Raw genomic sequence first — 53,661 nt, 5'->3', positions numbered from 1 at the left:
TGGTCGATCACATCTATTTCGCCCAGGTCACGCCACATGCGAAAAACCAGGCGGAAAAGGATTTTCTCGCCGAATGCCTGCAGAACGCCAACTGGCTCACGCGCAGCCTCGACCAGCGGGCGAAGACCATTCTCAAGGTGGCCTCCGAGATCGTGCGCCAGCAGGACGCTTTTCTCGTCCACGGCGTGCGGCACCTGAAGCCGCTCAACCTGCGCACGGTGGCGGACGCCATCGGCATGCACGAATCAACGGTCAGCCGGGTCACGGCAAACAAATACATGCTGACGCCGCGCGGTGTGTTCGAACTGCGCTATTTCTTCACCGCCTCGATCGCTTCGTCAGGTGGCGGCGATGCGCATTCGTCGGAAGCGGTGCGCGACCGCATAAAGCAGCTGATCGACGAGGAGAAAGCCGTCGATGTGCTTTCCGACGATGCTATCGTGGACATGCTGCGGGAAAGCGGCGTCGACATCGCCAGGCGCACGGTGGCCAAGTACCGGGAAGGCATGAACATACCCTCGTCGGTGCAGCGGCGGCGCGAAAAGCGCGCTTTGGCCAGCGCCGGCCGTTGATCTCCGGCGGAATTTCCACAGCTTTCGCCCTTCATTGACAAGCGGCAACGAAGTGGCTAGAAGCCCGCCCGCATGAGACGGGCTGGCGACTGGATTTGAGTTCGCTGATGCCCGCACGAGAGATGGTCCGTCACGACGTAGGCCACGGGACGGCCAAGAAGGCGGCTTGTGATCAACCGGAAAGTTCGGATCTAAAATCGGCGCAAGTGACGCCGCAAAAGCTTGTGCGCGCGGACCACGAGTATAAACTCGGGACAGTTTGAAGCCTGAGCAAGGAAGGTCAGTTTTCAGATGACACTGCGCATATCGGGAAAACACATGGATATCGGCGATGCGTTCCGTACGCGCATCAACGACCGTGTCGGGGAAGTGATCGGGAAATATTTCGATCGGGGCTTTTCAGGGCAAATCGTAGTCGTCAAATCGGGGTCGCGCTACACGGCCGATTGCATGATCCGGCTGGACTCCGGCGCTTCGCTGCAGGCGACCGGCGATGCCCAGGATCCAACGCTTGCCTTCGATACCGCGGCTGACCGTCTGGAAACCCGCCTCAGGCGCTACAAGCGCCGGCTGAAGTCGCACAATTCAGGCAACAGCAACGGCGAGCTCACCGACGTCGCCTATACGGTGATGGCGCCGCTTGCCGACGACGAGGAGGACATACCGGAGAATTTCGCACCGGCCATCGTCGCCGAATCGACCATGACGCTGCGGACCATGTCGGTGGCGTCAGCGGTGATCGAACTCGACACCAAGGACAGCCCGGTTCTGGTCTTCCGCAATGCCGGAAACGACCATCTCAACATCGTCTATCGCCGGCCGGACGGGAATATCGGCTGGATCGACCCGTCCACGGCCAAGGTCGCGCAGGGGTAAAGACCAGCCGCACGCGAGCGTGGGGACTGGCGACGGCAGGCGAACAAGGGATTTCAAGCATGGATCTGAGCGATCTCGTCAGCGTTCCGGCAATCATGCCGGCGTTGAAGGCGAACTCCAAAAAGCAGCTGCTGCAACTGCTGTCCGAAAGGGCGGCGGCGATTTCCGGCATTCCGGAGCGAGAGGTGTTCGATACCATCCTGCAACGCGAGCGCCTCGGCTCGACCGGCGTCGGCAACGGCATCGCCATTCCGCACGGCAAGCTGGCCGGGGTGAAGCGGATCGCCGGCGTTTTTGCCCGGCTGGAGACACCGGTGGACTTCGAAGCCCTCGATGATCAGCCGGTCGACCTGGTGTTTCTGCTTTTGGCTCCCGAAGGTGCCGGCGCCGACCACCTCAAGGCGCTGTCGCGCATCGCGCGGGTGCTGCGCGATGCCGACACAGTTGCCAAGATCAGGGGCACGCGCGACGCCGTGGCCATCCATGCGCTGCTGTCGGACACGCAGGCCTCGCACGCCGCCTGAGGTTTTGATTAAATCCGTTGACGGGCCGCCGTGAGCGGCCCTGTCCGTTTCCAACCAGATCGCTGCGCCGTATTTGTCAGTGGATAGCGACGTTAGTGGATAGCGACTGGGGTCAGATCGTTTTCCAGCGCGCCAGCCAGTGCCCGGTCGCGAGCGTCCGAAAGCAGGATCGGCTGGCCATTGGCGGCAAACAGGGCCCACAGTTCCAGACCCGGCGCGATTTCGCCGAGGCCCGGGAAACGGCCGCGCAGATCGTCGCTCGACACTTTCCTGAGATAGGCGACCGAACCTTCGCCGAGATGGGCGAATTCGCCGCTGGTCATGATGATATTTTCGTTAGTTCTGGTCATTTCAAGCCTCCTTGCCGCGAGACGCCGCTCAAGGCCATCCCGCATGAGAGCTATCGGCAAAAATCAGTCTTTCACCGATATGTTTATTTTTCGTACCAGCCGTTCGGATTCCGGCCGATCGAGATCGATCGACAGAAGGCCGTTCTTCAATTCCGCCGCAATCACCCGCATGCCGTCGGCCAGCACGAAACAGCGCTGGAACTGGCGCGCGGCGATGCCGCGGTGGAGAAATTCGCGCTCGGTGTCGTCGTTCTGACGGCCGCGCACGACCAACTGGTTCTCCTCCGTTGTGACATCGAGATCGCTCTCCGCGAAACCGGCGACGGCGAGCGTGATACGCAGCCTTTCGGTTTTGCCGTCGGCACCGCTGAGGCGCTCGATGTTGTAGGGGGGATAGCTGTCACCGGACTTTGCCAAGCGCTCCAGCGTCTTTTCCATGGAATCGAAACCGAGGAGAAGCGGGCTGGAAAAAGGCGTCATTCGGCTCATGTTACAGTGTCCTCTCAAGAGCGACATAAAATGGAAAAACCCGGATGGCATTTTTCCCGATGGTCTTGATATGGTCCGTCGCCCGGCAGACTTCAAGCCGTCACTCGTCCCGCCCAAAAAGACTTGCCAAAACAAGGAATTGAAATGCCCCAATCCCGCAGGATCATCATCGACACTGACCCCGGCCAGGACGATGCCGTCGCCATATTGCTGGCGCTCGGCAGCACCGAGCTGGAGATCGTCGGCATCACCGCGGTGGCCGGCAACGTGCCGTTGAAACTTACCGAAAAAAACGCCCGCAAGATCTGCGAGTTGGCCAGCCGGCCGGACGTCAAGGTCTATGCAGGCGCCATCCGGCCGCTGGCGCGCGAACTGGTCACCGCCGAGGAAGTGCATGGCAAGACCGGCCTCAACGGGCCGCAACTGCCCGAACCAAAGATGAAGCTGCAGGATCAGTATGCGGTCGATTTCATCGTCGAGACGCTGATGAGGGAGGACAGCGGTACGATCACGCTGTGCGCGCTCGGGCCGCTCACCAATGTTGCGCTGGCGCTGATCCGCGAGCCGAAAATCGCGCCGCGCATCAAGGAGATCGTGCTGATGGGCGGCGGCTTCTTCGAGGGCGGCAACGTCACGCCGACCGCCGAGTTCAACATCTATGTCGACCCGCATGCCGCCGATGTCGTGTTCAAATCCGGCATTCCGATCGTGATGATGCCGCTCGACGTCACCCACAAGGCGCTGACCACCGCCAAGCGCACGAAGGCCTTCCGCAAGCTCGGCACCAGGGTCGGCACGGCCACCGCGGACATGCTGGAATTCTTCGAACGGTTCGACGAGGAGAAATACGGCACCGATGGCGGCCCGCTGCACGATCCTTGCGTCATCGCCTATCTGTTGAAGCCGAAGCTGTTCAAGGGCCGCAACTGCAATGTCAGCGTGGAAACCGCCTCGGAGCTCACCATAGGCATGACGGTGATCGACTGGTGGGGGGTGACCAAGCGGCCGAAGAACGCCATGGTGATGCGTGACATCGACCATGATGCGTTTTTCGCGCTGTTGCTGGAAAGGCTGGGGCGGCTTTAGCGCCGTCTTTCATTTCCGAAGCAGACGATACGTTTCGGTGTCGTTCACGCGACGCTGTCGCTCGATCAAAACTTGCGAGCCGATGGCACGCGGCGCGCTCGGGTCGCCATATACGAACACCAAGAGGTTATTTTCTTCGAGGCGGATTCCGTAGAGATAGCGGAACCCGTCACCGACCGCACCTTCGGGATTTGGGGAAGCGTTGAGGACGTTAACCACAGTGCCTGGCACGCGCTCCACATCGACGATGGGGCTGCTCCGCCTTGCAATCAGTGCGCCGATTGCCAAAATGCTGAAGCCCACCACAAGGCTGGTGATAATGACGCCCCGGAGGTTCTCCCGCAGTATCAGCAAGGTGAAGGCCAGCCGCGTTCTTGCCATGGTTCAACTTGCAAACCGGTAAAAGACGAAGCCATTGTCGCGCGTGACACGCTCGATGCCGACGCGGGAGCCGATCAGATGCGGAAGGTCGTCGTAAACCAGAACCGTCGAACCGTTCTGAAGGACCAACAGATATTGGATATTCTGCCCTTTGCCGTGTCCACTTTTGATCGTTGCATCGACCGGGTCGACCGACCGGATCGGGCTTGCGTCATTCGCCCATTTGTTCAGAGCCGACGGAACCATCGCCGCGAACAAAGCAATGAACAGGATGACGCCAAACGCGTTCCTTTTCAAATCCGCGTAAGTCCACGGCATAGACATGAATCCCCGACTATTGATCCATGTGGTAGCCTGAAGGCCAACTTTCAATCGGCCTTCCTATTCCAGGATGTTGCTGTTGGCCGCCGGGCTCGCGGCTGTTACTTCGCCTTGGAAAACGCCAGCCACAGTCCGCCGCCCACGAGGAAGCTGCCGCTGATCCGCGACAGCAGCTTGACGCGGCCGGCCGACAGCAGGCTCCCGGCGCGGCCGGCGGCCAGCGCGTAGGTCGAATCCGAGACGGCGGCGAAGATCATCGCGGTGAGACCCATGACGCCGATCTGTAATGCGTAATTGCCTTCAGGCGCGATGAACTGCGGAAAGAAGGCGCCGAAGAACACCAGCGTCTTTGGATTGCTGATCGCCACCAGCAGCCCCTGCAGGAAGAAGCCGCCACGCGGCTTTTTTGCCGATCCGTCGGCGTTAAGCTTGCCTTTCGAGCGGAACATCTGCACGCCCATCCAGATCAGGTAGGCAGCGCCGATCAGCCGGACCCATTCGAACCAGTGGCCCATGCCGGCGATCAACGATGTCAGCCCGATGCCGACGATCGCGATCATTATGGCCAGCCCGGCCTGGGTGCCGGCGACATTGGCGAGACCGGCGCGCGAGCCGTGGCGGATGCTGTTGGCGATGATCAGCGTCACCGTCGGCCCCGGCACCAGGATGATGACGATGCAAGCGACGACGTAGGTGGCGTAGAGTTCCAGCGACATTTTTCCCTCCACAGAATGCCGCTCGTGCGGCGCGCTGTCGCGATCAATGCATGGCAATGAGTTGCGTGCAAGTCGGCGAGGCGCCGACAATGCGGAGCTGATGTCAGCAGGCGCCGGCCTGCCATGGCAGCCTTGCCTCATAGGCGGCAGCCGCGCTCAGCACGGAGAGGTCACCGCGCGGTCGCCCGATCAATTGCATGCCCATTGGCCTGCCCCTTGCGTCGAAGCCCGCCGGTACGTTGACCGCCGGGCAGCCGCCCAGCGTGGCGAGCGCTGAGACCTGCATCCAGCGGTGATAGCTGTCCATGGCACGCCCGGCCACTTCCCTTGGCCAGTGGGTGACGACATCGAAGGGAAAGACCTGTGCGGCTGGCAGCACAATCAGGTCGAAACGCTCGAAGAGCGATAGCAGCATTCGGTGCCAGGACGAGCGCCTCACCGTGGCGGCATGGATCTGCGGCGCGGTGAGGCGCATCGCTTGTTCCACCTCCCAAACAGCCTCCGGCTTCAGCAGACTGCGTTTCAAGGGATCATCGTAATGCGCCTTGAGGGCACAACCACTGCTCGCCTGGCGAAGCGTTACAAAGGCTTGCCACAGCGCTTCGAAGTCGAATTCCGGCATCAGCGGCTCGGCCTCGAAGGATACATCCGCGAATCGGCCGAGTGCGGCCTCGCAAAGCTGTAGAATGCCTGCTTCAACCGGCAGATGGCCGTTAAGATCGCCGAGCCAGGCGATACGCCCGCCGGCCGCCGGTGTTTCAAGCCCTTCGAGGAACGAGCCTGGCTTATCATGCGACAGCGGCGCGCGAGGATGATAGCCGGCCTGCACGTCGAGCAGCAGCGCCATGTCGCGCACGTTACGCCCCATAGGCCCTTCGACGCCCATCTGCGCATGAAACACATCAAGGTCAGGGCCAGCCGGCACCAATCCCTGCGACGGGCGGAAGCCATAGACATTGTTGTAGGCAGCGGGATTGCGCAGCGAGCCGCCAAAATCGCTGCCATCCGCAACAGGAACCATGTCGAGCGCCAGCGCGACCGCCGCGCCGCCGCTCGAGCCGCCCGCGGTCAGCGCCGGGTCGAATGCGTTGAGCGTCTGTCCGAACACGGTGTTGTAGGTGTTGGAGCCGAGCCCGAATTCGGGAACGTTGGTCTTGCCGATGATGATCGCGCCGGCCTTGCGGACGCGCTCGACGAAGAAATCGTCTTCCTCAGGCACGAAATCGACGAAGATCGGCGAGCCGAAGGTGGTTCTCAGGCCTTTTGTCAGCGCAAGATCCTTAATCGCGATCGGCAGGCCGAACAGCGATCCGGTATCTCCTCCTCGCGCCAGATGGGCGTCAGCGCTGTCGGCCTCGCGCAGGATGTCGGCACGCTCACGCAATGAAACGATAGCGTTGACCAGCGGGTTCACTACCTCGATCCTGTCGAGGAATGCCGCGACCACTTCGCGCACCGAAAGCTGCCGGCGCCTGATCTTCTCGGCAAGCTCCACGGCAGATAGGCGGCAGATGTCGCCGGCGGGCGGCACTGCATGCTTCGTGGTCGGGCGCACGGCTGTCATCCCGCTTTAGCCTGCGGATTTCTGCAAGGCGGCATCGACGTCCCTGGCCAGCGGGATGGCCGGCTGTGCACCGGCTTTCAGGCAGGCCAGCGAACCGGCTGCGGCAGCGCGGGCAAGCGCCTGGTCGAGCGGCAGGCCGGCTGCCAGCCCGGCGGCGAAATAGCCGCAGAACGTGTCGCCGGCGCCGACCGTGTCGAGCGGACTGATCTTCAGCGCCGGAACCATCAGGAGATCGTCCGGCGTTGCCGCCAGAACGCCGTCCGGGCCAAGCGTGACGACGATGGTGCGGCCGGTTCTCGCGGCATAGTCGCGCATCCGTGCCGGGCGGTCGCGGCCACTCAATGACAGCGCCTCGCCATAGAGGTCGAACTCGGTTTCGTTGGCGACGAGATAGTCGGCCTTGCCGAGGAAGCCGGCCGCGTCGCTATGGAAAGGGGCGGTGTTGAGCACGGTGACCGCGCCGGCCGTCCTTGCCGCGTCAAGCGCCGTCTCGACCGTTTGCAGCGGGACTTCCAACTGCAACAGCACGACATCGCCGTTTTTCAGGAAAGCCTTGGAAAGGTCACCCGGCACGACCGAATCGTTGGCGCCCGGCACAACGGCGATCACGTTCTCGCCGTCGGCGCCGACCATGATCAACGCGGTACCGGTCGAGGCAAAGGTCTCGCCAACGCCGGACAGGTCGATCTTGCCGTCGCGCAGCAGCGCCAGAGCGTCGCTGGCGAAGCTGTCCTTGCCGACGGCGCCGACCATGCGCACCTTGGCGCCGGCGCGGGCGGCGGCCAGCGCCTGGTTGGCGCCTTTGCCGCCGGGGGCAGTGGCGAAACCGGAGCCGCGCACGGTCTCGCCGGGACCGGGCAAGCGGTCGACACTGGCGATGAGGTCGAGATTGATGGAGCCGATGACGACGATCAAGAAGTGCCTCCCGCTAGCGCATATCACTCTAATTGCGCGGGAAGCTACTCCGTAAGATCGCTGCTTGTCACCCTAGCGGTCCTTCCATCGCTTCAAGAGACCTGTCCCGCCTCCCAGCCGAGGATCGCGCGTTTGCGGGTCAGACCCCAATGGTAGCCAGTGAGCGCGCCGGACTTGCCGAGAGCCCGGTGGCACGGCACGACGAAGGACATCGGGTTGGCGCCGACCGCGGCACCGACAGCCCGGCTAGCGCTCGGTGCGCCGATGCGCGCGGCGATCGAGGAATAGGTGCATGCCTGGCCCATCGGAATGCGCAGCAAGGCCTCCCAGACACGGACCTGGAAGTCTGTGCCGATCATGACGACGCGCAGCGGCTGGTCGGCGCGCCACAGCGACGGATCGAAGATGCGCGCGGCATAGGGCGCTGTGGCCGCCATGTCCTCGACATAGGTCGCGTTCGGCCAGCGGCTGGACATGTCGGCAAAGGCCGCACGCTCGCCGCCGGGGTCGTTGAACGCGAGGCCGGCAAGGCCGCGGTCCGTCACCATGATCAGCGCGATGCCGAAAGGCGAGATATGATAGCCGTAGCGGATGGTGAGCCCTGCGCCGCGGGTCTTGTAATCGCCCGGCGACATCGCTTCGTGGGTGACGAACAGATCGTGCAGCCGGCCTGGGCCGGACATGCCAAGCTCGAACGAGGTTTCAAGCAGCGGCATGCCGGCATCGAGCAGTTTGCGCGCATGATCGAGGGTGACGGCCTGCAGAAAAGCCTTGGGCGACAGGCCGGCCCAGCGGGTGAACAGCTTCTGCAGGCCGGTCGGCGTCTCGCCGACCTCCTCGGCCAGCACCTCCAGCGACGGCTGGTCGCGATAGTCGAGGCTGATCTTTTCGATGGCACGACGGACGATTTCGTAGTCTCCACCTTCAGGCGTGATGTCTTTCTGAAGGATTGCTGTCGTTTTGAGAGGCATTTGGGCGTTCATGGCAGTATCTCCTTGACTGCGAATATCGTCCTTCGCGGCTCCGATCACCACCCGAAACTTGCTTTCCCGCGGCATGTACCCAGATAGGGCTGGGCTTTGAATGGGAGGACGGTCGTGGCTGGTGAAAAAGTAAACCTGACCGGGGCAAAGGAGACTTTGCTTTTGACACTTTACGGCAAGGCGCTGGAGAGCCGGCTGCCCAATTCGCTGCTCAGGGACTACTTTGCCGACGAGGCGGTGCGCAACATCGATTATGATTTCTCACGGCTCAAGGTCGACAACAATCTCGGCATCGGTCTAGCAATCAGGGCAAAGACGCTGGACGTCTGCGTTCAGGACTTTATTGCCCGAAATCCTGACGCCATCGTACTGCATCTGGGGTGTGGGCTCGATACGCGCATATTCCGTATCGACCCGCCAGCCGGCGTGGACTGGTTCGACGTCGACTATCCCGAAGTCATCGAGCTCAGGCGCAAGCTCTATCCCGTGCGGGATCACTACCACCTGATCGCTTCGTCGGTCACCGAACCGGGATGGCTGAACGAAGTACCTCGGGATCGCCCGGCCATAGTCGTGGCGGAAGGCCTGACTCCCTACCTGGGCGCCAAGGAGGGGCAGCAACTGTTTTCTCGTTTGGTGGGACATCTTTCGAGCGGCGAACTGGTTTTCGATGCCTATAGTCGCCTGGGCCTGAAGATCATTCGCCTCAATTCCTCCTTCCGCGCCACTGGCGCCGAGGTCCATTGGAGCATCGAGAACCCGCATGAATTGGAGCGAGCCGTTCCAAAGCTGCGGTTCGTCGAGGACATCCCTGCCTATAAGCCGGAACATGCCGCCCGCATGCGCTGGTTCGCGAAACTGTTTGTTCGCCTTTGGAAATACATTCCGGCATTGCGCAAGATCGGCAGGCTGTTGCGCTATCGGTTCTGAAACGCTGGCTCAGCGCGCCTTGGCGGTTGCCAGAGCGCGCGAAAATGCGTTGGCAAAACTTTCGCGGTCGTCGGGGTTGAGAAAGCCGCCGATCGAGACGGTTTTTCCTTGCGCCTCGACCGCCATTCTGGTGATGCCGATCTCGGCATGGCGGGCGATCGAAAAGCGCGCCCAGAACGGATTGAAGCGGTGTGCTTCCGATTTGCCTGACGGGGCAGTCTTGCGGATGTCGAGGCTGGTGCGCGACACCGATACCTCCTCGCGAGCCCGGGCGGCACGATAATTGGCTCGGAAGGCGATGTAGACGGCGATCACGTCGAGGCCGAAGAAGCCGAACACCGGCCAGGCGCCGCGCGACAGAAAAAACGCTCCGGTCACCAGCCACCCGAACAGCAGCGCGCCCATCAGTATGGCAAAGCCGGTCTTGCCCAGCGACCGGTGCGGTGTCAGCAGCGCCTGGAAGAATGGCTCGTCGGCCTGAAATGAGGCGTTTGTGTCGCTCATTGCAGAATATTATAGGAAGGCAATGACAAGCCCCAAGCCCAAAAACTCTTCTGCGCTAAAAAAAGACCTGTTGCCCGGCCGCCGCGACGGCTCGAACGCCAAGCCGCGTCCGCGGCCCGCAAGATCGCGGGCGCTTTACAGCGCGGCCGAGGTGCATGAGATTTTCCGGCGCTTTTCCGTTCAGCGGCCGGAACCGAGGGGCGAGCTCGAACATATCAACGCCTTCACGCTGTTGGTGGCGGTGGTGCTTTCGGCTCAGGCGACGGACGCCGGCGTCAACAAGGCGACGCGGGCGCTGTTCAAAATTGCCGACACGCCGCAAAAGATGCTGGCGCTGGGCGAGGCCAGGCTCGGCGACTATATCCGCACCATCGGACTATGGCGCAACAAGGCCAAGAACGTCATCGCGCTGTCGGAGGCGCTGATCCGCGACCATGGCGGCGAAGTACCTGAGGATCGCGATCAGCTGGTTGAGCTGCCGGGTGTCGGGCGCAAGACCGCCAACGTCGTGCTCAACGTCGCCTTCGGTCAGCATACGATGGCGGTCGACACGCATATCTTCCGCATCGGCAACAGGCTCGGCCTGGCGCCGGGCAAGACGCCGGAACAGGTCGAGCAAGGTTTTCTGAAGATCATTCCGGATGAATATATGCGGCACGCGCATCATTGGCTGATCCTGCACGGCCGCTATGTCTGCAAGGCGCGCAAGCCGGATTGCCCGGCCTGCGTCATCGCCGATATCTGCAAGGCCAAGGAAAAGACGACCAGCGTGCCTGCACCGCTGGTCGAGATCGCGCCGCTCGGGCCAGTAGAGGCGGCTACCGAATCAGTGCCCGCCAAGTGACTCTGAAGTTCCTCCTATGTGGCTCCGTCCATATTCAGGAACTCTCCTCGACGAACACCTCCTCGCGCTTCTTCCTGACCGCGGGGAGAAACACGATGACGAGCACGGCAAGCGCGATGAGGAGCAGGCTGGCGCTGATCGGCCGCGTCACGAAGGTGCTCGGGTCGCCGCGCGAGAGGATCATGGCGCGGCGCAGGTTTTCCTCGAGCAGCGGGCCGAGCACGAAGCCGAGCAGCAGCGGCGCAGGTTCGCAGCGCAGCTTGGTCAGGAGGTAGCCAAGCAAGCCGAAGAAGGCGACGGCATAGAGGTCGTAGACGTTGGTGTTGACGCTGTAAACGCCGATCGAGCAGAACGCCATGATGATCGGGAAGAGCACGTAGTAGGGAATGGTAAGAAGTTTCACCCAAAGCCCGATCAGCGGCAGGTTTAGGACAATCAACATCAGATTGCCGATCCACATCGAGGTGATGATACCCCAAAACAGCGCAGGCTGTTCGATGGCGACATTGGGACCGGGCACGATGCCCTGAATGATCATCGCGCCGATCATCAGCGCCATTACCGGGTTGGCCGGAATGCCGAGCGTCAGCATCGGGATGAAGGAGGTTTGGGCGCCGGCATTGTTGGCCGATTCCGGCCCGGCGACGCCTTCGATGGCGCCCTTGCCGAATTCCCCGGGATTTTTCGAGACACGTTTTTCGACGGTGTAGGAGGCAAAAGCGGCAAGGATCGCGCCGCCTCCCGGCAGGATGCCGAGCGCCGAACCGATGATTGTACCGCGCACGATGGGAGCCGCCATGCGCCGAAAATCTTCGCGGGTCGGCATAAGGCCGGAGATCTTTCGGATCAACACGGAACGCTCATGCTCGTTTTCGAGGTTGCGCAGTATCTCGGCGACGCCGAAGACGCCGACCGCCACCGCGACGAAATTCAGCCCGTCGGCATATTCGCGGATACCGAGCGTGAAGCGGGGCGTACCGGTGTAGATATCGGTGCCGACAAGTCCCAGCAGCAGGCCGAGCACGACCATGGCCAGCGCCTTGACGATCGAGCCGTGGGCGAGCGCGACGGACGAGACCAGGCCGACGATCATCAGCGAAAAATACTCGGCCGCGCCGAATCTCAGCGCTATCGCCGTCAGCGGTGGGGCAAAGATGGCGACGAGGAAGGTCGACACCGTGCCGGCAAAGAAGGAGCCTATCGCCGCAGTCGCCAGGGCTGCTCCGGCGCGGCCGTTCCTGGCCATCTGATAGCCGTCGATTGCGGTGACGGCTGACGAGGATTCGCCGGGCATGTTGATGAGAATGGCGGTGGTCGAGCCGCCATACTGCGCGCCGTAATAGATACCGGCGAGCATGATGAGAGAGGAAACCGGGTCGCCGATCTGGAAGGTGATCGGCAACAGCATGGCGATGGTTGCGGTGGCGCCGATGCCGGGCAGCACGCCAATCAGCGTGCCGAGCAGGACGCCGATCAGGCAGAATCCGAGATTTGCCAAAGAGGTGGCTGTCGAAAAGCCGAGTGCGAGGTTGTTGAGGAGTTCCATTTCATCTCCTCACAATGATAGTGGCAGCCATGGGCCGAAACGCCGGAACGGCAGGCCGAGTGCGTAGCTGAAGACGACGAATGCGAACAGCGTCAGGGCGGCTGACAGCACGAGTGCGGTCAGCGGCTTCATACGTCCGCTACCGAACGACGCGATCAGCGCCGTCAGGAAGATCGACGGGATGAAGCCGAGGCCGCGCACCGTCAGGCCGAAGAAGATCGGAGCAGGCAGGATGAACAGCATGCCGCGCCACGCAATGTAACCGATCGGCTCGCTCTCGAAACGCACCGCTTGGACGAGGATGGCGGCGCCAAGCAGGATCAGCACGATTGCCAGCACCAGCGGGAAATAGCCCGGCCCCATGCGAAAAGCGGTGCCGATTTCGAGGCCCAGCGACTGCAGCGCGAAAAAGGCGCCAATAAAGATCAACAGCGCGGCGCATATGCCGTTGGTTCTGTCGATTGCGAAAGGTTTCATGGCGTCCTCCCGGCATGCCTCACGGGTGTGCCGATGCCGGTGTAAAAACGGGGCGCTGGGGGCGCCCCGTTAAGATCTTTAGTCGGCGTACTGGCCGGCCGCTTCGATGATCGGCTTCCAGCGCGCGATCTCACTCTCCAGCTTGGCCTTGAGCGCGGCCGGCGTGGCATCGGCCTCGGGCGACGGCTTGGTGCCGAGTTCGGCAAATCGGGCGACGACGTTCTGGTCCTTCAGCGCCACCTGCAGAGATTTCGACAGGCGTTCGGTGATCTCGGCCGGCGTGCCCTTGGGTGCGTAGATGCCGTGCCAGATGCCGACCTGCACCTGCGGTAGGCCGGCTTCTATCGTCGTCGGCACGTCCGGCAGCACGTCGAGGCGTTGTGGCGAGGTTACGGCATAGGCCTTGATCGTGCCGCCCTGGATCTGCTTGGTGGTATTGGTCGTCTGGTCGCACATGATGTCGACCTGGCCGCCGAGAAGATCGGTCATGGCCGGGCCGGTGCCCTTATAGGGTACGGTGACCAGCGGCGTGCCGATGGCACTCATGAACAGCATGCCGCACAGATGCGAGGCCGCGCCTATCCCGGCATTGGCGACGGTGACGGTGTCCTTGTTGGCCTTGGCGTAGTCGACCAGCCCCTTCAGATCGGTCGGCTCGAGGTCCTTGCGGGCGACAATGGTCATTGGCACCTCGGTGACGAGGCCGACATATTCGAACGCGTTCAGCGTGTCGTAGGCGAGATTCCTATATAGCGTCGCACTGGTCGCCATGCCGATGTGATGGAGGAGCAGTGTGTAGCCGTCAGGCTCGGCATTTGCGACGCGGCCGGCGCCCAGTGTGCCGCCGGCGCCGCCGACATTCTCGACGATGACCTGCTGGCCGAGGTCCTTCGACATGGCTTCCGCGACAAGACGCGTGACGGTGTCGGTAGGGCCGCCGGCCGAAAACGGCACGACAATGGTGATGGTGCGTTCGGGGTAGGTCTGCGCGCCAGCGGCCGACGAGTAAATCATGGCGGCCGCAGCGACAGCCAGCGCGGCGATGAATTTTCGCATCGTGTTTCCTCCCAGAATATGATTACCAACCGCTGCGCGGATTCCTCTAGAACCGACTGTAGATGGAGCAATAACTAGCGCAACCCGACAAATGACAATCTGGCTCAAACGGCAAACTGCACGTTTGTCCGCGCAAATGAGTGGGAAGGTTGGGCCGTCCGATGCCCTTCCTCCAATCTATTCTAGTAGCCGTAGCCGCGCGCCATCGCCGCCGCGAAGACCGGGATCAATAGGAAGATCAATGCCTCGGTGCGGACATAGGTGCGAACGGACGCCAGCTCCGCCGCAGGCACCTGGAAGCTTGGACTGACGCTTGCCTGCCTGTTCCAGGACAGGAAACGGATGGTCGGGATAATCGACAACTGGCCGACAATGGCGAAAGCGGCCATCTTTGCCCAGAACATCCAATTGTAGACGTAGAATTCCCACCCTTTCAGACCATAGACGACGCGGCCGATGCCAACGACGATGATCAGCATGGCAATGATGCCGTAGTGGCGGTCGATGCCGACGAGCCGCTTCAGCGTCGCGGCGGACAAGTCGCTGCGGATCAGGACGAATTCGGCGCCGATAATGCCTGCCAGCGAAAACACCAGCAGATGATGGAAGATGGCAAGCACAAGGTCGGTGGTGTCCATGCTGTTTTCCCTCTGTCGGACGGCAGCGCCGAAACCCAACGCGCCTGAACCAATACTGGAGAAAAACTAACACTGCCTGGCAGGATTCACATCAGCCTGGAAGATGATCTACACAGCCTTGGCTCTTGTTTTTCGCAACGGATTTGGATTTCCCGTCTCGTGCGTGTCGCTGTCCCCACTTTTGCAAGACCTGCATTAGGCACCGGCAACACAACCGAGACATGACCATGGCCAGTCCGCAGACAATTGGCGCTCCAGTGATTGAAACCTCGCGCACGGTCCTGCGGCCGCACCGGCTTGACGATTTCGACGCCTATGTCGCCATGTGGGCCGATCCCGTTGTCACCCGCTTTATCGGCGGCAAGCCGCGCACGCGGGAGGAAAGCTGGATGCGCTTCCTACGCCACGCCGGCCTGTGGTCGCTTCTGGGCTACGGCTTCTGGGCGATCGAGGAAAAGGCGACCGGCCGCTTCATCGGCGAGGCCGGCTTTCACGATCTGAAACGCGACATGACGCCGTCGCTCGAGGGCATTCCGGAGGCCGGCTGGGCTCTGGTTTCGGGCGCGCATGGCCAGGGGTTGGCCAGCGAAGTCGTCGCACGGGTGCTTGCCTGGGGCGACGAGATGTTCGGCGCCGCGAAGACCGTCTGCATCATCGATCCGGAAAACACCGGATCGCTGAACGTCGCGGCAAAATGTGGTTATGGCGAAGTGCTGCGAACCGTCTACCAAGGCAAGCCGACCATCCTGCTGGAGCGCCAACCCTGACGGATGCTGTTTGGCACTGCCTGCCACGTCGTCGTCGGGCATCGAGTTCGCCTGCCTGAAAATCGCACAGGCCGATTGTGCCGCATGCGGAGTGTTCTGTCTTTGACAGGAAGACGCAAACTCTGCATGAATTTTATCGAGCGGGTCTGAAGTCAGGCCACGTTTCTGGCAGGCACCGGAGGAGGTGTCGCGATTTGGAGGAATCCCATGCTGAACAGACGCCGATTCTTGATGAGCACCGCGGCAGCAGGTGCTGCCGGACTCGCGGCATCGCATTTTATCCCCGCCTTCGCGCAGGACGCGCCGCAGCTGCAGATTTTCGTACCAGCGGCGCCGGGCGGCGGCTGGGACCAGACGGCGCGCGCCATGGACCAGGTGCTGCGCAGCGAAAAACTGATCTCCGGCTCGCAGATCACCAATGTCGGCGGTGCAGGCGGCACTGTCGGCCTGCCGCAGTTCGTCAACCAGTGGAAAGGCAAGGGCAATGCGCTGATGGTGGCCGGCATGGTCATGGTTGGCGCCATCATCGCCAACAAGGCGGCCAACAACCTTACCGAAGTCACGCCGATCGCCCGCCTCACCGGCGAGTTCGAGGCGCTTGTGGTGCCGGCCGCCTCGCCGTTCAAGACGGCCGCGGACTTTGTCGCTGCCCTCAAAGCTGACCCGACGCAGGTTCCGGTCGCTGGCGGTTCGGCCGGCGGCTCGGACCACATCTTGTTCGGCCTCATCGCCAAGACCGTCGGTGTTCCGGCTACCAATCTCTCCTATGTGCCGTTTGCCGGCGGCGGCGAGGCGCTTTCGGCGCTGCTCGGCAACCAGGTCGCGGCCGGCATCTCCGGCTATGGCGAGTTCGCCGAACAGATCAAGGCGGGTGCGCTGCGGCTGCTGGCCATCTCCGCCGACAAACGCCAGGAGGGCATCGATGCGCCGACGATGAAGGAAGCCGGCATCGATGTCGAGTTGTTCAATTGGCGCGGCGTCTTCGCACCGCCCGGCGTCTCAGACGCTGGCAAGGCAGCAATGATCAAGCTGATCGAGACCATGGCCAAGAGCGACGCCTGGGCCACCGAATGCAAGAACCGCAACTGGACGCAGATCCTGCTTACCGGTGACGATTATGCGAAATTCGTCGCCGAAGACACGGCCCGCATCGGGACGATCCTCAAGGACCTCGGCCTGGCGTGATGCTCTCGGCAAGGAGCGGCCTGCGCCAACCCTTGCCGACTTTCGCCAGCCGCATGGACATACGCGGCGCCGGAGGTGAAACTACGAGATCGGCCGAGTGAGACCGGTCCAAGGAGAACCGGCCCCAAGGGACCGACATTGGGAGGACGATGATGAGCACCAGCGACCAGCGGGCGCCGCCGCGCCTTGCAGTGCCCGAACTGCTGATCGGCGTCGGGCTCCTCGCCTGTGCGGGTGCGGTTGCCTGGCAGACACTGGCAATCCCGGTGTCACCGCTCTATTCCAAGGTCGGTCCGACCGTCTTTCCCTACATCACCATGACCGGGATGGTGATCCTGTCGCTGCTGCTCATCATTGCCGCCTTGCGGGGCGGCTGGCAGCCGGACGACGAAAAGGAGACGCCGACCGACTGGAAGGCGATGGGCATCGTCGCCCTCGGACTGATCGCCAATCTGGCGCTGATCCAGCCGCTCGGCTTTACCGCCGCATCTGTCATCATGTTCGTTCTCATCTGCCACGGTTTCGGCAGCCGGCGTCCGCTGCGTGATGTGCTGCTGGGGCTGATCCTGGCGCTGGCCGCCTATTTCGGCTTCGCCAGAGCGCTCGGCGTCAATATCGGCGCCGGCTTCATCGAAAACCAGCTGAACGCGATCGTCGATTCGGTCGTCGCCATGCTGAGGGGCTGACGCCATGGAAACGCTCGGCCATCTCGCGCACGGATTTTCCGTCGCCTTCTCACCGATCAACCTCATATGGTGCCTGGTCGGCACCACTCTGGGGACTGCGATCGGCGTGCTGCCCGGCCTCGGGCCGGCACTGACCATCGCGCTGCTGTTGCCGATCACCTATCAGGTGGCGCCAGAGGCATCCTTCATCCTGTTTGCCGGCATCTACTACGGCGCCATGTATGGCGGCTCGACGACATCGATCCTGCTCAACACGCCTGGCGAAAGCGCCACCATCGTCACCGCGCTGGAAGGCAACAGGATGGCCCGCTCCGGCCGTGGCGGTGCGGCCCTGGCGACCTCGGCGATCGGCTCCTTCGTCGCCGGCACGCTGGGCACGATCGGCGTTGCCTTCCTGGCGCCCATCGTCGTCAAATTCGCGCTGGCTTTCGGTCCGGCCGAGTATTTCTCGCTGATGGTGCTGGCCTTCATCACGGTTTCGGCGGTGCTCGGCTCGTCGTCGGTGCGCGGCCTGACCAGCCTGTTCGTCGGCTTCGTCGTCGGCATGATAGGCGTCGATCTGCAGACGGGGCAGCCGCGCTTCACCTTCGGCATGAGCGAATTGTTGGACGGCGTCGACGTCATCGTCGTCGCGGTTGGCCTGTTCGCCGTTGGCGAGACGCTTTACATGGCCTCGCGCCGCTATGCCGGCAAGGACGACATCGTGCCGTTGAAAGGGTCGCTCTACATGACCGCGGCCGAATGGTCGCGTTCGTGGAGGCCATGGCTGCGCGGCGCCCTGATCGGCTTCCCGATCGGCGCCATGCCGGCCGGCGGCGCCGAAATCCCGACCTTCCTGTCCTATGCGATCGAGAAGAAACTCTCCAGACACAAGGAGGAGTTCGGCACGGTCGGCGCCATCGAGGGCGTTGCCGGGCCGGAAGCGGCCAATAATGCATCCGCCGCCGGCGTGCTGGTGCCGATGCTGACGCTCGGGCTGCCGACCTCGGCGACGGCCGCGATCATGCTGTCGGCATTTCAGAGCTACGGCATCAATCCGGGGCCGCTGCTTTTGACAACGCAGGCCGACCTGGTGTGGGGGCTGATCGCCAGCCTGTTCATCGCCAATGTCATCCTCGTCGTCCTCAACCTGCCGCTGATCGGGCTTTGGGTGCGATTGCTGAAGATCCCGGCGCCGCAGCTCTATGCCGGCATCCTGGTGTTCGCCACGGTCGGCACCTACGGCATCTCGCAATCGCCGATCGACCTCGTCATCCTCTATCTGCTCGGTGCCGCCGGTTTCCTAATGCGGCGTTTCGATTTCCCGACCGCGCCGGTCATCATCGGAATGATTCTCGGGCCGCTTGCCGAAACGCAGTTCCGCCGCGCGATGACCATCTCGAACGGCGATTGGACGGTGTTCTACAAGCATCCGCTGTCGCTGACGCTGCTGACGCTGGCCTTCATCGGGCTGGTCGGACCGCATATCTGGGCCTACATCGAGCACAGGCGCATGCGTGGACCGGAGCACGTGCCGGGCGATGCCTGAGCTGTTCGTGACGTCATGACAGACCTGCTTTCCGGCATCCGCATCCTTGACCTGACAAATGTGCTGGCCGGGCCCTATTGCGCCTACCAGCTGGCGTTGCTCGGCGCCGACGTCATCAAGGTCGAAACGCCGCAAGGCGGCGACCTGGCGCGCCAGCTCGGTGCCTCTCCGGAGCTCAACCGGGCGGGCATGGGCGCTTCGTTCCTGGCGCAGAATGCCGGCAAACGCTCGGTGGCGCTCGATCTCAAGAAGGAAGCCGACCGCGAACGCTTCCTCGATCTGGTCGCTTCGGCCGACGCGCTGGTCGAGAATTTCCGCCCGGGCGTAATGGACCGGCTGGGGCTTGGCCATGCCAGGCTGAAAGAGGTCCGGCCAAGCCTTGTCTATTGTGCGATATCGGGCTTCGGCCAGACCGGGCCGATGCGCGACAATCCAGCCTACGACCAGATCATCCAGGGTCTTTCCGGCATTATGAGCATCACCGGTACACCGGAAACGGCGCCGCTGCGTGTCGGCTATCCCGCCGCCGATACGCTTGGCGGGCTGGTCGGGGCGTTCGCCATTACCGCCGCATTGGTCAAGCAGAAGACGACAGGCGAGGGCGCGTTCCTGGACGTGTCGATGCTCGAATGCACGCTTTCTGCGCTCGGCTGGCCGGTGTCGAATTATCTGACGGCGGACGTCGAGCCGCAGCCGATGGGCAACGAAAACATGACGGCCGCACCGTCTGGCGCGTTTCGCACCGGCGACGGCTTGCTCAACATCGCCGCCAACAAGCAGGAGCAGTTCGTCGCGCTCTGCCGATTGATCGGCCGGCCGGAGCTGGCCTCGGATGTCCGCTTTGCCGAGCGCGAAGCGCGCAAGCAGAACCGGATCGCATTGAAGGCGCTGATCGAGGATGCCCTGGCGAGCGGCTCGGCCGCTGCCTGGGAGGAGACGTTCAATCGCGCCGGCGTGCCGGCAGGCCGGGTGCTGACGATCCCGCAGGTACTGCAAGAGCGACAGGTGATCGAGCGCGGCATGACGGCGCGCTTCCAGGCTGTGCCCGGGATGGACAGGCCGCTCACCGTGGTGCGCGGCGGCTTCATGGTCGATGGCGAGGCACCTTTGCCGAGCAGGCCGCCGCCGGGGCTGGGCGAGCATATGGACGAGGTCTTTACCGGCCTGCCGCCACGCGCCAAGAAAAGAGCGAAGGCATGAGCGGCGAGGAAAAGAAGGCATGAGCGACACGGAAAACAAGACTGGCCGTGCGCGCGGCGAGGAATGGTGGCAGACCGGCATCATCGAGATGCGCCCCGGCGTCATCCGGCTGCGCGGCTATGAAATCCAGGATCTGATCGGCCGCGTCAGCTTTCCGGCAATGATCTGGCTGATGCTGCGCGGCGAACTGCCGAGCGAGGAGCAGGCGGCGCTGCTTGGCATCGCGCTGGGTGCTGCCGTCGACCATGGGCCGCAGGCGCCGTCGATCGCCATCGCCCGCATGGCGATAACCTGCGGCGTCGGCATCAACAGCGCCATGGCCTCTGCCATCAACGTGCTTGGCGATGTGCATGGCGGCGCCGGCGAACAGGCGCTTTCCTTCTACGGCGACATCGCCGCCGAACTGGACGCCGGCGTGCCCCTCACGGACGCCGTGTCACTGCGGGTTGATCATTTCCTTGCTGGGGAAGACGGTTATGTGCCGGGGCTCGGCCATCGCTTCCACCCGGTCGACCCGCGGGCGCCCCGCCTCATCGAGCTGACCCGCGACTTTGCCGCGCGCGGCGTCGTCAGCGGGCGCTTCGCCGACATCGCCGAGAGGGTCGAGGCCGAGGTTGCGCGGCGCAAGCGCAAAAAAATCCCGCTCAATATCGATGGCGCCACGGCCGTCATCTACGGCGAGCTCGGCTTCCCGCCGCCGCTGACGCGAGGCCTTTTCGTGCTGTCGCGCTCGGTCGGCATCCTTGCCCATGCATGGGAACAGTCGCAGGAAAGCGACCGCAACAAAGGGCCACTGCCGCGCGAATGGCTGTGGGCCTATACCGGTACGCCGGTGCGGCCTCTGCCCGAGGAAGACGATGGCAATCAGTGAGGCATCGGTTCAAGAGACGGCGGCGGGCGCTGGAACCAATTCCATCCCGACACAGCCGGGGCGGGCCTCCATCTTCTATTGAGCGTGATCTTTTCCGAACGCCGGATTCTGTTCTTTAGCATTGTGCTCCAGCTCGGGAATCCTGATGTTCCTCACCAGCGTCGAAAGATCCGGCTCGTCGATCAGCAATGCCGCGTCGGTCGGCGCCAGCCATGCCCGCTGCCGTCTCTTGGCTTCCTGCCAATTGGCAAGTTCCTCGGTTACCTCAAGCAAATAGACGACGACATCGACGCGAACGAAGCGGTTCGCCAGCCGCTTCCAGTAGTGGTAGGTGCCGGCCGGCTGTTTCAGTGTCTTGCCGAGAACACCGGCTTCTTCCTGTGCTTCGATGGTGGCTGCCTTGCGGCCGCTCTTGCCCTTCATCGGCCAGCCCTTCGGTACGATGAAGCGCCTCGTCGTTCGCGATGTGACCAGCATCACCTCGACATCGCCATGCTCGTTCAGCCGAAAGGGAATCGCCGCAACCTGGCGAACCCCGTCGCCCTTCCTTGCCTTGCGTACGACCTTCTTCTTGCTGGCTGCCATTCGATAATCCAGTCGAGGCGGTGCCCCAGGCGGCAAGGGCAGCGTTGCAAAGTCGCCCGCTTTCAATGGGGCGCAAGCGGAGCGGTTTCCCCAGTATATAAGTCGGCTAAATAAATGAAAGGGACCGGTCGTCAGCGACAAGTGCTGACAAAGCCGCTCCCCGACGGCAGCAACTGGCAAGTTGGCCTCATCTGCGGCACCTCCTGCCGTTGCGGTATTGGGATTTGGCGATCCTGGGCACGGTACTGCTGTTGCTGCTGCTGGTATTGCTGCCGCCGCAGCCTGTTCTCCAACATCTGCAACTGGTCTTGCTGGATTAACACGTTGCGGTCGGCCGGACTAACGACCTGTGCCGATGCAGCAGGATTTATGCCCGACAGCATCGCTGCAGTCAGCACTGCCGACCCAAAAAACTGCAATTGACGGAGCCGCGGCATTCGTTCATTCCCGCACAAACCAATCTCCCTTAATATAGGGCTTTTGTCCGACGACGCCATGGCCGCCGCTGATTTGAAGCGGATTGGGAGAGGCATTGCGGCTTCGGATGCTCGTCGCGTCAATCGACCTCGCGCAGCCGGTATCCGACGCCGGTCTCGGTCGTGATATAGCGGGGCTGGTCGGGCGTTTTTTCGATCTTTTGCCTGATCTGCCGGACGTAGACCCTGAGATATTGAACGTCGGTGGAATCGCCCCAGACCTGCTTCAGCAGGAACTGGTGGGTGAGAACCTTGCCGGCGTGCTGCACCAAGGTGCGAAGAATGTCGTACTCCTTCGGCGAGAACTTTATCTCCCTGTCCTCGACCTTGACGATGCGCTTCACCAGATCGACGGAGAGGTCGCCGGTTTGGAACACCGGCCTCTCACCCTGCTGCTGGAACTTGTGCCGAAGCGCGACGCGGATGCGTGCGACAAGCTCGTTCATACCGAATGGCTTGGTGACATAGTCATCGGCGCCGAGTTCGAGGGCCGAGACGATGCCGGCCTCATCAGTGCGGCTGGAAAGAATAACCACGGGAATGTCCAGGCCATCATCCCGCCATTTGCGGAGCAAATCATGACCGCTCATGCCGGGCAGGCCGAGATCGAGCAGCACAAGGTCCGGTTTTTCCGCCTCGATGAGTTCGATCGCCACGTTGGCGTTCGGCGCCTCGCTGATCGCATAGCCCTGGCTGCCGAGCCCGACGCGAAGCAGTTTTCGGATCGGCGGTTCGTCCTCGACCACCAATATCCTGACGTCCAGGCTCGTCATGCCAGATCGTCCATATTCTGATGGCCTGCTTCGGGTTCGCCGAGGTTGGGCAGCTCTGCCGGCACCACCTGCATCTTGATGGTGAAAACCGCACCGGCACGGTCGGTCCTGTTTGCCGCTGAGATGGTGCCGCCCATCGCTTCGATGAAGCCGCGGCAGATCGATAAGCCGAGCCCTGTGCCGGCACGCACCTGGTCGCCCTTGCGCACACGGTAGAAAGTGTCGAAAACGCGCTCTAGATCCGCTGGCGGAATGCCTGGTCCCTCATCCATGATCTGCAGGATGACGAATCCATTGTCTAGCCAGCCCTGCAAGCGGATCGTCGAACCTGGCGGCGCGTATTTTGCAGCATTGTCGAGGAGGTTGAACAGCACCTGTTCGAACAGAACGGGGTCAACCCGCAACATCGGCAGATCCGATGGAATATCGATCTCGGTCTTGTGCTCGCCGACGATTTTGCGGGCCCGATGCAGAGCTGAGCCGACAATGTCGCCGAGATAGTGAAACGCATAATTCGGCTGCATCGTGCCGGATTCGATTTTGGTCATGTCGAGCAGGTTGGCGATGAAGCGGTTCAGCCTTTCCGATTCATCAAGCACGGTCGACAGCAGTTCCGCCCGGTCCTGCTCGGGAAGTGCGGCCTCGAAGTGCCTGAGTGTTCCGGCCGCGCCCATGATGGCGGCAAGCGGCGTTTTTAAATCGTGGGAAATGGAAGTGAGCAAGGCCGAGCGCAGACGATCTGCCTCGGCCGCAAGCTGGGCCCGGTCAACATCGGCAACGAGCTGGATGCGCTCGATGGCGACCGCCGCCTGGTCGGCGAGCGCATCGAGCAGACGCTGCTGCTCGGGTGTCAGCAGCGGACCTTGCTTGTCGTTGTCGAGCCCAACGACGCCGACCGCCGTGCGTCCGGTCCGCAAGGGCAGATAGAGGCGTTTTGCGCCCGGCAGCGTGTCGGCGCCGCGTCCGGCGGCGCGGTTATGCTCCCATGCCCAGCGGGCTGCTGCGATATCGGCCTCGGCCAGCGTGTCGTCGGGCGGGTAGCCGGCTTTGACCGCGATTGTGCCGTCCTCAGGCAAAAGCAGCACCACGCGCAGCTTCAGCATCAAGGCGATCTGGAAGGCAGTGGCCCATAGCACGTCGTCCAAGGTGCCGGCGCCGGCGAGCTTCTTTGAAAACTGATAGATGTCTTCCGTGGCACGCGCCCGTGAGCTGGCGGCGATCGCCTGACGCTGCACCCGCGCCGTCAGATTGCTGGCGATAACGGCGACAACAAGGAACACGGCAAGCGCAACGATGCTCTCCGGCTCCCTGATCGTCAGTGTGTAGCGCGGCTCTAGGAAAAAGTAATTGAATGCAAGGGCGCTGACGACACAGGCGTACAAGGCTGGCCAGAGCCCGCCCGTTACAGCCGATGTGAGCACCGCCAGCAGAAAGACAATGGCCAGATTGCGAACGTCGAGAAACTGGTCGAGAACAGTGCTGAAGGCGAGGGAGCCCATGACATAGGCTGTGGCTAGCAGGTAGGGCCTAACCTGAAACTGCTTCTGCTCGGTTGCCGCGCTGACATTTTTCGAGGGTGCGTCGGTGCCCTTGTCGGTTCCCGAAATTACATGGACGCTGATGTTGCCGGCGTCGCGGATGAGATCATAGGTGAGCGAGCCTTCGATCAATTCGCGCCAGCGCGATCGGGTCGGCCTGCCGATCACGATATGGGTGAAGTTGTTCGCCGTCGCGTGGCGAACGATGTCTTGCGCGACGTTCTGACCCGGAATGGTCGTCACCTCGGCACCGAGCTGCTCGGCAAGGCGCAGTTGCGTCGCCAGCCGATCCTTGTCCTCCTCGGGCATGGCAGCTGAACGAGGGGTATCGACATGAAGCGCCGTCCAGGGGGCGCGGAGCCGGTCGGCCAACCTCCGCGCATAGCGTACACGGGCCGCCCCGCCCGGACGCGCATCGACGCAGACGAGAACCCTTTCCCCCGCCGCCCACGGTCCCGGAATGGCGTGGGCCTGCATATGGTTGAGCAACTGCTCGTCGACACGCTGGGCGGTGCGGCGCAGCGCCAGTTCCCTAAGCGCCGTCAGGTTACCCGGCGAGAAGTAGTTCTCGATGGCGCGCTGGGCGGTGCTGGGGATGTAGACCTTGCCTTCCTCCAGCCGCTTGATCAGGTCGTCGGGGGTGAGGTCGACGATCTCGATGTCGTCGGCCTGGTCGATTATGGAGTCGGGGACAGTTTCCCGCACCCTGACGCGGGTGATCTGCGCCACGACATCGTTCAGGCTCTCGACGTGCTGGATGTTAAGAGTCGTGTAGACATCGATGCCGTGCGTCAGGATTTCCTGGACGTCGAGGTAGCGCTTGGGGTGACGGCTGCCTGGCGCGTTGGTATGGGCGAGTTCGTCGACCAGTACCAGCGCCGGGCGCCGGGCGAGGATAGCGTCGAGGTCCATCTCCTCGAGGACCCGCCCCTTGTAGTCGATCTCAAGACGAGGAATGACCTCGTAGCCCTCGACCAGCGTCTGGGTTTCCTTGCGGCCGTGCGTCTCGACGATGCCGATCACCACGTCGACCCCGTCGGCCAGCCTGGCGCGGCCCGACATCAGCATCTCGTAGGTCTTGCCGACACCGGGGGCGGCGCCGAGAAATATCCTCAGGCGACCGCGCTCCTCCCGCTCGGCATGCGCGAGCAGCGCGTCGGGAGACGGCCTGGTTTCGGCGGTGCGGCTGTCGTCTGGCATAAGGGTCAATCATGAACGGCGCAAGCTTCGGTGTCGATCCCGGCGCCGCCTTTCATTGTTTCATCGCATCGTCCAGTGCAAGGTTGAGGGCCAGCACATTGACCACCGGCTCGCCGATGAAGCCCAACTCGCGGTCCTCGACTTGGCTGTCGACAACCGATTTGATCCTGGATTCATCGACGCCCCTGGCCTTGGCCACCCTGGCAACCTGAAAATAGGCCGCATCGGGGCTGATATGCGGATCGAGCCCGCTGCCGGACGTGGTGACCAGATCCATCGGCACCGGCTGGTTCGGGTTTTCTGCTCTCAACTGTTCGGCGTCGCTCTTGATACGGTCGATGAGCTTCGGGTTGGTTGGGCCGAGATTCGAGCCGCCCGAGGCGGCGGCATTGTAGCCGTCGCCGGCGGCCGACGGGCGGCCATGGAAATAGCGGTCGCTGGCAAAAGCCTGGCCGATCAGCTCGGAACCGACGAGCTTGCCGTCCTTCTCGACCAGGCTGCCATTGGCCTGGCGCGAAAACAGCGCCTGGGCAATGCCGGTCATGCCGATCGGATAGACCAAACCCGTCAGAACGGTGAAGAAGACGATCATGACGATCGCGGGCCTGATTTGATTGAGCATCGACGTGGTTCCTTATGCGAGACCGAGAGCAGTGATGGCCATGTCGATCACCTTGATGCCGACGAAGGGGACGACCACGCCGCCGAGGCCATAGACAATGAGATTGCGGCTGAGCAGGGCACCGGCGCCGACCGCGCGGTATTTGACGCCCCTCAGCGACAGCGGGATCAGCGCAATGATGATCAGCGCGTTGAAGATGATGGCCGAGAGGATAGCGCTCTGCGGCGTCGCCAGATGCATGACGTTGAGCGCTTGCAGTGGCCCGGCAGTCTGGCCCGGGGCGATGTAGAAGACTGCGAATATTGCCGGGATAATGGCAAAATACTTGGCCACGTCGTTGGCGATGGAGAAGGTGGTCAGCGACCCACGCGTCATCAGCAGCGCCTTGCCGATTTCGACGACCTCGATCAGCTTGGTCGGATCGCTGTCGAGGTCGACCATGTTGCCGGCCTCGCGCGCCGCAACCGTGCCGGTGTTCATGGCAACGCCGACGTCGGCCTGGGCAAGGGCCGGCGCATCGTTGGTGCCGTCGCCGCACATCGCGACCAGCTTGCCCTTGGCCTGTTCGTCGCGGATCAGCTTCAGCTTGTCCTCGGGCGTCGCCTGGGCAAGGAAGTCGTCGACGCCGGCTTCCGCCGCTATCGCCGCCGCGGTCATCGGATTATCGCCGGTTATCATCACCGTGCGGATCCCCATGCGGCGCAATTCGGCAAAGCGTTCTGCGATGCCGCCCTTGACGATGTCCTTCAGGTGGACGACGCCGAGCAGGCGCCCGTCGCGCTCGACGGCCAGTGGGGTGCCGCCGGATTTGGCGATCTCGTCGGCGATCCCCTGGAGGTCGCGGATGGTGTCGCTGCCGGGACGCGTACTGCCTGTGGCAACGGTCGAGAGGTTGACGTGGGCAAGCACCGCATCGACTGCGCCCTTGCGGACCGAGGAGCCTTCCAGATCGACGCCGCTCATGCGGGTTTGCGCGGTGAAGGGCACGAACGTCGCGTGCAGGCTTGCCATGTCGCGGGCGCGGATGGCGTATTTTTCCTTCGCCAGGACGACGATCGAGCGGCCTTCCGGCGTTTCGTCGGCAAGCGAGGCAAGCTGAGCCGCGTCGGCCAGTTCCTGTTCGGTGACGCCCTTGATCGGACGAAATGCCGTCGCCTGGCGGTTGCCCAGCGTGATGGTTCCGGTCTTGTCGAGCAGCAGCGTGTCGACATCGCCGGCCGCCTCGACAGCGCGGCCCGACATGGCGAGCACGTTGAAGCGCACCAGGCGGTCCATGCCGGCAATGCCGATGGCCGACAGCAGGGCGCCAATTGTGGTCGGAATCAGGGTAACGAACAGGGCGACCAGCACCGTCACCGAGATATAGCCGCCCGAATACGAGGCGAAGCTCGGGATCGTCGCCGTCGCCAGCACGAAGATCAGCGTCATGCCGACGAGCAGGATGTTGAGCGCGATCTCGTTGGGTGTCTTCTGGCGCTCGGCGCCCTCGACCAACGAGATCATGCGGTCGAGGAATGTATGGCCGGCAGCCGCAGTGATGCGCACGCGGATCCAGTCGGACAAGACCTGCGTGCCGCCAGTCACCGCCGAACGATCGCCTCCGGATTCGCGGATGACCGGTGCGGATTCGCCGGTGATGGCCGCCTCGTTGACCGATGCTACGCCTTCGACCACCTCGCCGTCCGAGGGGATGATGTCGCCGGCTTCGACAAGCACGATGTCGCCGACCTTCAGGCTGGTGCCGGGCACCAGTTTGAACTTGCGGCGGTCGCCGCCGTTCAACAGCTTGGCCTGCGTCTCGGTGCGCGCCCGACGCAGCGAGTCAGCTTGCGCCTTGCCGCGGCCTTCGGCCACCGCTTCGGCGAAATTGGCGAAGAGCACGGTGAACCACAGCCAGATGATGATCTGCAGCGTGAAGCCAAGATCGCCGCCGCCGGTAACGAGATCCTTGACGAACAGCACGGTGGTGAGCGCCGAGACGACGGCGACGACGAACATCACCGGGTTCCGCATCAAGGTGCGCGGGTTCAGTTTTCTGAAGGAACCGGCGATAGCGGGCCACAGAATGCGGGTATCCATGATGCTCACGGATTTCGACGGGCTCATTTGGTGGCTCCAGTGTCGATGTTGTTGACCGGTCGATCGTGTGCCGAACGAAGGTGCGGCGGCCCGTAAGCCAGCAGCCAGATCATGATCAAGGCTGCCGCAATAGCGAGGAATGTGGACAGCGTCGGGAAAGGAGGGGGCGTCTCGTCCCTCCCGTCATCCGGCCTTCCGTCATCGGGTTGATGACGGTGGTGCCGACGTATGAGGTTGAACCAAGGCATGGCCGTTTCAGAATGTCTGACCGTGAATCATCGCCAGGTGCTCGACGATCGGTCCGACCGCCAGGGCCGGGAAGAAGGTCAGGCCACCGACGATCAGGATGACACCGACCAGCAGCCCGACGAACAGCGGACCGTCGGTCGGGAAGGTACCAGCGGAGGCTGGGACGGTCTCCTTCGCAACCAGCGAGCCAGCAATCGCCAACGACGGAATGATGACCAGGAAGCGGCCCATCAGCATGCCGATGCCGAGCGTTATGTTGTACCAGGGCGTGTTTCCGCTGAGACCGCCAAAGGCGGAGCCATTGTTCGCCGCGGCCGAGGTGTAGGCATAGAGAACTTCGGAGAAGCCGTGTGGACCGGCATTGGCGATGGAAGCAACGCCGGTCGGCAGCACCACCGCGATAGCGGTGAAGATCAGCATTGCCAGCGGCAGGCAGAGCACGGCCAGCATCGCCATCTTGACCTCCTTGGCCTCGATCTTCTTGCCGAGATATTCGGGCGTACGTCCGACCATCAGCCCGGCGACAAAGACGGCGATGACGATGAACATCAGGATACCGTAGAAGCCGGCGCCGACGCCGCCGACAATGACCTCGCCGAGCTGCATGTTGATAATCGGGATCATGCCGCCAAGTGCGGTGAAGCTGTCATGCATGGCATTGACCGCGCCGCAGGACGCGGCCGTGGTGATGACGGCAAACAGTGCCGACAGGGCGATGCCGAAACGGCTCTCCTTGCCCTCCATGTTGCCGCCATCGATGCCCAGCGCATGGACGAGCGGATTGCCAGCGGCTTCCGCCCAGTAGCAAACGGCAACGCCGGCGATGAACAGCACGCCCATCGCCGATAGAATTGCCCAGCCCTGGCGCTGGTTGCCGACCATGCGGCCGAAGACATTGGTCAACGCCGCGCCGAGGGCGAAGATCGTCACCATCTGGAGCAGGTTGGAGATCGCGTCGGGATTTTCGAAGGGATGCGCTGCATTGGCGTTGAAGAAGCCGCCGCCGTTGGTGCCAAGCATTTTGATAGCGATCTGCGAAGCGACAGGCCCGACTGCGATGGTCTGCTGCGCACCTTCGAGCGTCGTCGCGTTGACGTAGGCAGCGAGCGTTTGCGGCGTGCCAAGATAGACATAGACCAGCGTCAGGACGATGCAGAACGGCAAGAGCAGATAGAGCGTGCAGCGGGTCATATCGACCCAGAAATTGCCGATGGATTTGCCTGAGGCCCTGGCAAAGCCGCGGATCAGCGCGACCGCAATGGCGATGCCGGTCGCCGCCGACAGAAAGTTCTGCACGGTCAAGCCGGCCATCTGCACGAGGTAGGACATCGTGCTTTCGCCGCCGTAGTTCTGCCAGTTGGTGTTGGTCATGAAGCTGGCGGCGGTGTTGAAGGCCAGCCCAGGTTCGACGGCGGTCATGCCGGCCGGATTGTAGGGCAGGCCGCCTTGCAGCCGTTGCAGCAAATAGAGCACCAGGAAGCCGGCCAGGTTAAAGAACAGCAGGGCCGCCGCATAGGAGGTCCAGTGCTGCTCCTCGCGCTCGCTGGTCCCTGATATGCGGTAGAGCCCGCGCTCGAGCGGGGCCAGAATTGACGACAGGAATGTGCGCTCGCCGCTGAAAACGCGATGCATGTAGCCGCCGAGCGGCTTGGCCAGCAAAACGACGATCCCGCAATAGACGAGGATCTGCAGCCATCCGTTGATTGTCATGGGGTTGGCTCCTTGCCAGCGGAGATCAGAAGCGTTCCGGGCGAACGAGGGCGTATGTCAGGTAAGCGAGAAGAAACAAGGTCACGGCGCCACCGAGGATATAGTCGAATAGCATGTTGCGATCCCCTAAAATTATAGCTTGTCGCAGGCTTTGATGTAGCCGAAGCATAGAGCAAAGAACGCAATTCCAGTCGCGATAACAACTATGTCCAACCGTGCATTTCCTTATATTTGTTTGTTCCGTAAACTTAGACAAAACTATCCAAGCCCGCGCGCCGCATCATATCGGCGGCCGGATACATCGCTCCGGCGAATATGGATCAAAGTGCCATAAAGGTTCGAGACGGGACGCCGAGCAAAGAAATTAAAATCCCATAAGGATTTCGCCGCCTCGGCGCTGGCCACAGCTTTAGGAGGGAGGTGCGCACCGGCGCGCGAAGCTGCCGGGATCAGTCCGCGCGGGTATAGATCACCGCGTAATCGTCCGTATAGGCCCGCTTCCAGCCCAGTTCGTCGAAGAACGGAATGCGGCTGTCGTCGGCGGTCAACAATGCCCAGTCTATCGCATATTTGTCGAGTTGGGCTTTCAGGATCGGCTTGCCCCGGCTGTGCCCGGTCTGTTCATCCGTTTCCGTAAAGCCATTCAGGAAGAGCTGATCCGCGCGGCCGTCGATAAACGTCTTGACGCCGTGGAAAATCAGCGTGCCGCCGAAATCGTAGGAGTTCAGCAGATTGCCCGACAGACTATAGGTTTGGGCGAAAGCCAGTGCGTCCCTCGCCGAGGTCTTCTGGCTCGGCGCGACCGGATAGATCGTGAATGCGGCAGCCGCCAAAACCAGCAAAACGGCAATTCCAGCGCAAATCCTGGAAAATTGCCGTGCGAAAAATTGTTCGAGTCCGTCGCGCTTTTCCGCCGCCCATTTCTCGGCTGAAAGCGCTGGATATTGTTGCGCGACCTCGACGGCAAGGACCACCGGCACGAGAAGAAAGAACAAATACATGAACCGTATGTGGGTGAGATAGACGTGCAACGTGAAGACAAGGAACAGCGCCTTGGCCCAGCCAATGCGCAATCTCGACACGAGCAGCCCGAAAAACGCCAGCAACATGGCCACCTCCTGGAGGGTGTGCCGCGAGGCGTCGAAGGGTTGCCACTCCGCAATGTAAGGCACCGCCTCATTGCCATAGGCCACGGTGAATGTGGCGAGTATTGCCTTGACGCCATAGGGATTGAGTAGGCTGACCAGCGGGCAAAGCAGCCCGAAAGCGATCCACTTGGCCAGCAGCCGGGGGTTCGACAAGCGTGTGCGCATGACGAGGTCGAGGCCGGCGAAGGCGGCGATGACGAAACCGAAGGTGAAGGTGGCATGGATATTGGCCCACAGGCAAAGCAGCGCCAGCAACCATAAAGGCGGCGCTTTCTCGTTGCGTGCGGCCTGGAAAAGACCGGCGGTCCAGACGACGATGATAGGCAAGGTAAAGATGTGCGGCCGGGCGACGTAGATCGGCCCGATCACCAGCGCGAGAACCAGCGTCACTCCTATCGCCAGCGTCGGCTTCAACCACGCGCTGAGATACCACGACGTCAAGAAGATCGTCAGCGCGATTACTGCAGTCGCCAGCAGCACCACGCCGTTCCAGCCGCCGGCTTCAAAGGCAATTGCAAGGAGAACCTGGCTAAGCCATTCCTTGGCGATCCATGGCTGGCCGGCAAAAGTGTAGGAATAGATGTCGACAGTAGGGAATGTGCGGCTTGCCAGCATATCCATGCCGACCTTGATGTGCCACCAGCTATCGGGATCCTGCAGGAGGGAGGTGGCAAAGGCGAGGAGCGCCGCCGCCATCACGACCGCCGCCAGCAGGCAAAACACCAGCCTCACATGCCGTATGTCGTCTATCGACGGCCTCGCCTCACCAGATATCCCGCGCATATGGCATCCCTGAGCCGCGATAGCGGAAGGGATAGGCCGAATTTGTTAGAAAACCGATAAGCCGCAAGATTGCGGCCACAACCCTGTGCCGCGCTTCCAACCGGCTTGGCGCGTTCAGCCCTCGGCCTTGAAGTTCTTGGCTTCCTTCTCGACCTTCGGGCTGTCCTTGCCGTGCTTGCGCATCAGATCCTTCGCCTGCTTCGGCGAAACGTCGGTGGTTTCGGCCAGACGCAGAGCCTCCTTTTCGTCCGGATCGCGCGTCTTGCGGTCGGCCATTGCGGTTTTCTTGTCGGCCATTACGACGCTCTTATGCTCTCGGCGATTTCGTTCAGCACCTTGCGGTCGGTGCCGTGGCGCTTGATCAGCGTGCGGGCCTGATCCGGGGTGATGCCCGCTTCCTCGGCGAGGTGACGTACCTCGTAGTCTTCGCCGCCCGCCACTCGTGAGCGGTCGCGACTGTCGGTCTTGGTTTTGTCGTCGGCCATGGCAGCTCTCCTCATCTCAACGAGAGCATAACGGGCAAGATTTCAGCGAGTTCCTTCGAGCGTGTCGCCCAATTACCGCCTTCGGGCATGACCCGGCATGAGCAGCGGTTTTGCTCAAAGCAAGGGCTTGGCGCCAGGCCGACCTTCACGCACAAACAGGCTGGCCTCTTTGGCGGCGCTGCCAACCGCCCGCCGCTAGTTCTGGGCGCAGCCTGGTATTCGTTCCGGATTGCTAATTGGAGCGATGGTCGAACACGACGCCCATGGTCCTACCAACGGCCGTCATGACGATAAGCCCGACCAGATCGTCGTCACTGTCGCCGCAGGCCGGGGCCGTCCTGCGAACGATGTCCAGCATCGCCCTCGTCGATATGGTGTCGCCGGCGCCGAACCGTGAAAGCGCAGATGAAACAAGCTCTTGGGCCGTCAAGTCGGCGACCGTCACCCGCTGCACCACGTTCATTGGCTTCCTCCCACCATGAACCCTCTACCGGGAGAATGATACGCCGAACGTCGCGTTTCGCCAGCGAAATGGTGGTCCTACCAGCGCGTGGGCAGCGACCGAAATCGTCGGTTTTGCGTGAGGCAACCCGGGCGCGAGGTGGCAGCGCTTTTGTGCCATGTTCACTTCGCCAAAGACCGATCCCGGCGGCCGGGATCGGTCTCAATTTTACTTGGCAGTCTGATTGCTGGGCAGTGTGGTCTGCTCGGTTGCGGCCGAAGCCAACGCAGCAAGAACCACGATGCGGGCAGGACCAGGACGGTTCGTCGTTCCACGGAAACGCCGAACCGGTCTGGCTTTTTTGTTTACACAATTCCGGACGGAAAACCGTCACACATTTCCCGGAATTCCTCGTCTTGTGACTCTAGGCGGCCAGGTCGCTCGGAAGCTTGCCGCCATTCTCGGCCAGCTTTTTCATCAGTGCGTCGTGCAGCCACAGATTCATCGTTACAGTGTCGTTCATGTCGCCGGTGTAGTTCAGCTCGTGCGCAAGCTCCTTGCGGGCGCCGAGGCTGCTGTCGATATTCAGAGCCTTCATCAGATCGACAATCGAATTCTTCCAGTTGAGCTTTTGCCCCTTCGCGGCCACCGCTTTGTCGAGAATGGCAGCGATGTCCGGGGCAGAGGACGGTGCGGCCGGCGCGGCCGGAGCCGGAGTTGCAGCCGGGGCGGATCGGGTAGGCGCCGTCGGCTGGGTGGCCGTGCTCGAAGCAGGCGCGGGAGACGGTTGCGCCGGCGGCGCTTCGGCCGCAACCGCGTTTCCGAAAATCGCACCTTTGATACTGTCGAAAATGCCCATTGCTATCTCCTGGGTTGGCTTGACGGTGTGTTGCCTTGACGGTCGGTGAGGCGACCGTTGCCGAATGCCGCATTGAGCGCCCTGGTTGTACCGGACCACGAACGCAACGCAGGGGCAACTCCAAACTGGCTAAAAGGTAAAGGCTTGGTTGCATTGGGGAATCGGCTCAGTGATCCTGCCCGAGAGTAGAATAGATTGGATCGCGGCCCGCCGACAAATCGTCACGCGCAATGGGCGAGGAAACGGTTGGCAGCCAGTTTTGCTGACGCAGACCAGAAAAATCATTTAGATTCGTGTTCGCAATTCGCTGAGAGGAACGAAGCCATGACAGCAGTCGTCGCATCCGACAGGCTCGAACGTTCGCTGGTTTGGGCAGAGGACGACCCGTCGGTCAAATGGGCCGGCGCCTTCGCGGCTTACGGCGGGCACGGCACCACCCAGTCCTCGGTCATTGTCTACGAGATCGAGCCCGGCAAGCGGCTCGGCTGGCACAGCGACGCCACAGAGGAGACGCAATACATCATCGCCGGCACCGGCGAGCTACATATGGAGGGCGGCACCACCCACCCGGTCGGGCCCGGCAGCGTCCTGGTACTTCCGACGCCGGTCCGGCACGACCTCGTCAACACCGGCACCGAAACCCTGCGCGCCGTCGCTTTCTTTGCGGCGGCGATGTTCACGCAGACATTCGACGATGTCATGCTGCCGCCGAAATCCCATGTCCTCGGCACGCCCAATCGTGCGGGCTGAATGCGTGCCGGCGAGAATCATCACGCCTGCGGATTGCGGACTTGGAGCTGATATGAGCGCGCGCGCGGCCGGCAAGCGGTTCGGCATCGTTACGCGTCTGCGTCAAGGGCCGACCGGCTGATGGCGCCCGTCAAGGTCGACCCCGCCAAGGTGCGCGAGTTCAGGGACGCGGAAAGCTTCCATGCCTGGCTTGGCGAGCATCACGACAGCGAGGACGAAGTCTGGATCAAGATCCACAAGCTCGATTCGGGACTGCCGTCGATTACGCCGAAGCAAGCCATCGACGTGGCGTTGTGCTGGGGCTGGATCGATGCGGTGCGAAAGGCGTTGGACGGCAAAAGCTACCTGCAGCGCTACACCCCGCGCGGCAAGAAGAGCACCTGGAGCCAGATCAATGTCGACAATGTCGCCCGGCTGATCGAGGAGGGCCGGATGACCGAGCACGGGCTGAAACAAGTCGAGGCAGCCAAGGCAGATGGCCGCTGGGCGCGCGCCTATAGGAGCGGCAAGGAGATGAAGATCCCCGACGATCTGCAGGCGGCAATAGACGCCGAGCCCAGGGCGAAAGAGATGCTGGCAAAGCTCAGCGGGCAAAACCGCTTCGCGCTCGCCTTCCGCACCCACAACATGAAGACCGAAGCGGGACGCAAGAAGAAGATCGCGGCTTTCGTGGAGATGCTGAAGCGCGGCGAGACGATCTATCCGCAACGAAATCGCGATTCTGGATGAACATTTGGCCGCGCTTGTCTCCGGCATCTCGTGCTTGTCCCTGTCGGCGAGCCCCGAATGCGGCCGGATCGCAGATCAGGCGCACCTTCGATCCTGGCGATGTCGCCGACGACTTGTTTTCGACGAGCGCGCCCGGCACTTCGACACCAGCTCTCATTCGTTTAGTTGATGCAGGAAAAAAGTCCCGTCCTCACAGTCGACATAGTATATTAGCAGGCGCTGTTATGAGGTTTTTGCCCGTTCAGGAGCCGACTGGCACGTGGGCCGTGTTTGATGCGACCGTGGACGTGCCTGCGAATTTCGCTGGCAGTTGCCTTATCGGCCTGCCGCGGGAGCGGGCGGAGTGGCTCGCAGCAAGAGCCAATCGAGATGCTGCAAAAGGCACTTCGATTTGCCGGTTGTCAGTTGCCGGGCCAGCACAAGCCGCGGTTCTTGGACTTAGACCGTTAGGAGAGATTTCGATGATGCACGAACAGGTAATGGAAGCTGCGTTGGCAGCCAGAAATCAGGAAGTGGATATTTGTGGTGTCTTCGACATCACCAACAAAACCGATGCGCCAATTGGCTCTCGCCGATTGGGCGAGGCTATCCACTTTGTCGCCAATGCACCTATCGTTGGCTATGATGTTCACGCCGCCGTCATCAGATATGGCCCACTCGGAACCCCCAGCCTCAGAGCAACAGATTGCGAACAGCTGTGGGAGAAGTTTGGCGAGGCCTTGCTGCAACACTGACGGGCAGACCTTTGGCGCGTATGGCACCACCATCGTGCAGGACTTCCCTTGTGAGAACGACATGGAAGCCTGGCGGGTGATATTGCAATCAAATTAGCGTCAGCGCATATTTTTTGCCGGCTGGCCTCGCAAACCGGCCAGACCCGGTGGCCGGCCGCCAACGGGCCGTCAGGCCGCCAATAAATGGTTCGGCAGGCCCGACGGTCCCCTTGGCAAGGTCACCGCAAACAAAGCATGATGCGGCGGCAAAACGGGTTTGGGAGAATGACATGCCTAAGGTTTCGGAACTCTTTTTCAAGACAGCCATCGTCTTTCTAATTCTGGGAATTGCAGCTGGCCTGCAGATGGCAATTTCAGGCGATCACGGCGCGTTTCCGGCTCACGCGCACATCAACCTGCTGGGATGGGTCACCAGTGCAATATTCGGCGGCTATTATGCGCTGAACCCGGCGAAGGCGGCCCGCAGGAGCGCGATGATCCACTATGGCGTCTACAATCTCGGCCTGGTCGTGATGCTGCCGGCGCTTTACCTGATGCTGCAGGGAAATCCGGCGCTCGAGCCGATCGTCGCCACCGGCTCAATGATTGTCGCTGTCGCCGTGCTGATCTTTGCCTTCGTGGTTTTCTCCAGCGAAACAGAGCGCTCAGTCTCGGGAATACAAGCGGTCCCGCGCTAGACGGGGCGGCGATAGTGCCGAGTCGACCAAAGCCCGTGCTTCTGGTGAAGCGCGGGCCGATTGGTTGTAGGCTGATCTGAGGCAAGGGTGCGGCGAGATGAAAGCCGCTCAGTAGCCTTCGCGCGCCCCTCTGCCTGCCATGCTGCTTATCGCGGCCTTCATTTTGGCGTTGTGCCTGCGTCCCTAGGAAGGTGAAAATATCGACACTTCTTGGATCTTCGCCGAAACGACTGCCTTGTGCTTTTGGGGCGCGACGCCCAGCGAGCGCAGGTGCGACGTTGATGCAGCCTTGTTGTTGGCGACGCAGCACGACGGGGTCATCGTCAAACGACGGTAGAGCGCGCGGACCTACTGTTGCGCGAGCCGGTCCCCGAGCGTGTTTGCTTCGGCCAATCTTGCCAGCGATTGTTCGACTTTCTGCGCCGAGGCGTCTGTGCGCTTGATGTGCCGTATCATTTGCTGCCTCAACAGCGCGAGCCTTGCGACGCGATATTCGTCGCCGTATCTCGCAGTTTCAAGGTGGAGGGTCGCGAGCATCATGGGTCAATTCTTCCGATCGATCTTCGTCATGCGTTCCCGGGCCTCAATCACGCGTTTTTGCTCAGACCGTATGCGGTCGCACAACGCGAGATTGACGGCGACACAGCCATCGTTCAACAACAGTTCATTCGCACGCTTCAGCGAGCGCTCGGCCCGTTTAACGCGCAGCCTGGCATTGGCCAGTTCGAAGCTAAATATATCAATCATCATCATACCGCTTCGTCTGCGGTCCCTTCGATTGTTAACCGGCGTCGATCCCATTTGTTCCGACTGCACGCGGCGCAGCGCCAGGAAGGAGCTTGTCTTTCGCCCGTGCTGGGCCGTTCGCGATGGCGGGGCATGCTAGGTGGGCGGGCTGGTGCAAGGCGAAGGTGTGAAGGCCTGGCCCGTAATCACGTTCTGTTCACTCTGGCTAATGTAAGCTGGCCGCCTAGAATTCGCCGCGAAGGTGTTTGACGCGGAGCTTCACACCAGGCTTGACCCAATGCGCCGCGAGCACAGCCATGTGGTCACCGTGGCTCGAGTGTCAGCAGATGTGGTAAGGGTGAGTGTCGGCGAGTAGCAGAGGTCCAGCAACAATGACTTTGAGGCGAACCAGAGCTTACGGCACATCCGGCTTGGTTCTAGCGGTTTGCACTGTGTTTGCTTGGCAGAACGCCGCTGCCGCTCAAAATTGCGACGCAGCCGCGACGCCTGGCGTCAATTGGCAAGAGTGTGACAAGAAACTTCTCATCCTAGATGGACAGGACCTGAGCGGGGCGAACCTGTTCGGTGTTGATTTCACTTCGACCGACCTCAGGAACACCAATCTCCGTGCGGCAAATCTTGAGAAGGCAACTCTTGTGCGTGCTTCCTTGGCCGACTCGACCGCCAAAGGCGCCCGGTTCGACAGAATCGAGGCCTACAGGACCGACTTCAGCCGTATGGACGCGCAGGGCGCTGTGTTTGCGAGCGCTGAAATGCAGCGCTCGAATTTCCAGGACGCCAATCTGACCAATGTTGATTTCACAAAGGCGGAATTGGGTCGTGCGCAGTTCCATGACGCCGATATCAGCGGCAGCCGCTTTTCGTTTGCCAATCTCGCACGCGCGGACTTCCGAGGAGCGAGGTTCACCGCGCCGATAGACTTTGACCGCGCCTTTTTCTTTCTGACCCGTATCGAGGGCCTCGACCTTTCCAATTCGGCGGGTCTGTCCCAGTGGCAGCTCAACATGGCTTGCGGAGACGCGCGGACCGAGTTGCCTTCTGGCTTGACGAGGCCTGAAAATTGGCCCTGTCAATTCCAGCAGGAATAGTTGTCGGCAAGGAACTGCGGCAATGCTGCGCCGGAGAGGATTCGAACCTATAACTTTGTGCCGCGGGCATGCCCATTAAGGTCGAAGCCACCACCCGAGACGGCGAACTCCGGATATCCCTGTCTAATGCCGGAGAGCCCATTCCGCACGAGACAATGCAGGGGATCAGCATTAAGGAATATAATCCTCCCGTTGCGGCGAGCCCCTTCAACGGAAAATCGCCATGACTCGAAAGACCCTCGCCGACACTCTGTCCGCCCGCGAAACCATCTATTCAATTGTGCGCACCCGATGTGCTGCAAATCGACGAAACGTGACATCCAGGCGCTGATTGACAGGCTCGGCCATGACCACGGCTCGATGCATGACGACTTGGTCGGGCTCTTTGTCTGCTCAAATTGCAAGGCTGCCGGCCGTGACCGACCTTCTTCGCATGCATTCCTGACTACGAAGGCCATCAGCGGGCGCGCAATCGCGACTGGAAGCCAACTTTGGAACGAAGGGGCTGAAAGTGGCCGGCGCCGCTTGGGGGGCGTTGGGGTAGATTGCCTGTAGGCGCCGGCGGGGCGGATTGGGGTCCGCAGACGCGAATCCTGGGGGCTGCCCTGCGGTTTTTCCGGACACTCCGATTCCCAAGCAAAGTCAACAAAGGGGCGGCGGCATGGTGGCCGAGCTTCATCGTTTGCGGACGTTAGGAACGGAAAGGCCGCAACTCACAAAGCGAAACAATAACAGACGCTCAAGTGGGTATCTGGCGGAGAGAGCGGGATTCGAACCCGCGTTACGGTTTCCCGTAAACACACTTTCCAGGCGTGCGCCTTCAACCACTCGGCCACCTCTCCGTCTTTAGCATTTTCGACGCGGCCGGTTTCGCCGCGCGGGTTGGGGAGATGCATCTCCTTTGGGATTCCGGACCGGAATTCCGGCCGTGGGCGCCGTCGACCAGCGGATACCCTTTCCCCGCACCTGAGCTGTCAAAGCAACAGGCGCGGGGCTCATCTAGTCGATCCGGTGCCGAATGCCAAGACATAACGATAGTCTATTCGCTTTGCCGGATACGGATGCTCACCCCATGTTACCGGAGCACCCGTAGGGAGCCTATCGAAAGGGGCGGCCGAGGTGTGCTCGCCGTCCGGCGCGCCGCCGGTTCCGCCGAACCGGGGGTCGCGGGTTCAACTTCGCGTGTCGCGATTGCAGGCGAAGCAAGTAGATCCTATCTAACAGTCCGACACGACATTCTGATAATCTCCTGGGGAGGAAGGGTCTGGATGTTCCGCTTCATCTTTCGTCTCGCTGCAATGGTCGCGCTGTCGGTTTCGGTCATCATGGCCGTGCTCGATGCGACCCGCTCGGTGGCGGCTTCGGCGCTGGTGATGACCCCGCTTAATACCAGCTGGCTTGCGGTCTCGCCGGATACGCGCAGCGCCTTCGAAAGCTTCGTCCGCGACAAGGTCAATCCGCTGCTGTGGGATGGCGCCATCGCCTGGGTGCTCAGCCAGCCCGGCTTCGCCGTGTTCGCGGTGCTGGCGTTCATTCTTTACGCCATCGGCTACAGGCGGCAGCGCCCCAGCGGGCGGTTTGCCGCGACCTGACATTCCAGCTTTCCCGGACCCTGCGTTCGTGGACCGGGAAAAGCTCAACCAAGAAGAAAAGGAAACCGCACTATGTTTCTCAGCGACATGCTGAACAAGAAGCTCAACCTGCCGAAGCCCTCCGAGGCGCTGCCCGGCCGCGACCGGCCGATCCCGACTGCATCGAAGCACTTCGTCTCGAACAGGCCGCTCAAGGGTCCCTATCCCGAAGGGCTGGAGACGGCGATGTTCGGCCTGGGCTGCTTCTGGGGCGCCGAGCGCCTGTTCTGGCAGGTCGAGGGCGTCTGGGTCACGGCGGCCGGCTATGCCGGCGGCGTGACGCCCAATCCGACCTATCAGGAAACCTGCACCGGGCTCACCGGCCATGCCGAAGTCGTGCTCGTCGTCTACGATCCGAAGATCGTGTCCTATGCCGAGCTTTTGAAGCTGTTCTGGGAAAGTCACGACCCGACGCAAGGCATGCGCCAGGGCAATGATGTCGGCACCACTTACCGCTCGGCGATCTATACGTTCAATGACGCGCAGTACCAGGCTGCGATCGCCTCGCGCGATGCTTACGAGGCCTCGCTGCGCGGTGCCGGACGCGGCAAGATCACCACCGAGATCGCACCGGCGCCGGAATTCTACTTCGCCGAGGAAGACCACCAGCAATATCTGGCGAAGAACCCCTACGGCTATTGCGGCCTGCAGGGAACCGGCGTCTCCTGCGCCATTCCGGCCGCCGGCTCCGCCTGATTTTATGCCCCTGACGCAATGAATATGCTGTGGCGCCGCGTTGCGGCGCCATGCTTTTCCAAAGGGTCAAAATTCCACGTGAATTTTGTTTCGGGCCGTGCCAGATTGACCCGAAGCGGGAGGAAGACACTCCTGCCTGACGCCGCATGCCCGCCGGAGAACCGGGCCGGCATGCGGTGCATAATGGACAAATAACCGACAGGGGTGTGGATCACATGAAACGTATCGTTCTCGGCCTTATGGCCGCAGCTGCAATGGTTCTTCCGGCCTTCGCCGCGGACATTCAACCCGCGATCCTCTACGATCTCGGCGGCAAGTTCGACAAGTCGTTCAACGAGGCGTCCTTCCACGGCGCCGAAAAGTTCAAGACCGAGACCGGCATCCCCTATGTGGAATTCGAGGTCAGCAACGCCACCCAGCGCGAGCAGGCGCTGCGCCGTTTCGCCGAGGACGGCCGCAATCCGATCGTCATGGCGGGTTTTTCCTGGGCTGACGCGCTGGACAAGATCGCCACCGAGTTCCCCGACACCAAATTCGCCATCATCGACATGGTCGTGGACAAGCCCAATGTCCGCTCCCTGGTCTACAAGGAGCAGGAAGGCTCGTACCTCGTCGGCGTGATGGCGGCGATGGCTTCCAAGACCAAGAAGGTCGGCTTCGTCGGCGGCATGGACATTCCGCTGATCCGCAGGTTTGGCTGCGGCTATGTCGGCGGCGCCAAGGCGGCCGGCGCCACCGACGTCATCCAGAACATGACCGGCGATACGCCGGCAGCCTGGAACGATCCCGCCAAGGGCGGTGAGATCGCCAAGACGCAGATCGACCAGGGCGCCGACGTGATCTATGCTGCGGCTGGCGGCACCGGTGTCGGTGTGCTGCAGGCAGCGGCCGACGCCGGCAAGCTCGGCATCGGCGTCGATTCCAACCAGAACGGCCTGCAGCCCGGCAAGGTGCTGACCTCCATGGTCAAGCGCGTCGACGTTGCTGTCTACAACACCTTCATGGATGCCAAGAACGGCAAGTTCACAGCCGGCGTCAACGATCTCGGCCTCAAGGAAGGCGGCGTCGACTACGCGATGGACGACAACAACAAGGCGCTTGTCGACGATGCGATGAAAGCGGCGGTCGAAAAAGCCAAGGCCGACATCATCGCCGGCACCATCAAGGTGCATGACTACATGTCGGACAATGCCTGCCCGTATTGATTGATCGACATTGCAGACTGCCGAGCCGCCGGGTGAAAGCCCGGCGGTTTTACATTTCAGCCGCTCACCAGTGCGGCGGCTTGGTTACCGGCACGTCGGGTGCGGCTTGTTCCTCCAGCGCCAGGAAGCGCTCGGCCAGCGCGTCGAGCTTGCGCTGCATGCGCTCGATCACCTTCCACTGCTCGGCGATCTGGCCGGACAGTTCCTCGATCGTCTTCTCCTGCTCGGCGGCGCGGATTTCCAGCGTAGTCAGCCGGTCCTCGGGCATGGTCATTTGAAATCCTCGATCAGACGATTGTGCAGGCTGCGGCCACGTTGGAAATTGACAAGCATGGCGGGATTTGTCGAGAGTGAACCCTGCTCCGCCCAATTGGCACAGACCCAATTGGCACAGACTGGGCGTCATGCTAGGCGTTTGACCAAGCGGTAAAAAAATAACAGTGGGAACAGGCTGCATGGCGCAAGCCGCAATCGAGCTGATCGGCATCGACAAGAGCTTCGGCGCCGTGCGCGCCAACCGCGACATCAATCTGGAGATTATGCGCGGCACCATCCATGGCATCGTCGGCGAAAACGGCGCCGGCAAGTCGACGCTGATGTCGATCCTCTATGGTTTCTATCAGGCCGACTCCGGCGAAATCCGTGTCGGCGGCCAGCCGGCATCGATCAAGACGCCGAACGATGCGATCGCGCTCGGCATCGGCATGGTGCATCAGCATTTCATGCTGGTCGACAATTTCTCGGTGCTGGAAAACGTCATTCTCGGCGCCGAAAGCGATGCGCTGCTGAAGAAGAGCATCGCCAAGGCGCGTTCCGAGCTGGAGCGGCTAGAGCGCGAATACGGGCTCGAAGTCGATCCCGACGCCATCATCGAGGAATTGCCGGTCGGCCTGCAGCAACGCGTCGAAATCCTCAAGGCCCTCTATCGCGGCGCCGAGATCCTGATCCTCGACGAACCGACAGGCGTGCTGACGCCGGCCGAGGCCGACCATCTGTTCCGCATCCTCAGGCAGTTGAAGGAGCAGGGCAAGACGGTCGTGCTGATCACCCATAAGCTGCGCGAGATCATGGCGATCACCGACACGGTCTCGGTGATGCGCCAAGGCACGATGGTGGCGACACGCGAAACCAGGAAGACCACAGTCGAGGAGCTGGCCGAACTGATGGTCGGCCGGCGTGTGCTGCTGCGCGTCGAGAAGGGCGAGGCGAAGGCCGGCGGCGTCAAGCTCGCGGTCAAGAACCTGACGGTGAAGGATTCCCGCGGCGTCACCATGGTCGACGACGTCTCCTTCGACGTCCATGCCGGCGAGATCGTCGGCATTGCCGGCGTCGCCGGCAACGGGCAATCCGAACTGCTCGAGGCGATTTCCGGCATCAGGCACGCCGTGTCGGGCTCGGTCATGCTGGACGGCAAGCCGATCGACCTCACCGGCGCCGCCGATCCCGGTGAGTTGCGCGAGCGCGGCCTCGCCCATGTGCCGGAGGACCGCCATCACGTCGGCCTGGTGCTGGCCTTCGAGGAGAACGAGAATTCGATCCTCGGCTACCAGGACGACGAGCGCTATCTGAAGGGGCCGTTCCTCGACATCGACGCCATCCGTAACGATGCCAGGGACAAGATCGTCAAATACGACATCCGCCCGGCCGACTGCCGCCTCAAGACCGCCAATTTCTCCGGCGGCAACCAGCAGAAGATCGTGCTGGCGCGGGAAATGGAACAGGATCCCGGCGTGTTGATCGTCGGTCAGCCGACGCGCGGCGTCGATGTCGGCGCCATCGAATTCATCCACAAGCGCCTCATCGCCATGCGCGACCAGGGCAAGGCGGTGCTGGTGGTTTCGGTCGAGCTCGACGAGATCCGCTCGCTTTCCGACCGCATTCTGGTGATGTTTGCCGGCCGCATCGTCGGCGAGCGCGGCCCCGACGCAACCGAGGGCGAGCTCGGCCTGCTGATGGCCGGCGTCGAGCACCGGGAGGCCGCCGAGTGAGCACTCCCTATGCCAAGCTGCCGGCCTGGGCCGATTACGTGCTGATCCCACTGATCAATCTGTTCGTCGCCTTCGTCGTTGCCGGCTTCGTCGTCATATTGGTCGGCGAGAACCCGCTGCGCGCAGCGGTCGTCCTGGTCGAGGGTGCATTCGGTCGCGGCCAAGGCATCGCGTTCACGCTTTTCTATGCCACCACCTTCATCTTCAGCGGGCTTTCGGTGGCGGTTGCGGCGCATTGCGGCCTGTTCAACATCGGTGGCGAGGGCCAGGGCTATATCGCCGGTCTCGGCATCGGCATCGTTTGCCTGGCCTTCGACAGCGTGCTGCCCTGGTGGCTGACCTTCCCGATTGCCATTATCGCCGCCGCGGCAATGGGCGCGCTGTGGGCGCTGATCCCGGCCTATCTGCAGGCCAAACGCGGCTCGCACATCGTCATCACCACCATCATGTTCAATTTCATCGCCGCCAGCGTCATGGTCTATGCGCTGGTGGGCATGCTGAAGCCGCCCGGCTCGATGGCGCCGCAGACGCGCACCTTCCTCGAAGGCGCACAATTGCCGAAGCTCAACTGGGTCATCGAATTGTTCGGCGCCAAGATCCGCTCGGCGCCGTTCAACGTCAGCTCGCTGCTGGCATTGGCAATGGCCTTTTTGGTGTGGGCCCTGATCTGGCGCACCAAGCTCGGCTACGAGATGCGCACCTATGGCCACAGCCCGAAAGCGGCGCGCTATGCCGGCATTTCGGAGATACGCATCATCATCATCGCGATGATGATCTCGGGCGCACTGGCCGGCATGATGGCGCTCAACCCGACGATGGGCGACCAGCACAATGTCGCGCTCGAATTCGTTTCGGGCGCCGGTTTCGTCGGCATCGCGGTGGCGCTGATGGGCCGCCTGCACCCGGTCGGCATCGTGCTGGCGGCGATCCTGTTCGGCATGCTCTACCAGGGCGGCGCCGAGCTCGCCTTCGAGATGCCGGCGATCAGCCGCGACATGATCGTCATCATCCAGGGCCTCGTCATCCTGTTCGCCGGCGCGCTCGAGCATATGTTCCGGCCCTACGTCCAGGCGCTGTTCGCCTCGCTCAGCCCGAGATCGGTCGGCATGGAAGCGGTCAAGGGGAAGGGCGCCTGAGATGGATTTCTTCAACGCCATCGTGCAGGTCCTGGACTCGACCATCCGCCTGTCGGTCCCCTTGCTGCTCGCCTGCCTCGCCGGCCTCTATTCGGAGCGCGCCGGCGTCTTCGACATCGGGCTCGAGGGCAAGATGCTGGTCGGCGCCTTCGCCGGTGCGGCCGCCGCCTCGGTCTTCCACTCGGCCTATCTGGGCCTCGGCATGGCCATCCTCATCTCGGTTGCCTTCGCGCTGATCCACGGCTTTGCCTCGATCACCCATCGTGGCAACCAGATCGTTTCCGGCGTCGCGATCAATTTCATTGCCGCCGGATCGACGATCATGCTCGGCCAGGCCTGGTTCCAGCAAGGCGGGCGCACGCCGGCGCTGGCCGCGGGCGAACGGTTCGAAGCAATCATCTGGCCGGGCGCGGATGCGCTCAGGAGCGTGCCGATCCTCGGGCCGATCTATTCGGAACTCATCTCCGGCCACTCCGTGCTGGTCTATCTCGCCTTCCTGGCCGTGCCGTTCACCTGGTGGGTGCTGTTTCGCACCCGCTTCGGCTTGCGCCTACGTGCCGTCGGCGAGAACCCGGCCGCGGTCGATACCGCCGGCATATCCGTCGCCTGGCTGCGCTACCGGGCGCTGATCTGCACCGGCGTGCTCACCGGCATTGCCGGCGCCTATCTGTCGATGGTGCAGAATGGCGGCTTCGTGAAGGACATGACCGCCGGCAAGGGCTACATCGCGCTGGCCGCGCTGATCTTCGCCAAATGGAAACCGGTCAACGCCATGTTTGCCTGCCTGCTGTTCGGCTTCCTCGACGCGGCGTCGATCCGCCTGCAAGGCACGCCGCTGCCGCTGATCGGCAAGGTGCCGGTGCAATTCATGCAGGCGCTGCCCTATGTGCTGACCGTCATCCTGCTTGCCGGCTTCATCGGCAAGGCAATCCCGCCGCGCGCCGGCGGCGTGCCTTATGTCAAGGAACGCTGATTTATCATGGCTCATGATCTGTTCCAAGCGGCGAAAGCCGCCATGGCCAAGGCCTATGCGCCTTATTCGAAATTTCCGGTCGGCGCGGCGTTGCGCACCGAGGACGGCCGTGTCTTTGCCGGCGCCAATGTCGAGATCGCGTCCTATCCAGAGGGCTGGTGCGCCGAAACCACCGCGCTCGGCCACTACATCATGGGCGGCGGCGGCAAGATCACGGAAGTCGCCGTGATCGCCGAACGCGTGGCAAAATGCTCGCCTTGCGGCGGTTGCCGGCAGCGGCTGGCGGAATTCTGCCGGCCGGAAACGAAGTTCTATCTCTGCGATGATAGCGGCGTGGTCGAGACCGTGACCATGGGCGAGTTGTTGCCATACGGGTTTGAAGGCGATGTGCTGAAATGAAGGAAGCGCTCGATCACCTGGTCGAAAGGCTGGACGGGCTGGCGCCGACCACCGCCTTGGTGCTGGGGTCAGGGCTTGGCGGGCTTGTCGACCAGGTCGAGGATGCGGTGCGCATCTCCTACGCCGACTTGCCGGGGTTTCCCCGAAGCGGCGTCAGCGGCCATGCCGGCGAGGTGGTGGCCGGGCGCTTTGCCGGCACGCCGGTGCTGATGCTGTCCGGCCGGGCGCATTATTACGAGCACGGCAACGCGGCGGCGATGCGGCCGGCACTCGAGGTGCTCGCCGGCCTCGGCATCTCCAGGCTGATCCTCACCAACGCCGCCGGTTCGGTCGATCCCGGGATGGGTCCGGGCTCGGTGATGCTGATCACCGACCACATCAATTTCTCGGGCTCCAACCCGCTGATCGGCGAGCCGAGCGACCGCCGTTTTGTCGGCCTGACCGAAGCCTATGACGCCGGTCTCCGCTCCGCCATCGAGCAGGCGGCGAAGGCCACCGGTACCACGCTGCACAAGGGCGTCTATATGTGGTTCTCCGGCCCATGCTTCGAGACGCCGGCCGAGATCCGCATGGCGCGTGTCATGGGCGCCAACGCGGTCGGCATGTCGACAGTGCCGGAGGTCATTCTCGCCCGCTTCCTCGGGCTGCGCGTCGCCGCCTGTTCTGTCGTCACCAACCTTGCCGCTGGCATGACAGGAGCCGAGCTGTCGCACCAGGAGACCAAGGACATGGCGCCGGTCGGCGGCGCGCGGCTGGCGACCATTCTGCAGCGAGTTTTTCAGGACGGGCTTCCGGAGCACAGGGTCGACGCCTGATGCTTCCCCAGGAAATCATCCGCCGCAAGCGCGACGGCCAGAAGCTCTCGGCTGAGGAGACAGCGTTCTTCATCGAGGGCCTGACCGCCGGCACCGTTACCGACGCGCAGGTCGGCGCCTTCGCCATGGCGGTTTTCTTCAACGGCATGAGCCGCGACGAGGCGGTGGCGCTGACAATGGCGATGCGCGATTCCGGCGATGTGCTCGACTGGTCGCATCTGCCCGGCCCGGTCACCGACAAGCATTCGACGGGCGGCGTCGGCGACAATGTCTCCTTGATGCTGGCGCCGATCGTCGCTGCCTGCGGCGCCTATGTGCCGATGATTTCCGGCAGGGGTCTGGGCCATACCGGCGGCACGCTGGACAAGATGGATGCGATCCCCGGTTATATCAGCCAGCCGGATGTTGCGCGCTTCCGCAAGACCGTGCTCGAAACCGGCTGCGCCATCATCGGCCAGACCGCCGATCTGGCACCCGCCGACGCCAGGCTCTACGCCATCCGCGATGTGACGGGAACGGTGGAATCAGTGCCGCTGATCACCGCCTCGATCCTGTCGAAGAAGCTGGCCGCCGGCCTCAATTCGCTGGTGCTGGACGTCAAGGTCGGCAACGGCGCCTTCATGGAGAAATCGCGCGACGCAACCACCCTGGCCAATAGCCTGGTTGAGGTCGCCAATGGCGCCGGCCTGAAGGCCTCGGCGTTGGTCACCGGCATGAACGAACCGCTGGCGTCCGCCGCCGGCAATGCGGTCGAGGTGCGCAACGCCGTCGATTTTCTCACCGGCCGCTTTCGCGACCGGCGGCTCGAGGACGTGACGCTGGCGCTGGCCGCCGAGATGCTGCAATCGGCAGGCCTGGTGTCGTCCAACCAGGACGGCCTGCGCCGCGCCGCCGAGACGCTGGCCGGCGGTCGCGCCGCTGCCATTTTCGCGCGCATGGTGGCGGCACTTGGCGGTCCGGCCGACTTTGTCGACAATCCCGAAAAATATCTGCCGAAGGCGGCAACGGAATTCGCTGTCAAAGCGAGCGCGAACGGCTTTGTCACCGGCATCGCGACCCGCGAGATCGGGCTTGCCGTGGTCGGGCTTGGCGGCGGGCGGACGCGGCCCGACGACAGGATCGATCACGCCGTCGGCATCACCAGGCTGTTGCCGGTCGGCGCGGAAGTGCAGGCCGGCGAAGCGCTGGCGCTGGTCCATGCCCGCAATACTGGGGATGCCGAAGCGGCCGCGGCCGCCGTGCTTTCGGCCTATACGATCGGGACTTCCAAACCGGCCACGGAGAAAACCGTCATCCGGCGGATCCTGCCGCGCGGGTAGAGCCATTCCGATGGTATCGGATGGGCTCTATCTTTCTTTGGACCATGATCTTGTCCGAAAACCGGTCCCCACTTTTTCGGGATCACGGTCTACTGAACCAGCAGCAGCGTGCCGTTTTCGACCTGGTATTTTTCGAGCCGCTGCAGAAAGCTCATGCCGATCAGGTTGGTGTGCAGCGCCCTGTCGTCGAGCACGACGGCCTCGACGCCCTCGACGGTGATCTTGCCGATCTGCAGGCGGTCGATCGTCACCACGGCGGCCTTGATCGCACCGTTGGCGGTATTGACCTGATGGCTGAAGTCCGTCGAATTGAGCGAGATGCCGATCCGGCGCGCAGTCGAGGTGTTGATGGCGACGAGCGTCGCGCCGGTATCGATCATGCCGTCGATCTGGCGGCCGTTCAACTTGAAGACGGACATGAAATGCCCGCGCGCGTCCGCGGTGACGACGACCTTGCGGCCGAGCGGCTGCGGCGTTGCCGGCCTGTCCAAGACGGCGGCGAGATTCAAGTCGGCTTGGGTGTCGTCGGCCGGCCTGGCTCCGATGGCGGACTTCAACAGCCGCTCAATCGTCTGCGGATTCGACTGATAGACGATCGGCAGCGAAGCCGACGTTCCGGCAAACACGCCAAGGATGAGGAGCTTGCGCAGCATGGACCGGCCTTTGTGGTCGCCGATCCTTAGTCCGACATGGTGTTCGCCGCTTTAACGAATGCGGAAACCAGCCGTTTGCGTAAACAATCGGTAAACGGATCTACTTGGTGCCGTACATGCGGTCGCCGGCGTCGCCAAGGCCGGGCATGATGTAGCCCTTCTCGTTGAGTTGGCGGTCGATGGAAGCGGTGAAGACCGGAACATCGGGATGCGCCTGGGTAAATCGCTCGAGGCCCTCTGGTGCCGCCAACAGGCAGAGAAAGCGGATGTTGGTAGCACCGCGGCCTTTCAGCTTGTCGATCGCGGCGATCGCCGAATTGGCGGTCGCCAGCATCGGGTCGACGACGATCACCAGCCGGTCGGCGAGGTCGCCCGGCGCCTTGAAGAAATACTCGACCGCTTCCAGCGTCTCGTGGTCACGGTAGAGGCCGATATGGGCGACACGCGCCGCCGGCACCAGATCGAGCAGGCCCTCGAGCAAGCCGTTGCCGGCGCGCAGCACCGAGGCGAAGACCAGTTTCTTGCCCTCCAGCGTCGGCGCCTCCATCGTCTCGATTGGCGTCTCGATCGTCGTTGTGGTCAGTTCGAGGTTGCGGGTGACCTCGTAGCCGAGCAGCAGCGAGATCTCGCGCAGCAGCCGCCGGAAGCCGGCCGTCGAGGTTTCCTTCTTGCGCATGATGGTCAGCTTGTGCTGGACAAGCGGATGGTCGACGACGGTGACGCCCTTCATGGTGTTCTCCAACTGCGCAGGTGAATAGTGAATGGTGAATGGTGAATAGTGAATAGTGAACTGGTTTGCGAGTCCTTGGTTGCGCTGAAAAAACTCGCGGTTGACGAACCGAAGCGCGGGCGATCCATTCACCATTCACCTGCCCTTGGCGCCGAGCCTCGCCAGCAGCGCCGCCCTGGTCTTCCTGTCGACGAAAGCTGCCTCGATGGCCGTCCTGGTGACGGCGGTGAGCGCCTTGTCGTCCATGGCAAAATGCTCGGCGGCGATGTCGTATTCGCGTTTCAGCGAGGTCCAGAAATAGGGTGGGTCGTCGGAGTTGAGCGTCACCTTGCAGCCGGCCGCCCGCAACGCAGGGAAGGGATGGTCGGCGAAGCTGTCGAAGACTTTCAGGGCGATGTTGGAGCCGGGGCAGCATTCGAGCACGACGCCTTCGTCGGCAATGCGCCGCACGAGATCGGGGTTCTCGATGGCGCGCACGCCGTGGCCGATGCGAGACGGGCGGATGAGGTCGAGTGCCGCTTCGACGCTCTCCCAGCCCATCAATTCGCCGGCATGGACGGTGATGCCGAGGCCGGCCTCGCGGGCGATCTCGAAGGCCCTGACATAATCTTCCAGATCGCCTATCCGCTCGTCGCCGGCGACGCCGAAGCCAGTGACCAGCGGATGCCCGCTGCGGGCGGCGAAACGAGCCGCCCGCTCGATCGATTCGACGCCGAAATTGCGCACGCCGGTGACGATCATACGGCCTTCGATGGCGGTCTTCGCCTTGGCGCGTGCCATGCCTTCGCCGAGCGCGTCGGTATAAGCCTTCGGCGACAGCCCGGCCTTGCTGGCATGATCGGGCGAGGTGAAAACCTCGGAATAGATGGCGCCGTCGCGGGCAAGGCTGGTCAGGTAATGATCGGCCAGCCGCGCATAGTCTTCTTCGGTGCGGAACAGGTCGGAGGAGAAGTCGTAGGCGGCGAGGAAAGAGGTGAAATCGTGCCAGACGAAGGAGCCGTCCTGGATGTAGGGCGAGGCATCCTTGCCGTATTTCTCAGCCTGGCGGAGGACGAGTTCAGGCGCCGCTGCCCCTTCGATGTGGCAGTGCAGTTCTGCTTTCAAAGGCATTCGATTATCCCGTCAGGCTTTTTCTTATGACGCAAGTTCCTGTCGGAAAACCGTGTGACACTTTTCCGGAACCTGCTTCGAAGCGCGGCCGAACACCGCGCCTTAAACAATAGCGCCCGCACCAGTGATCGGCTATGGTCCCGCCGATTTTATGGCGGATCAAAACGATGTCGGTTGAAAGAACCACTGCTGCGGGCGGCATGGAAACCTCCTATGGTTTCAAGCGGGTAGGGCCAGGCGACAAGCAGTCCCTGGTCAATGATGTTTTCCACAAGGTGGCGAACCGCTACGACCTGATGAACGACCTGATGTCGGCCGGGCTGCATCGGTTGTGGAAGGACGCCATGGTCGCCTGGCTCAATCCTCCGAAGCGGCCGGGCTGGAGCGTTCTCGACGTTGCAGGCGGCACCGGCGATGTCGCCTTCCGCATCGTCGAGGCGAGCGGCAGGCACGCTCATGCAACGGTTCTCGATATCAATGGCTCGATGCTCGCCGTCGGCCGCGACCGGGCCGAGAAAAAGGGCCTGTCGGCAAATACCGATTTCGTCGAAGCCAATGCCGAGGAACTGCCTTTTGCCGACGCTACTTTCGATGCCTACACCATCGCTTTCGGCATCCGCAACGTGCCGCGCATCGATGTGGCGCTTGCCGAAGCGTATCGCGTGCTGAAGCCTGGCGGGCGTTTTCTCTGCCTTGAATTTTCCGAGGTCGAGATGCCGCTGCTCGACAACGTCTATGAAGCATGGTCGTTCAACGCCATCCCGCGGATCGGCAAGGTGGTGACCGGCGATGGCGAGCCCTATTCCTACCTGGTCGAATCGATCCGCAAATTTCCCAATCAGCAGAATTTCGCGGCGATGATCTCGCGCGCGGGTTTTGACCGCGCCTCATTCCGCAATTATTCCGGCGGCATCGCCGCGCTTCATTCGGGCTGGAAGCTTTGAGGCTGGCCCGCATTTTCATAGCCCGACGTGCCTTTCGCCAGTTCAGGAAACCGGCAGGGCAAACCCAGCCATGAGCAGCATCGGCGCTGGTTTCAGGCTCGTGCGGGCCGGCTGGGTGCTTGTGCGCGAGGGCGTCATCGCGGCTTTGCCCGGTGACGAGCTCTTCGGCTTGCCGAAATTCGGCTGGCGCATGGCCCGTCTATTCACCCGCCGTCGCGCGCTTGCCTATGAGCGCGGCGACAGGCTGGCCAAGGCGGTCGTGCGGCTCGGCCCGTCCTATGTCAAGCTCGGCCAGTTCCTGGCGACACGGCCGGACGTCGTCGGCAACGATATCGCGCTTGATCTCGCCATGCTGCAGGACAAGATGCAGACCTTTCCCAAGGCCGAGGCCGTCGCGGCGATAGAAGCCTCGCTCGGCCGCAAGGTCGGCGAGCTCTACGTCAGTTTCGGCGAGGCGGTCGCCGCCGCCTCGATCGCCCAGGTCCATACCGCCGAAACCCTGCACGACGGCGTCGTTAGCCGAGTGGCGGTGAAGGTCATCCGGCCGGGCGTACGCCGCCGCTTCTTTCGCGATCTTGAGAGCTATTTCCTCGCCGCCCGGCTGCAGGAAAAGTACATTCCGTCATCGCGCCGGCTGCGGCCGGTCGAAGTGACCGAGACGCTGGCCCAGACCACCAAGATCGAAATGGATTTGAGGCTGGAGGCGGCGGCTTTTTCGGAGCTCGGCGAGAACACCAAGGACGATCCCGGCTTTCGCGTGCCGTCGGTCGACTGGGAGCGCACCGGTCGTGACGTGCTGACCATGGAATGGGTCGACGGCATCAAGTTGAACGATATTGCCGGCCTCGCCGCCGCCGGCCACGACCTGAAGGCGATTGCCGCCAACCTGGTCCAGTCGTTCCTGCGCCATACGCTGCGTGACGGTTTCTTCCATGCCGACATGCATCCGGGCAACCTGTTCGTCGAGGCCGATGGCACCATCGTCGCCGTCGATCTCGGCATTGCCGGCCGGCTCGGCAGGAAGGAGCGCCGCTTCCTCGCCGAAATCCTCTATGGCTTCATCACGCGCGATTACCAGCGCGTCGCCGAGGTGCATTTCGAGGCCGGCTACGTGCCGCGCCAGCACAATGTCGCAGCTTTCGCCCAGGCGATCCGGGCGATCGGCGAACCGATCCACGGCCAGCCGGCCGAGACCATCTCGATGGCCAAGCTGCTGACCCTGCTGTTCGAGGTGACCGACCTCTTCGACATGGCGACGCGATCCGAGCTGGTGCTGCTGCAGAAGACCATGGTCGTTGTCGAGGGCGTCGCCCGCACCCTCGACCCGGCCTTCAACATGTGGAAGACGTCGGAACCTGTGGTCAGCGGCTGGATTGCGC

The 53,661-nt window shown here is 62.4% G+C and carries 59 protein-coding genes and 1 tRNA gene (2 of these 60 running past the window's edge); 28 read left to right on the top strand and 32 right to left on the bottom strand.

Translation table 11 applies throughout. The features are described from left to right. From rpoN to ptsN, 3 genes are all read left to right on the top strand, one after another. A protein-coding gene (gene rpoN, locus AC0L2Y_RS19355) for an RNA polymerase factor sigma-54 (protein WP_473558708.1) crosses the window boundary here: on the top strand, positions 1 to 572 show its 3' end. It extends 955 nt beyond the left edge of the window; the window shows 572 of its 1,527 coding nt (coding positions 956-1,527); its start codon lies beyond the left edge, outside the window; it ends in the stop codon at positions 570 to 572. A gap of 291 nt (positions 573 to 863) precedes the next feature. Beyond that, positions 864 to 1,448, top strand: a complete 585-nt coding sequence (gene hpf / locus AC0L2Y_RS19350; protein WP_023675267.1) for a ribosome hibernation-promoting factor, HPF/YfiA family — start codon at positions 864 to 866, stop codon at positions 1,446 to 1,448. A gap of 59 nt (positions 1,449 to 1,507) precedes the next feature. Further along, a complete protein-coding gene (gene ptsN / locus AC0L2Y_RS19345; protein ID WP_023675268.1) occupies positions 1,508 to 1,972 on the top strand; it encodes a PTS IIA-like nitrogen regulatory protein PtsN in 465 nt (154 codons plus the stop codon). Between the two features lie 92 nt (positions 1,973 to 2,064). On the opposite strand, the gene AC0L2Y_RS19340 is transcribed toward ptsN, so the two are convergent. Both AC0L2Y_RS19340 and AC0L2Y_RS19335 read right to left on the bottom strand, forming a co-directional pair. Next, positions 2,065 to 2,322 carry a BQ00720 family protein gene (locus AC0L2Y_RS19340; protein WP_023675269.1) on the bottom strand — a complete coding sequence of 86 codons (258 nt, stop codon included), beginning with the start codon at positions 2,320 to 2,322 and terminating at the stop codon, positions 2,065 to 2,067. Positions 2,323 to 2,385: 63 nt separating this feature from the next. Next, the gene (locus tag AC0L2Y_RS19335; protein ID WP_023675270.1) at positions 2,386 to 2,811 is read right to left on the bottom strand and encodes an Hsp20 family protein; all 426 of its coding nucleotides are present in this window, start codon (positions 2,809 to 2,811) and stop codon (positions 2,386 to 2,388) included. Positions 2,812 to 2,955: 144 nt separating this feature from the next. On the opposite strand from AC0L2Y_RS19335, the gene AC0L2Y_RS19330 reads away from it, so the two are divergent. Further along, positions 2,956 to 3,897 (top strand): nucleoside hydrolase, encoded by a 942-nt coding sequence (locus tag AC0L2Y_RS19330; protein WP_473558706.1) that lies wholly within the window; start codon positions 2,956 to 2,958, stop codon positions 3,895 to 3,897. Between the two features lie 9 nt (positions 3,898 to 3,906). On the opposite strand, the gene AC0L2Y_RS19325 is transcribed toward AC0L2Y_RS19330, so the two are convergent. The 6 genes from AC0L2Y_RS19325 to AC0L2Y_RS19300 form a co-directional block, all read right to left on the bottom strand. Next, a complete protein-coding gene (locus AC0L2Y_RS19325; RefSeq protein ID WP_473558703.1) occupies positions 3,907 to 4,278 on the bottom strand; it encodes a hypothetical protein in 372 nt (123 codons plus the stop codon). 3 nt (positions 4,279 to 4,281) lie between these two features. Continuing rightward, positions 4,282 to 4,650 (bottom strand): hypothetical protein, encoded by a 369-nt coding sequence (locus AC0L2Y_RS19320; protein WP_473558701.1) that lies wholly within the window; start codon positions 4,648 to 4,650, stop codon positions 4,282 to 4,284. 50 nt (positions 4,651 to 4,700) lie between these two features. After that, positions 4,701 to 5,315 (bottom strand): LysE family translocator, encoded by a 615-nt coding sequence (locus tag AC0L2Y_RS19315; protein WP_473558698.1) that lies wholly within the window; start codon positions 5,313 to 5,315, stop codon positions 4,701 to 4,703. A 103-nt stretch (positions 5,316 to 5,418) separates the two neighbouring features. Next, complete coding sequence (locus AC0L2Y_RS19310) at positions 5,419 to 6,879, bottom strand: amidase (protein WP_473558697.1); 1,461 nt, start codon at positions 6,877 to 6,879, stop codon at positions 5,419 to 5,421. 6 nt (positions 6,880 to 6,885) lie between these two features. Continuing rightward, on the bottom strand, positions 6,886 to 7,794 hold the full coding sequence (locus AC0L2Y_RS19305; RefSeq protein ID WP_473558695.1) for a ribokinase: 909 nt from the start codon (positions 7,792 to 7,794) through the stop codon (positions 6,886 to 6,888). Positions 7,795 to 7,886: 92 nt separating this feature from the next. Then, entirely contained in the window at positions 7,887 to 8,777 is an 891-nt protein-coding gene (locus AC0L2Y_RS19300) for a methylated-DNA--[protein]-cysteine S-methyltransferase (RefSeq protein WP_031211349.1), read from the bottom strand. Between the two features lie 114 nt (positions 8,778 to 8,891). On the opposite strand from AC0L2Y_RS19300, the gene AC0L2Y_RS19295 reads away from it, so the two are divergent. Continuing rightward, a complete protein-coding gene (locus AC0L2Y_RS19295) occupies positions 8,892 to 9,707 on the top strand; it encodes a class I SAM-dependent methyltransferase (protein ID WP_473558693.1) in 816 nt (271 codons plus the stop codon). A gap of 9 nt (positions 9,708 to 9,716) precedes the next feature. Here AC0L2Y_RS19295 and AC0L2Y_RS19290 read toward each other — a convergent pair whose 3' ends face one another. Further along, a complete protein-coding gene (locus tag AC0L2Y_RS19290) occupies positions 9,717 to 10,211 on the bottom strand; it encodes a DUF2244 domain-containing protein (protein ID WP_473558691.1) in 495 nt (164 codons plus the stop codon). 22 nt (positions 10,212 to 10,233) lie between these two features. On the opposite strand from AC0L2Y_RS19290, the gene nth reads away from it, so the two are divergent. After that, positions 10,234 to 11,055, top strand: a complete 822-nt coding sequence (gene nth / locus AC0L2Y_RS19285) for an endonuclease III (RefSeq protein ID WP_473558689.1) — start codon at positions 10,234 to 10,236, stop codon at positions 11,053 to 11,055. 34 nt (positions 11,056 to 11,089) lie between these two features. Here the strand turns inward: nth and AC0L2Y_RS19280 are convergent, their stop codons facing one another. The 4 genes from AC0L2Y_RS19280 to AC0L2Y_RS19265 all read right to left on the bottom strand — a co-directional run bounded on the left by AC0L2Y_RS19280 (position 11,090) and on the right by AC0L2Y_RS19265 (position 14,772). Beyond that, a complete protein-coding gene (locus tag AC0L2Y_RS19280; protein WP_473558688.1) occupies positions 11,090 to 12,601 on the bottom strand; it encodes a tripartite tricarboxylate transporter permease in 1,512 nt (503 codons plus the stop codon). Between the two features lie 9 nt (positions 12,602 to 12,610). Further along, positions 12,611 to 13,078: a tripartite tricarboxylate transporter TctB family protein gene (locus AC0L2Y_RS19275; protein WP_473558686.1), complete on the bottom strand. Its 468-nt coding sequence runs from the start codon at positions 13,076 to 13,078 to the stop codon at positions 12,611 to 12,613. A 78-nt stretch (positions 13,079 to 13,156) separates the two neighbouring features. Further along, positions 13,157 to 14,134: a tripartite tricarboxylate transporter substrate-binding protein gene (locus tag AC0L2Y_RS19270; protein WP_473558684.1), complete on the bottom strand. Its 978-nt coding sequence runs from the start codon at positions 14,132 to 14,134 to the stop codon at positions 13,157 to 13,159. Positions 14,135 to 14,316: 182 nt separating this feature from the next. Next, positions 14,317 to 14,772: a DUF2214 family protein gene (locus tag AC0L2Y_RS19265; RefSeq protein WP_473558682.1), complete on the bottom strand. Its 456-nt coding sequence runs from the start codon at positions 14,770 to 14,772 to the stop codon at positions 14,317 to 14,319. A gap of 227 nt (positions 14,773 to 14,999) precedes the next feature. Between AC0L2Y_RS19265 and AC0L2Y_RS19260 the strand changes: the two genes are divergently transcribed. The 6 genes from AC0L2Y_RS19260 (at position 15,000) to AC0L2Y_RS19235 (ending at position 21,009) form a co-directional block, all read left to right on the top strand. Next, entirely contained in the window at positions 15,000 to 15,539 is a 540-nt protein-coding gene (locus AC0L2Y_RS19260) for a GNAT family N-acetyltransferase (protein WP_352565608.1), read from the top strand. 207 nt (positions 15,540 to 15,746) lie between these two features. After that, positions 15,747 to 16,724, top strand: a complete 978-nt coding sequence (locus tag AC0L2Y_RS19255) for a Bug family tripartite tricarboxylate transporter substrate binding protein (RefSeq protein ID WP_473558679.1) — start codon at positions 15,747 to 15,749, stop codon at positions 16,722 to 16,724. Between the two features lie 152 nt (positions 16,725 to 16,876). Beyond that, positions 16,877 to 17,410 carry a tripartite tricarboxylate transporter TctB family protein gene (locus AC0L2Y_RS19250; protein ID WP_352488650.1) on the top strand — a complete coding sequence of 178 codons (534 nt, stop codon included), beginning with the start codon at positions 16,877 to 16,879 and terminating at the stop codon, positions 17,408 to 17,410. Between the two features lie 4 nt (positions 17,411 to 17,414). After that, positions 17,415 to 18,938 (top strand): tripartite tricarboxylate transporter permease, encoded by a 1,524-nt coding sequence (locus tag AC0L2Y_RS19245; protein WP_023675290.1) that lies wholly within the window; start codon positions 17,415 to 17,417, stop codon positions 18,936 to 18,938. 15 nt (positions 18,939 to 18,953) lie between these two features. Beyond that, complete coding sequence (locus tag AC0L2Y_RS19240) at positions 18,954 to 20,138, top strand: CaiB/BaiF CoA transferase family protein (RefSeq protein WP_473558676.1); 1,185 nt, start codon at positions 18,954 to 18,956, stop codon at positions 20,136 to 20,138. Positions 20,139 to 20,157: 19 nt separating this feature from the next. Next, entirely contained in the window at positions 20,158 to 21,009 is an 852-nt protein-coding gene (locus tag AC0L2Y_RS19235; protein ID WP_473558675.1) for a citryl-CoA lyase, read from the top strand. A 75-nt stretch (positions 21,010 to 21,084) separates the two neighbouring features. Here the strand turns inward: AC0L2Y_RS19235 and AC0L2Y_RS19230 are convergent, their stop codons facing one another. The 13 genes from AC0L2Y_RS19230 to AC0L2Y_RS19170 form a co-directional block, all read right to left on the bottom strand. Beyond that, on the bottom strand, positions 21,085 to 21,594 hold the full coding sequence (locus AC0L2Y_RS19230; protein WP_473558673.1) for an NUDIX hydrolase: 510 nt from the start codon (positions 21,592 to 21,594) through the stop codon (positions 21,085 to 21,087). A gap of 131 nt (positions 21,595 to 21,725) precedes the next feature. After that, complete coding sequence (locus AC0L2Y_RS19225; protein ID WP_473558671.1) at positions 21,726 to 22,031, bottom strand: hypothetical protein; 306 nt, start codon at positions 22,029 to 22,031, stop codon at positions 21,726 to 21,728. Between the two features lie 119 nt (positions 22,032 to 22,150). Further along, positions 22,151 to 22,843, bottom strand: coding sequence for a response regulator transcription factor (locus tag AC0L2Y_RS19220; RefSeq protein WP_473558670.1), 693 nt, complete (start codon positions 22,841 to 22,843; stop codon positions 22,151 to 22,153). Further along, positions 22,840 to 25,581, bottom strand: a complete 2,742-nt coding sequence (locus AC0L2Y_RS19215; RefSeq protein ID WP_473558668.1) for a DUF4118 domain-containing protein — start codon at positions 25,579 to 25,581, stop codon at positions 22,840 to 22,842. The genes AC0L2Y_RS19220 and AC0L2Y_RS19215 overlap by 4 nt, the downstream gene beginning before the upstream one ends. A gap of 52 nt (positions 25,582 to 25,633) precedes the next feature. Further along, positions 25,634 to 26,203: a potassium-transporting ATPase subunit KdpC gene (gene kdpC, locus AC0L2Y_RS19210; RefSeq protein WP_473558666.1), complete on the bottom strand. Its 570-nt coding sequence runs from the start codon at positions 26,201 to 26,203 to the stop codon at positions 25,634 to 25,636. Positions 26,204 to 26,215: 12 nt separating this feature from the next. Beyond that, positions 26,216 to 28,309: a potassium-transporting ATPase subunit KdpB gene (gene kdpB, locus AC0L2Y_RS19205; protein WP_473558664.1), complete on the bottom strand. Its 2,094-nt coding sequence runs from the start codon at positions 28,307 to 28,309 to the stop codon at positions 26,216 to 26,218. 228 nt (positions 28,310 to 28,537) lie between these two features. Then, positions 28,538 to 30,241: a potassium-transporting ATPase subunit KdpA gene (kdpA, locus tag AC0L2Y_RS19200; RefSeq protein ID WP_473558663.1), complete on the bottom strand. Its 1,704-nt coding sequence runs from the start codon at positions 30,239 to 30,241 to the stop codon at positions 28,538 to 28,540. A gap of 25 nt (positions 30,242 to 30,266) precedes the next feature. Then, on the bottom strand, positions 30,267 to 30,356 hold the full coding sequence (locus tag AC0L2Y_RS19195) for a K(+)-transporting ATPase subunit F (RefSeq protein WP_023675300.1): 90 nt from the start codon (positions 30,354 to 30,356) through the stop codon (positions 30,267 to 30,269). A gap of 334 nt (positions 30,357 to 30,690) precedes the next feature. Further along, positions 30,691 to 32,172, bottom strand: coding sequence for a hypothetical protein (locus AC0L2Y_RS19190; protein WP_473558662.1), 1,482 nt, complete (start codon positions 32,170 to 32,172; stop codon positions 30,691 to 30,693). A 114-nt stretch (positions 32,173 to 32,286) separates the two neighbouring features. Continuing rightward, positions 32,287 to 32,469: a hypothetical protein gene (locus tag AC0L2Y_RS19185; RefSeq protein ID WP_254816845.1), complete on the bottom strand. Its 183-nt coding sequence runs from the start codon at positions 32,467 to 32,469 to the stop codon at positions 32,287 to 32,289. After that, complete coding sequence (locus AC0L2Y_RS19180; protein ID WP_473558660.1) at positions 32,469 to 32,657, bottom strand: DUF3606 domain-containing protein; 189 nt, start codon at positions 32,655 to 32,657, stop codon at positions 32,469 to 32,471. Before AC0L2Y_RS19180 ends, AC0L2Y_RS19185 begins: the two co-directional genes overlap by 1 nt. A 232-nt stretch (positions 32,658 to 32,889) precedes the next feature. Beyond that, positions 32,890 to 33,120, bottom strand: a complete 231-nt coding sequence (locus AC0L2Y_RS19175) for a hypothetical protein (protein WP_473558658.1) — start codon at positions 33,118 to 33,120, stop codon at positions 32,890 to 32,892. A gap of 403 nt (positions 33,121 to 33,523) precedes the next feature. Next, positions 33,524 to 33,958: a DUF3597 domain-containing protein gene (locus AC0L2Y_RS19170; RefSeq protein WP_023675304.1), complete on the bottom strand. Its 435-nt coding sequence runs from the start codon at positions 33,956 to 33,958 to the stop codon at positions 33,524 to 33,526. 324 nt (positions 33,959 to 34,282) lie between these two features. On the opposite strand from AC0L2Y_RS19170, the gene AC0L2Y_RS19165 reads away from it, so the two are divergent. The 4 genes from AC0L2Y_RS19165 to AC0L2Y_RS19150 all read left to right on the top strand — a co-directional run bounded on the left by AC0L2Y_RS19165 (position 34,283) and on the right by AC0L2Y_RS19150 (position 36,848). After that, complete coding sequence (locus AC0L2Y_RS19165) at positions 34,283 to 34,708, top strand: cupin domain-containing protein (RefSeq protein WP_352488670.1); 426 nt, start codon at positions 34,283 to 34,285, stop codon at positions 34,706 to 34,708. Positions 34,709 to 34,828: 120 nt separating this feature from the next. Next, entirely contained in the window at positions 34,829 to 35,437 is a 609-nt protein-coding gene (locus AC0L2Y_RS19160; RefSeq protein ID WP_352488671.1) for a YdeI/OmpD-associated family protein, read from the top strand. Positions 35,438 to 35,898: 461 nt separating this feature from the next. Beyond that, positions 35,899 to 36,171 carry a hypothetical protein gene (locus AC0L2Y_RS19155; RefSeq protein WP_352448287.1) on the top strand — a complete coding sequence of 91 codons (273 nt, stop codon included), beginning with the start codon at positions 35,899 to 35,901 and terminating at the stop codon, positions 36,169 to 36,171. A gap of 269 nt (positions 36,172 to 36,440) precedes the next feature. Further along, a complete protein-coding gene (locus AC0L2Y_RS19150; RefSeq protein WP_352465920.1) occupies positions 36,441 to 36,848 on the top strand; it encodes a hypothetical protein in 408 nt (135 codons plus the stop codon). A 543-nt stretch (positions 36,849 to 37,391) separates the two neighbouring features. On the opposite strand, the gene AC0L2Y_RS19145 is transcribed toward AC0L2Y_RS19150, so the two are convergent. Then, complete coding sequence (locus AC0L2Y_RS19145; RefSeq protein ID WP_254816855.1) at positions 37,392 to 37,601, bottom strand: hypothetical protein; 210 nt, start codon at positions 37,599 to 37,601, stop codon at positions 37,392 to 37,394. Positions 37,602 to 37,966: 365 nt separating this feature from the next. Here AC0L2Y_RS19145 and AC0L2Y_RS19140 point away from each other — a divergent pair, with 365 nt between their 5' ends. Continuing rightward, positions 37,967 to 38,683 carry a pentapeptide repeat-containing protein gene (locus AC0L2Y_RS19140; protein WP_352488673.1) on the top strand — a complete coding sequence of 239 codons (717 nt, stop codon included), beginning with the start codon at positions 37,967 to 37,969 and terminating at the stop codon, positions 38,681 to 38,683. A 752-nt stretch (positions 38,684 to 39,435) separates the two neighbouring features. Here the strand turns inward: AC0L2Y_RS19140 and AC0L2Y_RS19135 are convergent. After that, a tRNA-Ser gene (locus AC0L2Y_RS19135) sits at positions 39,436 to 39,525 on the bottom strand. 426 nt (positions 39,526 to 39,951) lie between these two features. Here AC0L2Y_RS19135 and AC0L2Y_RS19130 point away from each other — a divergent pair. From AC0L2Y_RS19130 to AC0L2Y_RS19120, 3 genes are all read left to right on the top strand, one after another. After that, entirely contained in the window at positions 39,952 to 40,275 is a 324-nt protein-coding gene (locus tag AC0L2Y_RS19130; RefSeq protein WP_352488674.1) for a hypothetical protein, read from the top strand. Positions 40,276 to 40,347: 72 nt separating this feature from the next. Next, positions 40,348 to 41,010 carry a peptide-methionine (S)-S-oxide reductase MsrA gene (gene msrA / locus AC0L2Y_RS19125; RefSeq protein ID WP_473558655.1) on the top strand — a complete coding sequence of 221 codons (663 nt, stop codon included), beginning with the start codon at positions 40,348 to 40,350 and terminating at the stop codon, positions 41,008 to 41,010. A gap of 215 nt (positions 41,011 to 41,225) precedes the next feature. Then, positions 41,226 to 42,215 carry a BMP family lipoprotein gene (locus AC0L2Y_RS19120; protein ID WP_473558653.1) on the top strand — a complete coding sequence of 330 codons (990 nt, stop codon included), beginning with the start codon at positions 41,226 to 41,228 and terminating at the stop codon, positions 42,213 to 42,215. A 64-nt stretch (positions 42,216 to 42,279) separates the two neighbouring features. Here AC0L2Y_RS19120 and AC0L2Y_RS19115 read toward each other — a convergent pair whose 3' ends face one another. Beyond that, the gene (locus AC0L2Y_RS19115) at positions 42,280 to 42,489 is read right to left on the bottom strand and encodes a SlyX family protein (RefSeq protein WP_031211352.1); all 210 of its coding nucleotides are present in this window, start codon (positions 42,487 to 42,489) and stop codon (positions 42,280 to 42,282) included. A gap of 181 nt (positions 42,490 to 42,670) precedes the next feature. On the opposite strand from AC0L2Y_RS19115, the gene AC0L2Y_RS19110 reads away from it, so the two are divergent. Genes AC0L2Y_RS19110 through deoA form a run of 6 tightly spaced genes read left to right on the top strand, consistent with a single transcriptional unit; the run spans position 42,671 to position 48,845 of the window. Next, entirely contained in the window at positions 42,671 to 44,203 is a 1,533-nt protein-coding gene (locus tag AC0L2Y_RS19110; protein WP_352488677.1) for an ABC transporter ATP-binding protein, read from the top strand. Continuing rightward, entirely contained in the window at positions 44,200 to 45,339 is a 1,140-nt protein-coding gene (locus AC0L2Y_RS19105) for an ABC transporter permease (RefSeq protein WP_473558651.1), read from the top strand. The genes AC0L2Y_RS19110 and AC0L2Y_RS19105 overlap by 4 nt, the downstream gene beginning before the upstream one ends. Before the next feature lies 1 nt (position 45,340). Further along, positions 45,341 to 46,312, top strand: coding sequence for an ABC transporter permease (locus AC0L2Y_RS19100; protein ID WP_352516902.1), 972 nt, complete (start codon positions 45,341 to 45,343; stop codon positions 46,310 to 46,312). A 6-nt stretch (positions 46,313 to 46,318) separates the two neighbouring features. After that, positions 46,319 to 46,711: a cytidine deaminase gene (gene cdd, locus AC0L2Y_RS19095; protein ID WP_473558648.1), complete on the top strand. Its 393-nt coding sequence runs from the start codon at positions 46,319 to 46,321 to the stop codon at positions 46,709 to 46,711. Next, positions 46,708 to 47,526, top strand: a complete 819-nt coding sequence (locus tag AC0L2Y_RS19090; protein ID WP_473558646.1) for a purine-nucleoside phosphorylase — start codon at positions 46,708 to 46,710, stop codon at positions 47,524 to 47,526. The genes cdd and AC0L2Y_RS19090 overlap by 4 nt, the downstream gene beginning before the upstream one ends. After that, positions 47,526 to 48,845: a thymidine phosphorylase gene (gene deoA / locus AC0L2Y_RS19085; protein WP_473558645.1), complete on the top strand. Its 1,320-nt coding sequence runs from the start codon at positions 47,526 to 47,528 to the stop codon at positions 48,843 to 48,845. Before AC0L2Y_RS19090 ends, deoA begins: the two co-directional genes overlap by 1 nt. 89 nt (positions 48,846 to 48,934) lie before the next feature. Here the strand turns inward: deoA and AC0L2Y_RS19080 are convergent, their stop codons facing one another. From AC0L2Y_RS19080 to AC0L2Y_RS19070, 3 genes are all read right to left on the bottom strand, one after another. Further along, a complete protein-coding gene (locus AC0L2Y_RS19080; RefSeq protein ID WP_473558642.1) occupies positions 48,935 to 49,498 on the bottom strand; it encodes a TIGR02281 family clan AA aspartic protease in 564 nt (187 codons plus the stop codon). Positions 49,499 to 49,598: 100 nt separating this feature from the next. Beyond that, on the bottom strand, positions 49,599 to 50,228 hold the full coding sequence (upp, locus tag AC0L2Y_RS19075; RefSeq protein WP_023675320.1) for a uracil phosphoribosyltransferase: 630 nt from the start codon (positions 50,226 to 50,228) through the stop codon (positions 49,599 to 49,601). 135 nt (positions 50,229 to 50,363) lie between these two features. After that, the gene (locus AC0L2Y_RS19070) at positions 50,364 to 51,338 is read right to left on the bottom strand and encodes an adenosine deaminase (protein WP_473558641.1); all 975 of its coding nucleotides are present in this window, start codon (positions 51,336 to 51,338) and stop codon (positions 50,364 to 50,366) included. Between the two features lie 167 nt (positions 51,339 to 51,505). Here AC0L2Y_RS19070 and ubiE point away from each other — a divergent pair, with 167 nt between their 5' ends. After that, positions 51,506 to 52,282, top strand: coding sequence for a bifunctional demethylmenaquinone methyltransferase/2-methoxy-6-polyprenyl-1,4-benzoquinol methylase UbiE (ubiE, locus tag AC0L2Y_RS19065; protein WP_473558640.1), 777 nt, complete (start codon positions 51,506 to 51,508; stop codon positions 52,280 to 52,282). 70 nt (positions 52,283 to 52,352) lie between these two features. Next, a protein-coding gene (gene ubiB, locus AC0L2Y_RS19060) for a 2-polyprenylphenol 6-hydroxylase (protein ID WP_473558638.1) crosses the window boundary here: on the top strand, positions 52,353 to 53,661 show its 5' portion. The gene runs 266 nt beyond the window's last position; only the first 1,309 of its 1,575 coding nucleotides appear in the window; it begins with the start codon at positions 52,353 to 52,355; the stop codon falls past the right edge of the window.

The organism is Mesorhizobium sp. WSM4830 (genome assembly GCF_055811495.1).
The sequence above is the reverse complement of the archived record's forward strand: the minus strand, read 5'-3'. Positions and strand labels throughout refer to the sequence as shown.

What these genes read in the sequence shown, in the direction of transcription:
- hpf (WP_023675267.1), top strand. Translation starts at nt 864, where the DNA reads ATGACACTGCGCATATCGGGAAAACACATGGATATCGGCGATGCGTTC.
- ptsN (WP_023675268.1), top strand. Translation starts at nt 1,508, where the DNA reads ATGGATCTGAGCGATCTCGTCAGCGTTCCGGCAATCATGCCGGCGTTG.
- AC0L2Y_RS19340 (WP_023675269.1), bottom strand. Translation starts at nt 2,322, where the DNA reads ATGACCAGAACTAACGAAAATATCATCATGACCAGCGGCGAATTCGCC.
- AC0L2Y_RS19335 (WP_023675270.1), bottom strand. Translation starts at nt 2,811, where the DNA reads ATGAGCCGAATGACGCCTTTTTCCAGCCCGCTTCTCCTCGGTTTCGAT.
- AC0L2Y_RS19330 (WP_473558706.1), top strand. Translation starts at nt 2,956, where the DNA reads ATGCCCCAATCCCGCAGGATCATCATCGACACTGACCCCGGCCAGGAC.
- AC0L2Y_RS19325 (WP_473558703.1), bottom strand. Translation starts at nt 4,278, where the DNA reads ATGGCAAGAACGCGGCTGGCCTTCACCTTGCTGATACTGCGGGAGAAC.
- AC0L2Y_RS19315 (WP_473558698.1), bottom strand. Translation starts at nt 5,315, where the DNA reads ATGTCGCTGGAACTCTACGCCACCTACGTCGTCGCTTGCATCGTCATC.
- AC0L2Y_RS19310 (WP_473558697.1), bottom strand. Translation starts at nt 6,879, where the DNA reads ATGACAGCCGTGCGCCCGACCACGAAGCATGCAGTGCCGCCCGCCGGC.
- AC0L2Y_RS19300 (WP_031211349.1), bottom strand. Translation starts at nt 8,777, where the DNA reads ATGAACGCCCAAATGCCTCTCAAAACGACAGCAATCCTTCAGAAAGAC.
- AC0L2Y_RS19290 (WP_473558691.1), bottom strand. Translation starts at nt 10,211, where the DNA reads ATGAGCGACACAAACGCCTCATTTCAGGCCGACGAGCCATTCTTCCAG.
- nth (WP_473558689.1), top strand. Translation starts at nt 10,234, where the DNA reads ATGACAAGCCCCAAGCCCAAAAACTCTTCTGCGCTAAAAAAAGACCTG.
- AC0L2Y_RS19280 (WP_473558688.1), bottom strand. Translation starts at nt 12,601, where the DNA reads ATGGAACTCCTCAACAACCTCGCACTCGGCTTTTCGACAGCCACCTCT.
- AC0L2Y_RS19275 (WP_473558686.1), bottom strand. Translation starts at nt 13,078, where the DNA reads ATGAAACCTTTCGCAATCGACAGAACCAACGGCATATGCGCCGCGCTG.
- AC0L2Y_RS19270 (WP_473558684.1), bottom strand. Translation starts at nt 14,134, where the DNA reads ATGCGAAAATTCATCGCCGCGCTGGCTGTCGCTGCGGCCGCCATGATT.
- AC0L2Y_RS19265 (WP_473558682.1), bottom strand. Translation starts at nt 14,772, where the DNA reads ATGGACACCACCGACCTTGTGCTTGCCATCTTCCATCATCTGCTGGTG.
- AC0L2Y_RS19260 (WP_352565608.1), top strand. Translation starts at nt 15,000, where the DNA reads ATGGCCAGTCCGCAGACAATTGGCGCTCCAGTGATTGAAACCTCGCGC.
- AC0L2Y_RS19255 (WP_473558679.1), top strand. Translation starts at nt 15,747, where the DNA reads ATGCTGAACAGACGCCGATTCTTGATGAGCACCGCGGCAGCAGGTGCT.
- AC0L2Y_RS19250 (WP_352488650.1), top strand. Translation starts at nt 16,877, where the DNA reads ATGAGCACCAGCGACCAGCGGGCGCCGCCGCGCCTTGCAGTGCCCGAA.
- AC0L2Y_RS19245 (WP_023675290.1), top strand. Translation starts at nt 17,415, where the DNA reads ATGGAAACGCTCGGCCATCTCGCGCACGGATTTTCCGTCGCCTTCTCA.
- AC0L2Y_RS19240 (WP_473558676.1), top strand. Translation starts at nt 18,954, where the DNA reads ATGACAGACCTGCTTTCCGGCATCCGCATCCTTGACCTGACAAATGTG.
- AC0L2Y_RS19235 (WP_473558675.1), top strand. Translation starts at nt 20,158, where the DNA reads ATGAGCGACACGGAAAACAAGACTGGCCGTGCGCGCGGCGAGGAATGG.
- AC0L2Y_RS19230 (WP_473558673.1), bottom strand. Translation starts at nt 21,594, where the DNA reads ATGGCAGCCAGCAAGAAGAAGGTCGTACGCAAGGCAAGGAAGGGCGAC.
- AC0L2Y_RS19225 (WP_473558671.1), bottom strand. Translation starts at nt 22,031, where the DNA reads ATGCCGCGGCTCCGTCAATTGCAGTTTTTTGGGTCGGCAGTGCTGACT.
- AC0L2Y_RS19220 (WP_473558670.1), bottom strand. Translation starts at nt 22,843, where the DNA reads ATGACGAGCCTGGACGTCAGGATATTGGTGGTCGAGGACGAACCGCCG.
- AC0L2Y_RS19215 (WP_473558668.1), bottom strand. Translation starts at nt 25,581, where the DNA reads ATGCCAGACGACAGCCGCACCGCCGAAACCAGGCCGTCTCCCGACGCG.
- kdpC (WP_473558666.1), bottom strand. Translation starts at nt 26,203, where the DNA reads ATGCTCAATCAAATCAGGCCCGCGATCGTCATGATCGTCTTCTTCACC.
- kdpB (WP_473558664.1), bottom strand. Translation starts at nt 28,309, where the DNA reads ATGAGCCCGTCGAAATCCGTGAGCATCATGGATACCCGCATTCTGTGG.
- kdpA (WP_473558663.1), bottom strand. Translation starts at nt 30,241, where the DNA reads ATGACAATCAACGGATGGCTGCAGATCCTCGTCTATTGCGGGATCGTC.
- AC0L2Y_RS19195 (WP_023675300.1), bottom strand. Translation starts at nt 30,356, where the DNA reads ATGCTATTCGACTATATCCTCGGTGGCGCCGTGACCTTGTTTCTTCTC.
- AC0L2Y_RS19190 (WP_473558662.1), bottom strand. Translation starts at nt 32,172, where the DNA reads ATGCGCGGGATATCTGGTGAGGCGAGGCCGTCGATAGACGACATACGG.
- AC0L2Y_RS19185 (WP_254816845.1), bottom strand. Translation starts at nt 32,469, where the DNA reads ATGGCCGACAAGAAAACCGCAATGGCCGACCGCAAGACGCGCGATCCG.
- AC0L2Y_RS19180 (WP_473558660.1), bottom strand. Translation starts at nt 32,657, where the DNA reads ATGGCCGACGACAAAACCAAGACCGACAGTCGCGACCGCTCACGAGTG.
- AC0L2Y_RS19175 (WP_473558658.1), bottom strand. Translation starts at nt 33,120, where the DNA reads ATGAACGTGGTGCAGCGGGTGACGGTCGCCGACTTGACGGCCCAAGAG.
- AC0L2Y_RS19170 (WP_023675304.1), bottom strand. Translation starts at nt 33,958, where the DNA reads ATGGGCATTTTCGACAGTATCAAAGGTGCGATTTTCGGAAACGCGGTT.
- AC0L2Y_RS19165 (WP_352488670.1), top strand. Translation starts at nt 34,283, where the DNA reads ATGACAGCAGTCGTCGCATCCGACAGGCTCGAACGTTCGCTGGTTTGG.
- AC0L2Y_RS19160 (WP_352488671.1), top strand. Translation starts at nt 34,829, where the DNA reads ATGGCGCCCGTCAAGGTCGACCCCGCCAAGGTGCGCGAGTTCAGGGAC.
- AC0L2Y_RS19155 (WP_352448287.1), top strand. Translation starts at nt 35,899, where the DNA reads ATGATGCACGAACAGGTAATGGAAGCTGCGTTGGCAGCCAGAAATCAG.
- AC0L2Y_RS19150 (WP_352465920.1), top strand. Translation starts at nt 36,441, where the DNA reads ATGCCTAAGGTTTCGGAACTCTTTTTCAAGACAGCCATCGTCTTTCTA.
- AC0L2Y_RS19145 (WP_254816855.1), bottom strand. Translation starts at nt 37,601, where the DNA reads ATGATGATGATTGATATATTTAGCTTCGAACTGGCCAATGCCAGGCTG.
- AC0L2Y_RS19140 (WP_352488673.1), top strand. Translation starts at nt 37,967, where the DNA reads ATGACTTTGAGGCGAACCAGAGCTTACGGCACATCCGGCTTGGTTCTA.
- AC0L2Y_RS19130 (WP_352488674.1), top strand. Translation starts at nt 39,952, where the DNA reads ATGTTCCGCTTCATCTTTCGTCTCGCTGCAATGGTCGCGCTGTCGGTT.
- msrA (WP_473558655.1), top strand. Translation starts at nt 40,348, where the DNA reads ATGTTTCTCAGCGACATGCTGAACAAGAAGCTCAACCTGCCGAAGCCC.
- AC0L2Y_RS19120 (WP_473558653.1), top strand. Translation starts at nt 41,226, where the DNA reads ATGAAACGTATCGTTCTCGGCCTTATGGCCGCAGCTGCAATGGTTCTT.
- AC0L2Y_RS19115 (WP_031211352.1), bottom strand. Translation starts at nt 42,489, where the DNA reads ATGACCATGCCCGAGGACCGGCTGACTACGCTGGAAATCCGCGCCGCC.
- AC0L2Y_RS19110 (WP_352488677.1), top strand. Translation starts at nt 42,671, where the DNA reads ATGGCGCAAGCCGCAATCGAGCTGATCGGCATCGACAAGAGCTTCGGC.
- AC0L2Y_RS19100 (WP_352516902.1), top strand. Translation starts at nt 45,341, where the DNA reads ATGGATTTCTTCAACGCCATCGTGCAGGTCCTGGACTCGACCATCCGC.
- cdd (WP_473558648.1), top strand. Translation starts at nt 46,319, where the DNA reads ATGGCTCATGATCTGTTCCAAGCGGCGAAAGCCGCCATGGCCAAGGCC.
- AC0L2Y_RS19090 (WP_473558646.1), top strand. Translation starts at nt 46,708, where the DNA reads ATGAAGGAAGCGCTCGATCACCTGGTCGAAAGGCTGGACGGGCTGGCG.
- deoA (WP_473558645.1), top strand. Translation starts at nt 47,526, where the DNA reads ATGCTTCCCCAGGAAATCATCCGCCGCAAGCGCGACGGCCAGAAGCTC.
- AC0L2Y_RS19080 (WP_473558642.1), bottom strand. Translation starts at nt 49,498, where the DNA reads ATGCTGCGCAAGCTCCTCATCCTTGGCGTGTTTGCCGGAACGTCGGCT.
- upp (WP_023675320.1), bottom strand. Translation starts at nt 50,228, where the DNA reads ATGAAGGGCGTCACCGTCGTCGACCATCCGCTTGTCCAGCACAAGCTG.
- AC0L2Y_RS19070 (WP_473558641.1), bottom strand. Translation starts at nt 51,338, where the DNA reads ATGCCTTTGAAAGCAGAACTGCACTGCCACATCGAAGGGGCAGCGGCG.
- ubiE (WP_473558640.1), top strand. Translation starts at nt 51,506, where the DNA reads ATGTCGGTTGAAAGAACCACTGCTGCGGGCGGCATGGAAACCTCCTAT.